33 protein-coding genes and 1 pseudogene (2 of these 34 cut by a window edge) are annotated in these 57,671 nt (G+C 51.3%); 18 read left to right on the forward strand and 16 right to left on the reverse strand.

Annotation, left to right across the window (positions count from 1 at the left end):
- The 5 genes from ACQYWX_RS18120 to ACQYWX_RS18140 form a co-directional block, all read left to right on the forward strand.
- Window positions 1-69, forward strand: partial view of an AAA family ATPase gene (locus ACQYWX_RS18120; protein ID WP_431685847.1) — the 3' portion only. 1,065 nt of this gene lie to the left of the window's left edge; 69 of the gene's 1,134 nt are visible here — the last part of the coding sequence; its start codon lies beyond the left edge, outside the window; it ends in the stop codon at window positions 67-69.
- A complete protein-coding gene (locus ACQYWX_RS18125; RefSeq protein ID WP_431685848.1) occupies window positions 66-485 on the forward strand; it encodes a hypothetical protein in 420 nt (139 codons plus the stop codon). The genes ACQYWX_RS18120 and ACQYWX_RS18125 overlap by 4 nt, the downstream gene beginning before the upstream one ends.
- Window positions 475-2,337 (forward strand): hypothetical protein, encoded by a 1,863-nt coding sequence (locus ACQYWX_RS18130; protein WP_431685849.1) that lies wholly within the window; start codon window positions 475-477, stop codon window positions 2,335-2,337. Before ACQYWX_RS18125 ends, ACQYWX_RS18130 begins: the two co-directional genes overlap by 11 nt.
- On the forward strand, window positions 2,337-5,045 hold the full coding sequence (locus ACQYWX_RS18135; protein ID WP_431685850.1) for a bpX6 domain-containing protein: 2,709 nt from the start codon (window positions 2,337-2,339) through the stop codon (window positions 5,043-5,045). Before ACQYWX_RS18130 ends, ACQYWX_RS18135 begins: the two co-directional genes overlap by 1 nt.
- Before the next feature lie 123 nt (window positions 5,046-5,168).
- Window positions 5,169-7,190, forward strand: coding sequence for a diguanylate cyclase domain-containing protein (locus tag ACQYWX_RS18140; protein ID WP_431685851.1), 2,022 nt, complete (start codon window positions 5,169-5,171; stop codon window positions 7,188-7,190).
- Between the two features lie 101 nt (window positions 7,191-7,291).
- On the opposite strand, the gene ACQYWX_RS18145 is transcribed toward ACQYWX_RS18140, so the two are convergent.
- The 7 genes from ACQYWX_RS18145 to ACQYWX_RS18175 all read right to left on the reverse strand — a co-directional run bounded on the left by ACQYWX_RS18145 (window position 7,292) and on the right by ACQYWX_RS18175 (window position 32,282).
- Entirely contained in the window at window positions 7,292-13,516 is a 6,225-nt protein-coding gene (locus ACQYWX_RS18145) for a calcium-binding protein (RefSeq protein ID WP_431685852.1), read from the reverse strand.
- Window positions 13,517-13,610: 94 nt separating this feature from the next.
- Window positions 13,611-17,867 carry an RHS repeat-associated core domain-containing protein gene (locus ACQYWX_RS18150; protein ID WP_431685853.1) on the reverse strand — a complete coding sequence of 1,419 codons (4,257 nt, stop codon included), beginning with the start codon at window positions 17,865-17,867 and terminating at the stop codon, window positions 13,611-13,613.
- Window positions 17,868-17,880: 13 nt separating this feature from the next.
- Window positions 17,881-28,683, reverse strand: coding sequence for a LamG-like jellyroll fold domain-containing protein (locus ACQYWX_RS18155; RefSeq protein WP_431685854.1), 10,803 nt, complete (start codon window positions 28,681-28,683; stop codon window positions 17,881-17,883).
- 96 nt (window positions 28,684-28,779) lie between these two features.
- Entirely contained in the window at window positions 28,780-29,577 is a 798-nt protein-coding gene (locus ACQYWX_RS18160; RefSeq protein WP_431685855.1) for a transglutaminase-like domain-containing protein, read from the reverse strand.
- Between the two features lie 133 nt (window positions 29,578-29,710).
- On the reverse strand, window positions 29,711-30,586 hold the full coding sequence (locus ACQYWX_RS18165) for a rhodanese-like domain-containing protein (RefSeq protein WP_431685856.1): 876 nt from the start codon (window positions 30,584-30,586) through the stop codon (window positions 29,711-29,713).
- 181 nt (window positions 30,587-30,767) lie between these two features.
- Window positions 30,768-31,340, reverse strand: a complete 573-nt coding sequence (locus ACQYWX_RS18170) for a DUF1285 domain-containing protein (protein ID WP_431685857.1) — start codon at window positions 31,338-31,340, stop codon at window positions 30,768-30,770.
- Window positions 31,341-31,388: 48 nt separating this feature from the next.
- Window positions 31,389-32,282: a radical SAM protein gene (locus ACQYWX_RS18175; RefSeq protein ID WP_431685858.1), complete on the reverse strand. Its 894-nt coding sequence runs from the start codon at window positions 32,280-32,282 to the stop codon at window positions 31,389-31,391.
- A gap of 79 nt (window positions 32,283-32,361) precedes the next feature.
- Between ACQYWX_RS18175 and ACQYWX_RS18180 the strand changes: the two genes are divergently transcribed.
- Window positions 32,362-33,525 (forward strand): aminotransferase class V-fold PLP-dependent enzyme, encoded by a 1,164-nt coding sequence (locus ACQYWX_RS18180; RefSeq protein ID WP_431685859.1) that lies wholly within the window; start codon window positions 32,362-32,364, stop codon window positions 33,523-33,525.
- On the opposite strand, the gene sixA is transcribed toward ACQYWX_RS18180, so the two are convergent.
- From sixA to ACQYWX_RS18200, 4 genes are all read right to left on the reverse strand, one after another.
- Window positions 33,519-33,980: a phosphohistidine phosphatase SixA gene (gene sixA, locus ACQYWX_RS18185; protein WP_431685860.1), complete on the reverse strand. Its 462-nt coding sequence runs from the start codon at window positions 33,978-33,980 to the stop codon at window positions 33,519-33,521. The genes ACQYWX_RS18180 and sixA overlap by 7 nt on opposite strands.
- 11 nt (window positions 33,981-33,991) lie before the next feature.
- Window positions 33,992-35,023 carry an NAD(P)H-dependent glycerol-3-phosphate dehydrogenase gene (locus ACQYWX_RS18190; RefSeq protein ID WP_431685861.1) on the reverse strand — a complete coding sequence of 344 codons (1,032 nt, stop codon included), beginning with the start codon at window positions 35,021-35,023 and terminating at the stop codon, window positions 33,992-33,994.
- Between the two features lie 274 nt (window positions 35,024-35,297).
- Window positions 35,298-35,807 (reverse strand): STAS domain-containing protein, encoded by a 510-nt coding sequence (locus ACQYWX_RS18195; protein ID WP_431685862.1) that lies wholly within the window; start codon window positions 35,805-35,807, stop codon window positions 35,298-35,300.
- A 3-nt stretch (window positions 35,808-35,810) separates the two neighbouring features.
- A complete protein-coding gene (locus tag ACQYWX_RS18200; RefSeq protein ID WP_216739186.1) occupies window positions 35,811-36,989 on the reverse strand; it encodes a SpoIIE family protein phosphatase in 1,179 nt (392 codons plus the stop codon).
- 223 nt (window positions 36,990-37,212) lie between these two features.
- Between ACQYWX_RS18200 and ACQYWX_RS18205 the strand changes: the two genes are divergently transcribed.
- Entirely contained in the window at window positions 37,213-38,661 is a 1,449-nt protein-coding gene (locus ACQYWX_RS18205) for an HD domain-containing protein (protein WP_431685863.1), read from the forward strand.
- A 53-nt stretch (window positions 38,662-38,714) separates the two neighbouring features.
- Here ACQYWX_RS18205 and ACQYWX_RS18210 read toward each other — a convergent pair whose 3' ends face one another.
- Window positions 38,715-39,671, reverse strand: coding sequence for a DUF1722 domain-containing protein (locus tag ACQYWX_RS18210; RefSeq protein WP_431685864.1), 957 nt, complete (start codon window positions 39,669-39,671; stop codon window positions 38,715-38,717).
- A 180-nt stretch (window positions 39,672-39,851) separates the two neighbouring features.
- Here ACQYWX_RS18210 and xthA point away from each other — a divergent pair, with 180 nt between their 5' ends.
- Both xthA and ACQYWX_RS18220 read left to right on the forward strand, forming a co-directional pair.
- Window positions 39,852-40,664, forward strand: a complete 813-nt coding sequence (gene xthA / locus ACQYWX_RS18215; RefSeq protein ID WP_431685865.1) for an exodeoxyribonuclease III — start codon at window positions 39,852-39,854, stop codon at window positions 40,662-40,664.
- Between the two features lie 123 nt (window positions 40,665-40,787).
- Window positions 40,788-41,408 carry a TetR/AcrR family transcriptional regulator gene (locus ACQYWX_RS18220; RefSeq protein ID WP_216739189.1) on the forward strand — a complete coding sequence of 207 codons (621 nt, stop codon included), beginning with the start codon at window positions 40,788-40,790 and terminating at the stop codon, window positions 41,406-41,408.
- Window positions 41,409-41,442: 34 nt separating this feature from the next.
- On the opposite strand, the gene ACQYWX_RS18225 is transcribed toward ACQYWX_RS18220, so the two are convergent.
- Window positions 41,443-41,856, reverse strand: coding sequence for a phasin family protein (locus ACQYWX_RS18225; protein ID WP_431685866.1), 414 nt, complete (start codon window positions 41,854-41,856; stop codon window positions 41,443-41,445).
- Between the two features lie 173 nt (window positions 41,857-42,029).
- Between ACQYWX_RS18225 and ACQYWX_RS18230 the strand changes: the two genes are divergently transcribed.
- From ACQYWX_RS18230 to ACQYWX_RS18270, 9 genes and pseudogenes are all read left to right on the forward strand, one after another.
- Window positions 42,030-43,076: a hypothetical protein gene (locus ACQYWX_RS18230; protein ID WP_216739191.1), complete on the forward strand. Its 1,047-nt coding sequence runs from the start codon at window positions 42,030-42,032 to the stop codon at window positions 43,074-43,076.
- Window positions 43,077-43,204: 128 nt separating this feature from the next.
- Complete coding sequence (locus ACQYWX_RS18235; RefSeq protein WP_279502670.1) at window positions 43,205-44,059, forward strand: YiiX/YebB-like N1pC/P60 family cysteine hydrolase; 855 nt, start codon at window positions 43,205-43,207, stop codon at window positions 44,057-44,059.
- A 377-nt stretch (window positions 44,060-44,436) separates the two neighbouring features.
- Window positions 44,437-45,252, forward strand: a complete 816-nt coding sequence (locus ACQYWX_RS18240; protein WP_279502673.1) for a lysophospholipid acyltransferase family protein — start codon at window positions 44,437-44,439, stop codon at window positions 45,250-45,252.
- A complete protein-coding gene (locus ACQYWX_RS18245; protein WP_279502675.1) occupies window positions 45,252-46,205 on the forward strand; it encodes an SDR family oxidoreductase in 954 nt (317 codons plus the stop codon). The genes ACQYWX_RS18240 and ACQYWX_RS18245 overlap by 1 nt, the downstream gene beginning before the upstream one ends.
- 100 nt (window positions 46,206-46,305) lie before the next feature.
- Window positions 46,306-46,563: a hypothetical protein gene (locus tag ACQYWX_RS18250; protein ID WP_216739195.1), complete on the forward strand. Its 258-nt coding sequence runs from the start codon at window positions 46,306-46,308 to the stop codon at window positions 46,561-46,563.
- 122 nt (window positions 46,564-46,685) lie between these two features.
- Window positions 46,686-48,704: an XrtA/PEP-CTERM system histidine kinase PrsK gene (gene prsK, locus ACQYWX_RS18255; protein ID WP_431685867.1), complete on the forward strand. Its 2,019-nt coding sequence runs from the start codon at window positions 46,686-46,688 to the stop codon at window positions 48,702-48,704.
- Window positions 48,705-48,833: 129 nt separating this feature from the next.
- On the forward strand, window positions 48,834-50,186 hold the full coding sequence (gene prsR, locus ACQYWX_RS18260; RefSeq protein WP_127971430.1) for a PEP-CTERM-box response regulator transcription factor: 1,353 nt from the start codon (window positions 48,834-48,836) through the stop codon (window positions 50,184-50,186).
- A gap of 25 nt (window positions 50,187-50,211) precedes the next feature.
- Window positions 50,212-52,866, forward strand: coding sequence for a tetratricopeptide repeat protein (locus ACQYWX_RS18265; RefSeq protein ID WP_431685868.1), 2,655 nt, complete (start codon window positions 50,212-50,214; stop codon window positions 52,864-52,866).
- A gap of 149 nt (window positions 52,867-53,015) precedes the next feature.
- Window positions 53,016-54,217, forward strand: a pseudogene (locus ACQYWX_RS18270) (IS3 family transposase).
- 38 nt (window positions 54,218-54,255) lie between these two features.
- On the opposite strand, the gene ACQYWX_RS18275 reads toward ACQYWX_RS18270, so the two are convergent.
- The 3 genes from ACQYWX_RS18275 to ACQYWX_RS18285 all read right to left on the reverse strand — a co-directional run.
- Window positions 54,256-55,422, reverse strand: a complete 1,167-nt coding sequence (locus tag ACQYWX_RS18275; protein WP_431685869.1) for a DegT/DnrJ/EryC1/StrS family aminotransferase — start codon at window positions 55,420-55,422, stop codon at window positions 54,256-54,258.
- Between the two features lie 9 nt (window positions 55,423-55,431).
- Entirely contained in the window at window positions 55,432-56,556 is a 1,125-nt protein-coding gene (locus ACQYWX_RS18280) for a glycosyltransferase (protein WP_431685870.1), read from the reverse strand.
- Between the two features lie 161 nt (window positions 56,557-56,717).
- A protein-coding gene (locus tag ACQYWX_RS18285) for an SLC13 family permease (protein WP_431685871.1) crosses the window boundary here: on the reverse strand, window positions 56,718-57,671 show its 3' portion. Its footprint extends 786 nt past the window's final position; 954 of the gene's 1,740 nt are visible here — the last part of the coding sequence; the start codon falls outside the window, past its right edge; its stop codon occupies window positions 56,718-56,720.

Genomic DNA, 57,671 nt, shown 5'->3' on the forward strand with positions numbered 1-57,671 from the left:
CGCCTCTCCAACCTGCGCCTACGTCTGCAGGAAGCACTGACTCAGCATGAGGCGCCGCAGGGAGAATGATTGAGATCGAGTGGAGGCGAAGCGAGCAACCAATGCAACCCGGCGGGTTGCTCGCACGCGCAGAACACAGAGCCGACTGCCTGCGCGCGCTCCTGCAACTGGAGCCGGCGCGCCAGGCGGCGCTAATGGGTGTCGCCGCCGCGTCCTGCATCGTTATTTTTGGCGATGAGACGGATCTACCCTGGATTCCTGGCGTTATTTATCTTGGTCGCGCTCCATCCAGCCCTAACCTGTGGTGGCCGACTTACTTACAGCCGATGACGCCGCCGGATCTGTTACAACAGGCTGTGCGTCGTCACGCCGGTTCTGGCGATTTCGCCATTGATCCAGAGCGCAAGACGTTGATTCCCCTGCGGGAAGCCTTGCCACTGGACCCGCACACTATTCAGGACGTACTGAAACGCCATGCGACTTAATAAAGGCGCCGAAAAATGGTCTGTTCTGCTGCAGTTGTTTCAGGATGATCTCGGAGACTACCTGAACACGACACAGCAAAAGCTGGCCACGCTGTTTGGCCCCGCGCGACTGAGCGCACTGTCGGGCGAGCGCGAGCCGGACGGCTACGCAGGCGTGTCCAGAGAGGCGGATTACCAACGCCTGCTGCTTAGCGAATGGACGGTCGCCAAGCGCTACCCCCATGAGTTTATGCGCAGAGCGGCGATGGGCGAACATTTGTTTTTAGCGCAAGCGCAAAAGACATCCCGTAACGACCAAAGCACCATCCTGCTTTTTGACGCCGGCCCCATGCAATTGGGCGCGCCGCGACTTGCGCACCTGGCTCTGTTTATCCTCTTCCTGCGCCGGACGGCCCAGCAAAAACGCATTCTGCGCTGGGGGATGCTGCAGGACGACAAACTGCAATTGAGCGAACAGGCGGACGAAAACGCGGTCATGAAACTGCTGCGTTCGCGCTACCCGCAGCCAGTATCGACGGAGCACATCTCCGCCTGGAAGCAGCGCTTGCAAGAACTGGAGTATTCAGAGTTGTGGCTGGTTGGCGGCCACACGCCAGCCTCCCTGCCCCATTCCCGATCTATCCTGATTGAGGAAAACGTCGCAATTGGCGCCCCGGCGTCACTGCAGGTCAGCCTGCTATCTTCGTCCGCCAGTTCTGGTAAACCACCTGGCGACTCACTTGCCTCCGCCAAAACGCTCACCCTCCCTCTGCCGGAACAAGACATCGGCCTGCGTCTGTTGCGCAACCCATTCAGCCGGAACAAAGCGACGCCTGAATCGACTCAGCAAGAGGCTATCACCGGGTTTGCGGCATTCAGTCAGAACGGTCGCAAACTGGCGTTTTTCCAGGGAACCAACAAAGTTGTCGCCATGTCTATTCCCAGCTCTTCCCGCGAAAATCCAGGAGGAGTGAAAACGCTGGCTTGGCCAAAGAGCCAGCAGTTGCTGGCTTTGTCCCTCAGCAAAAAGCGTCTTAGCGCTATACTCGTCTCGGGACAAAAGTCTTATCTTCACCGCTTTCCAGGCTGCCAGGAAACTCTAGCCCGTCCCGGCGCCAAGAATATTTCGCCCCAGCCGTTGGGAAGACCGCCAAACCCCTTGTTTTTCACGCCCACCGCCAAGGAGCAGCGCCAACTTTGGGTGAAAGACGCCGAAGGACGGTTGCTGTATATGAACTGGGACACCGACGATGCGGAGTTTCAGCGCAAAGACGAAAACGTTCTACATCTCGGCGCCTATGGCAAACGTTTATTCCGAGCGGTCTGGCGCAAGCCGAACCTGGTCGTCTATGGCGCCATGAGTGGAGAAAGCGCCCCCTTGAAGGAGAAGCAATTTCCTACTGAACTGCAATCGGAACCCAGTGTTTTCTTCCATACTGGATCTCATGGCTCTGTACAGGGCGTTCCCGCCATGGCGTATCAATACGCTGAGAATACCTGGAAGATCTCGGCCGCCTCAGTGAACGAAACCATTGACATCGCCGCGACGGATGGGACCGTGGTCGGTATCGTCTCATTCGCGCCGGCAGCGGAAGAGCTGGGAGGGTATGTGCGTCAGTCCAGACCCAGCCTGATTGTGCTGGAGCCGTGCAGAACCAAAGTCACCGCACGCCAGGACGCCCACGTTTTTTTAGTCATGAAGAATACGCGCAAAATGTCGCATATGATGATCAATCCACACCTGCCCTATTTGCATTACATTGAAGACAGCGGGGACTATGTCGTCTACGCCATTCTGAAGCAGGAAGAACTTCTGCGCCTGCCCATTGACGCCGCATCAGAGGCTTTTTCGGATTCAGGCGGAGAGCGTTAATGAAAGCGAAAAAGCTGCTGCACCAAGGCGTTCTGGACTGCCAGGGCCTCTTGCTGGAACTCGGGAGCAATGACGCGAGTCTCGACAAACTGAAGCGCCACATTCTGCAAAACTGGATTCCGGGCTCCTTTCTTTATGAGCTTGACGAATGTTGGGCGCTGGTTTGGCCACGGCCACGAGAACTGGACTGCCAACAGATAAGCGGTTACGCGCTGGTGCGTTATGGCGACACACTGTCGACCACTCCCCTGTATGACGGCCAATTTGCGCCAGACGGAGCTTTACAGTGGTTGCTGCGGCAGCATGCCGGCGATTTGGCCAGGCACTCTTTACACAAGGAGAAGCTGCGCGATCCGTCCGAGTTTATCGCCATTAACCGCTACCAGGTTCTGACCGTGAAGCCACTGGGGGAAATCAGCCCGCCTGAGGCCGCCATCCAGCATGTCGACAGCAATGTCCGCCAGGTATTCAAAGAAGCCGGCTTAGAAGCGTCGCAAGCGCAACAGGAGACTCTTAACGCGCTAAAGCAGATGCAGTCTGGAGCAAACGCCGGCCCGACGCTTACCGGCTTGGTTCGCGCCGCGCTATCCGGGTTATTCAGAACGTCTGGAGACAATGGGTCCGGGGCGGCGTCAGGTCAGGGGCGCAAGCCCAGCACGCCATGGTCGCGAATGCGCGATGCGGTGTCCATGTATCTCATGACCACCCGCATGGGCGCTCTCCTTGGCAGAAGACAGGCTCAGCACCTGCATAAGATGATGGAGCTGTTTGAGCAAGGGTTACTGGAAGAGGCGCTGAAAAATGCGATACCACTGGGGGATATAAGAGACGCCTTCGATAGGAACACGGAACGCCCTGCTTTTGGCTCGCCCGACGCCCGCCAGAATCTCTCCCTGAGCACCCACCGACAAAGCAGCGGCGGCTCCATTTACGTGCAAGATGAGTCCATGAGCCTGCTGGAGCGAACCTACGAGCAGGCGTTCAAACGGCTGGACGCCGCCGGCAAAATCGAAGAAGCGGCATTCGTACTGGCGGATCTATTGCGCAAATACGAGAGAGCGGTGGACTATCTGGAAAAGCACGGCAGGTTCAAACTGGCGGCGGAACTGGCGGAAGGACAACAACTTTTCCCCGCCCGGGTCGTGCGGCAATGGCTCTTGGCGGGGGATACGGCCCGCGCCATCGCCATCGTGAGACAGACTGAATGCTACAGAGCCGTCCTCGACCTGCTACATCGACACGCGCCGGAAGAAGCCGCCCGAATGCGCTGGGAGTTCGCCAGCCAACAAGCCGCGGAAGGCGCCTTCCATGAGGCGGTGACGCTCGCCTGGCCGTTGGAGGATAAGCGCGACGAGGTGATTGAGTGGATCAACCGGGCTGTTTCCGAAGGCGGTGATAACGCCGCAAAATTATTGATCTATTACCTGAAGACAGGACATCAAACGAACGCTCAAGCTTATCTGCGGGAAGCGCAGCGAATACTGTCTGATGATCGAGCTGAATACGCCCATGTCCGCCACGCCCTCATTCAGGAGTTAAGCGTCAGCAATGGCGCGGACGCCAAACAGGAAGGCGTGCGGCTAGCGGCGAAAACAGCGGTTCGCGCCCTGCTCAAAGAGCTGAACACAGGGCATGCGAAGTACGATAAGCGTTCGCTGCAGCGACTTCTCGGCGTAGCGGCCGATCCATTACTGAGTCATGAGGTAAGCGCGCTCGCTCTGGGCGCGGCTCATCATGGAGCCGGAGAACCACTGCATGTTCGCGCCTCGCCTCTGGAATACAGCCTTGCCAAAGGCGACGGCGCCGCCATCCTGGACATCTGCCCACTGCATAATGGCGGCCTTCTTGTCGCACGCGGCGACGCCGGCTTGTTTATGTATGACGCACGGGGCCACTGCGTCCATAGCTGGTCCGTCGGCGCACGCGCGCTGGTGGGTTCGGATCACGGCAATCGCGCGCTGGTGCTGGACCGCAATGAAAGCTTTATCAAAGCGCAATATTTTGATCTCGCCGGACGCAGCGTACGCCGCTGGCTGGAACTTAAAGCTGACCGCATCGCCACCAGCTTCGATGGCGGACAATGGATCGCCGCAGAAGGGACCAGCCTGTGGTCGCTGGATGTATTGAGTAGTTCCCAGAGAAGTGCGTTATGGAGCATTTCCGACCTGCCAGGCCATGTCGTTGCGCTCAATCGAACGCCCCAGGCGCTGACAATGCTGGTGCAAAGCTCCGGGGACGCCTTCGAGTTGTGGCGCTATCGGTTACCGCACTTTTTCCTGCGCGCACGCGACCCGGTCAGCAAAACGATCATTCGTCAATGCCGCCCTCTGGCGATGGGCCCAGATGGCGTCATCGCCGGCCTTTTCACGGATCAGGGCGACAATGGAGCGGAGCATTTATCGCTCCTTGAGGGCGATCATCGTGGAGAACCATTAGCGCTGCCGCCAACGGATAAAATAGCGCATGCGCTGCTGCAGGATGACTGGCTGGCGGTGGAAACCCAAAGTCCCGGCGGTGGTCGCAAGTTTCGCCTGTATGCAAGACAAGGCCGACTTATCCGCCAGCTCTGCCTGTCCATCCATGTTGAGGGCTTTGCGCCAGTGAACATGAAGTTCTTCCCCAAACAGCTGGCCCTGTATAGCGATGACGGCAGAGTGATGGTGGTGGAACTTGACGAAGGCCGTCTGGTCAAGGACTGGAGCCTTTAAGGCTTAAACGCCAGGATTGCCTGGCGCAAAATATATTTTCTTACGCCACGGCTTCCGTCTTGCAGTTTTAAGTCCGCTCATCTACACCTAAAGAACTCTCCCCTTGTGGCCAGGACGTCCGCAATGAGCTTAAGGTTAAGGACCCTGCTCTCCCTCAGCTTCGCCGGGGTGGTCATCGCGACGACCGCCGTGGTGAGCGCTATTGTCGACTATGAAGCTTCTCACCGCCTGCAAAAAGAACTGGATCGCCAGTTTATCGGCGCCGCGTCGCAACTGGCCGAAGACCTTGATCGGGGAATATACGCAAGGCTGCGGGATATCATCAACGTCTCCAGTCTTCCCACCATGCGCCATTTGCGGGAAGGCCAGGAGGAGGAACGCCGCAATATTCTGGAGGCGCTGAAAAGAACCCAGGAATATTACGCCTGGATCGGATTCACCGACGAAAACGGCGACGTATTGCAAGCCACCAATGGTTTGATGGAAGGGCTGAATGTCGCGAGTCAGTCCTGGTGGCTGGGTGGAGAAGCCGGTCCTTATGTGGGCGACATTCGCAGCCTGCGCCAGGACGCCATCAATAATCCCGGCTTCACGACAAAGCTTTCCAATTTCATTGAGATAGCCGCCCCAGTCCGCAACGGACAAGGGTTGGTCATCGGCGTGCTGGGCGCTTATGTGAGCTGGGATTGGGCCTCGGAGCTGGCGGCGAATGTCTTGCGTCACCAGAGCCAAAAGTTCGAGCTATTGGTTGTCTCCCAGCAAAACCGCGTCATCCTGGGGCCAGACTCCCTGCTTGCCCTGGACATCCATTTGCCGGATTCGCTCAGAGCCAACGCAATTGGGTTGATTCAATGGCCAGACAGCGAACGCTATCTCACAGGGTTCGCCGACACCAAAGGCTTTCGCAGTTTCAAAGGCCTGGGGTGGACCGTGGTGGCGCGTCAGCAGGCGGACACCGCGCTAGAGCCGATCCGCCAGCTACGCAAGGTTATCTGGCGTTGGGGCGCGATCATCGCTGCGGCGTTCGCCCTGGTCGGCTGGGGCATCGCTGAGCAAATCTCGCGTCCGTTGAAGTCTCTCGCGGCTTCCGCCCGTCAGATCAAGGACGGCGCGCGTCTGATCGCCTTTCGCATGCAGCAATCAGCGCCCCAGGAAATTCACCTTTTGAGCGATGCATTGGGCGACATGATGCAGCAGTTGAAGTCCAGGGAAACGGCATTGCAACGCCAATATGCGGAATTGGATATGCTTTATGAAGGCGCGCCTATTGGGATTGTCATTGTTGACCAGACTATGCATTGCCTGCGCATGAACGTGAAGCTCGCTGAGTGGAGCGGGCTGCAAAATACCGTTGTGCACGGACGTACGGTCACTGAACTGGCGTCGGAACTTCTGGGGCAGTTTGAAACGCCGCTTTCACAAACACTGCTATCGGGAACCCCTTCCTACAACGCCGAAGCCGTGATCGAGGGCAAGGCGAATGAGGTAGAGAGACACTTCCTCGCCGCCTGCCTGCCTCTCTTCGAAGATGAACAAAGCGGTCCCGCCGGCGCCGCGCTGCTTATTTCAGAGATGACCGCACAGCGTCAGGCGGAATATTTCGCGACTCATGACTCGCTGACAGGACTCGCCAATCGGCGCTTTCTGACCGCCTACTTGTTTCAGGAACTCGCCATGGCCCGCCGCCGCAAACGCAAGCTCGCGCTACTCTATCTGGATCTGGACCGTTTCAAAGCAGTCAACGATACCTACGGCCATGACGCCGGCGACGCACTGTTAAAAGAAGTCGCATTTCGCCTGAAAAGCATCTGTCGCGAGTCTGATCTGATTTCCCGCCTGGGCGGAGACGAATTCGTCATCGTCGCCCTTGACCACAAGAACCTCAACAACTCCGCCCGCCTCGCCAAAAGCGTCGTCATCAGCCTGTCGCGCCCCTACATCCTCGGGGGCGTCCATATCCACACCTCCCCCAGCATCGGCATCGCCATCTACCCGGACGACGCCGACGACGAAACCACCCTGCTCCGCTACGCCGACGAAGCCATGTACGAAGCCAAAAAATCCAGCCCCGGCCAGTACCGTTACTACTCGCTGATCAAACCGGGATTACTGGAGGCTAAGGGTGGGTCGGATTCTGTGGCTTGAGTGGGGGAAGCGCCAAGCCACAATGGCATAAGCTCAACAGTGGGGATTCAACGAAAAAAGCCGGCTATTGCTAGCCGGCTTTAAGTCTTATTAGCGATCAGCTATCGCCACTTTGCGTTAATGCTGCCTTTGATGGTCTCCCAGTCGGTATCCGACACGGTAAGCTGACCGGAGTTGGGAGCGGAGTAGCCTGACATCAGGTCCGCCAATGCGGTGATGTCCTCTTCGTAAATGACGGAATCATCCAGTGTAATCCGACTCAGCGTCTTCATATCTGATTCATACCAACCATTAATCACGATCTTGTCTCTCGATCCATACCCGATCAGATCAATCACCAGCTTCCCGCCTGAACGCCGAAACCAGAGTTGTTCTTTGCCAACTCCGCCGGAGATAATCAGGCTATTTTGGCTAGCGCCATCAGAGTCGGCAATGGTATCGACGTCACCGTGAGGCGCATAAAGATAGATATCTGCGCCAACCCCACCATCAAGATAATCGTCGCCGGAACCACCATCCAAAGTATCGACGCCATTGTCGCCGTATAAACGGTCGTTATCCCGTCCGCCTATAAGAGTGTCCTTACCGTCGCCGCCTCGCAGGTTATCATCACGAAAGCCGCCATCAATATAGTCATCACCATTAGAGCCGATAATGCTATCCGCGCCATTACGCAATTCAATGCGGGTAACGCCAATTAGCTCCACCGAACTAAAATCAAGCACATCATTCCCATTGTATCCATCCGCGCCAAGGATCAAGTTCGTACCAGCGCCCAGGTTAATCTGTTCAACATCCAGTACTGATTTGGGGTCGCCATCTTTCATTAATGGTAAGCGAACAATATTATTTTCAGAGGAGCCAATGATGGCATCAAATCCAGCGCCACCCAGAAAACGATCAGCGCCTTCGTCTCCGCCAAGCAGAATAAATACATCATCGCCTGCGCCACCGCTCATGAGATCGTCACCACTCCCGCCAATCAAACGGTCGTTGCCTTCCTCACCATACAGCTCATCATTACCCTGTCCGCCTATCAGTTCATCATTGCCATCCTGACCATACAGGGTATCCTCTCCGGTACCTCCGTTTATGACATCCGCTGACTGGGAACCGATTACTACATCATCGCCGCCTACCGTATTAATGGCGGCCACACCGACCAACTCAACCTGGCTGAAGTCTAAATAATCAGTCGTGCTATAGCCCGCACTCCCTATTATCAAGTTACGCCCGCCACCGCCATCGATGCGTTCAATAGAGATCAATTGGCTTGCAGGATCGCCCGGCTTGACCAGCGCAAAGTTAAATTCATCGTCTCCGGCTCCACCTTCCAGGATGTCAAAACCTTCGCCGCCGTCAAAGTTGTCTCCCACCTGACTGGAGCCGTCTACAATAAACCTGTCGTCGCCGGCAGCGCCATACAGACGATCATCTCCAGGCCCGCCAATCATCACATCAGCGCCCGCAGTCCCGTATACCACGTCATCGCCAGAGCCCGCATTGATTTCAGTGATCCCCAGCAGGGTCGCGCCTCTGAAATCGAGGACATCACTCAGGTGAGTGCCGATGATTTTGTCCTGCCCACCACGACCGTCGACCACCTCAATGTTGACGACGGAAGTCAGGCGGATCAGGTCATTTTCCGGCGTACCCAGAATCTGGTCACGGCCTTCTCCACCGTCAATCGCATCTGCATCCGCATCACCGGCAGTGATCATAAAGCTATCGTCGCCCTTGCCGCCTTTCAATATGTCAGCGCCCGGCCCGCCTACAATCAGGTCAGCGCCTGCGCTGCCTTCAATCAGGTCGTCGCCGCCCAAACCATCGATTCTGGCGATATTCTTCAACAGCGTATGCGTCAGCACGATACGATCCGCGCCTTCCGTTCCTTCTATCAGGTTATAACCGGCGCCGCCGTCGATTTCCTCCACGGAGGCTTCATCGCCGTACTCAGGCGCAAAGACGCCATAAGTGGACAGCCTCACTACATCGTCGCCGGAACCGCCAAGAATACGGTCGTATCCCTCACCGCCGATGAACAGATCTGCGTAGATGTCTCGACCTTCAATCAAGAAGCGGTCATCGCCTTTGCCGCCCAACATGATATCCGCGCCAACGCCGCCAATAATCGTATCCGCGCCGTCGCCGCCTGCAATCAAGTCATTGCCGCCGCGCCCCTGCAATTCGTCATCGCCATCTGTGCCTTGCAGGTTGTTGTCGCCATCGTCGCCATCTGTCTGCGTGTAGGGCGTTCCTGGCGTCAGCGACCATTGCAGGGCGCTGTAATCAACCAGTCCATTGGCGCTGGCGGGAGCATCCACCAACACGCCCTGATTACTTTTCGCTTTCAGCCCCTGGTATATCACCGGGAATGTGACGGACGCCGCATCCAGGATACTCAGGTCAGCGCCTGCTTTGACCGAGGCAGTCGCCGTAACGTCCTGCATCGCCACGCCATAATTAGTCACGATGGGCCAGACCCGCGCCTGCACCCTACCGCCATTGACGACTTGGTCGGTCACTTCGATAGAGCAGACCACCAGCTTCTGTCCGGACTGCTCATCGTCCAGGTTGTAGAGGGTCACGTCGTCCACGTCATAACCGCTGTACACTGGGTCGTCACTGACCGCTGGAGCCAGGATCAATTTGTAGGCGATCTCACCGTCCGGTTCACAGTCGTCCACGCCTCTGACGTTGACGGTCTGCGGCAAGTTCCAGCTAGTCTCGGTGAATTGCAGATAGTTCTCCGTTAATAACAGGCCTTCGCTGGCGTCGGACAGGCTGAGATTGATCAGCACGCTTTTGCCCGCTTCCGGCTTTCGCCCCAGAGAAATCTGGATATCGACCGTTTTCGCACTGCCTTCTTCCGTTTCCAGCGAAGGCGGCAGTGAGACGATAACCGGCGCAGAGTTGGACTGCTTGGTCACCGTACAACAGGCGGCTACAGAGACCTGATTCGCCTCGTCTTTAATCAACGCGCTGAGCGTATAAACCCCGTTCGCCAGACCATCCAGGCTCCAGGTGTATTTATCACCGTCCCCATCCAGATCTTCCTCTATGTTGTCGGCAATGACGACGCCATTCGCAAGCAAAGTAATCTTCGCCGCGCTGTCCGGGTCGGCATCGGTCCATTGAATCGCGACCACGCCGCCGGACAGAACCTGGTTTTCCTTCGGCAGAACAAAAGCGAAAGTCGGCTCGTCATTGACGCCATCCACATTCACAAAGAAACTTTGCGCCGCGCTCCATGGACCCGCTGTGTCTTTGGCGTCAATCGCCTGCGCCCGCCACCAGTAGGTTGCGTTATCAGACAGATCAGCATCCGGCGTCCAGATAGCTTCGGCGCTCTGACGCTCCATGATTCTGTTCTTCAGTTCAGCATCGGCGTATAGCTCGAAACGATAGGTCACCGCATCGCCGTCCGGATCATTAACCGGATGCACGGACAGGGCTGGCCTGGCGACTTCAACCCAGACGCCATCCGCCGGATTGTTCAAAGTTGGCGCAGACGGCGCGAGATTCTCAGCGTCAACGGTGAAAGAAGCGTTGATCCAGGGACTGAATGACAGCCCGTCATAGGCTTTCACACGCCAGTAATAGACCTTGTCCTCCACCAGGCCTTCTACCCGCCAGGACGTGGTTTGCTGCGTTTCCGTTACCGCGCCGGAGGCTTTCTTCTCCGCGCTGTCGAATGTCTCAACCGTATCCAGTTCAAAGAAGTAGCTCAGGTCGTTACGCTCAGGATCAACCGCGTTGCGCACTTGCAAGTCCAGGACGACATCCGCCGTCACCGCGCCGTTCTCTGGCGCTGCGATACCCGGGGCCGCCGGCGCTTCATTCAAGGTGCTGACGATAAAGCTGGCGGCTTCGCTGGTGGCGACAGCGCCATGCTCGTCGGTGACCTTGGCGATCCACAGATAGACGCCATTCTCTTCCAGTAATTCAGAGACCTGCCAGGACGTCTTGCCGCCGATGCCGGGATTCAACCCTGTCACCTGCGCCACCGGACTGGAGAAGCTCGCGTCGGATTCCGCATACACATAAAAGCTGTAACTCAACGCATCCCGGTCCACGTCAACGCTGTTGTTAACGACCAATGTAGGCCTTACGGAGGCGACTACAGACTCACTGGCGGGAGAAGCAATGGCGAATTCGCCCGGCGCATCGTTGGCGGAGTTAAGGAAGAAGCGTCCATTCACCCAGTCGCTGTTGGCTTCAGCGCCTTCCAGGCGCGCGCGCCAGTAGTATTCCGCGTTGTCGCTGAGCGTGACGCCCGGCTCCAGTTTGTCATCGGCGATAACCGCCTCAGTGGTTGCGCCGCCCTCCGCTACGCCAGCCATCGTCGCTACTTTTTGCTTCAGGGCCTTATCGCGGTATACCTCGAATCGATAGCTATAGGCGCCATCCTGATGCGCGCCGTTTTTGACCTTCAATACAGGAGCGGCGGTGGCCACTTCCGCGTCATAGGCGGGGGTGTCCAGCTCTGGAGGCTGCGGTCCCGTGGGGGGATTCTTGGGATCGCCGCCGTTCAGGAATTCCGCCAGATCCAATATGCCATCATGGTCATAGTCATCGGTTCCATCACGGGAAAGGTCACCGAAATGCTCTATCTCCCAGGCGTCGTCCATGCCGTCGCCATCGCGATCATTTTCAGGGTTCACCACAATTTTCACGGATTTGGCCGCTTTCAAGGCGCCATCGGTGGCTTCAAAGTTAACTATGTAGGTTCCAGCTTGTCCACGCTGTGGGAACCAGTTAAAAGTCCCAGTACCGTCACCTTTGGCATTAAAGGTGGCTCCGCTGGGAGGATTCAGAACGGTTAACGTCGGTGTGGTTTTATTGGGGTCGCTGGATTGCACCAGAAAGCCGACCTGACCGGTTTCATAGGTCGTGCGATCGCTGATATGTTGAATAACCGGTGGTAAATTTACCTGCGCGGCGCCGCCAAATTCCAGCGTATATTTGGTGTCGCTGGACGAGGACAGGCTATCAAACAGGTTCAAGTAATAGTCATAGTTGATCTTGTCTTCTTGCAGGGTTTTGGACAGCCAGAAGTTATTCGCTGGCAGCGCTTTGCCATCGCCGCGCACTACTCGCGTCAAGGCCTTGTCGCCCAGGTAGGGATCACTGATCTTGATGTACGCCAGCCCTTCCATCGCGCCAACGGTCAACCCGCGTCTGACGGAACCGCCACCGCCCTGCTCGCCGCCAAGAGCGCCGCTCAAAGTTTTGACGTCAGTGCAGTCATTACACACCCGGCTCGCGACGCCCAGTGACTCAGATTCATACACTTTGTAGCCAGCGCCTTCATGCGCAAGAAAATCCGTAATATTGTCGCGCCCAGGCAAATCAACTTTAACGTCGTGCACCAATAGATGTGTTACAGGGGCCTGCAATAAAGACGTTAGGGCTCCGCCCAGTTCGTCGGCATGGGTCATCTTGGCGGTCAGTTCCGTGAAGGTGCCCGTCAGAGAAGACTCCATGATCCAGCGCCCGACACGATTGCTCTTGGCGGGAATATCGCCAAAGTCGATCAGCAGGGTTTTATCCGCTGGCTTGTCATTCAGGTAACTGCCAGTGATTTTGAAGTCCACCAGCAACTGATGCTGGTTGTCGATAATTTTGGGCTGCGCCGATTCGATTTTGACTTTATGCGCCGCGCCGCCGCCCCGGTTGGAGATGCGCACGCCCAGGGTGTAAGGCTCCGCCGGTTCAATTGGCGTTGTGAATGGATTGTCGCCATTCACTTCCCGGGTCAGGAAGTAGTCGAGCAGTATGTCGGGCTGTGGTTTGACAACGATCGTATCCGGCGCCACCTGCAGGGTCTCGGATTTGCCGCCGTATGTCAGATTGAGGGTTGCGCCGACATAATAAAGCTTGCCCTGCCCGTCAGCGCCGCCGGAGTTTTTGGTGGGGATGATCAGCCAGCGCAGCTCGCCGACTTGAGCGGGGTCGATCTTACCATCGGTAATGGCGCCGTTCGCCCCTGACAAGACGGAGTTGATCCCCTGATGCTGATCCAGCTTGATGAAAAACTTCGCCGAGCTGTGATTCGGATCAGAGGAAGCAATGACCGAATTACCCGCATCATCGCTGAACTGAATCGCAATCTTGATATTCTCCAAAGCGAACGCATCCAGGCTATTGGTCACCCGCATCGTCGCCTCAAAGGCCTGCCGCTCCACCGTCAATTCCTGGGAGAGCTCCATCTTCACCACCGCACACAGCGACTCCTCCGCCCGCGCAACGCCACCCAGCAGCCCCGCCACGAACAAAACCAACCCCGCCGTCACGATCCACGACTTACTTCGAATCGCTGTCATTTTATAATTTCCAGCTATATTAAAGACAAATTTAATAGTTATTAATCACATAACACTACTGAAAGGCTTCAGTACACTCACAAGAAAAAACCTCCTAATTCTCCCAGCATGAACATGAGCCAATTGCGGCTGCAAGTCCTACCCCAACTGCAGCCCCTATAGATCTAGCGGCACTCCCTTTCATGTACTGACCTGTTGTTCGCATACCACCCTGCAGCTCAGGATCCATGGAGAGCCCATGAGACGGGCGAGAGCGAGTTACCCCCCCTCCCAGGGCACCACCTGCCCCCCCAATCGCTACCGCTTTTTCTAAACCAGAGCCATCGTCCGTACCGTCAATAGAACCATTGAGCACCCCTTCCACTATTCCTCCGATACTTCCACCTGCAACTTGACGTTTGAAAGTTGCACCGACTAATTGACGTGCGTAGCCACCAACAGGAGCTGCGCCAATAATCGCTCCGCTTACCATCCCACCTACGACTGATGAAACGAAACTATTCCAATCTATTTTCTTATTTCCGCAAGCAGTCTGCCCAAGGAAATTCGAGATACCCGCCCCTACCCCTCCTATAACTGAACCTGCAATCATGCCAGGAACAAAAATCTGACCGGTAGGATCGATATAAATCAATGGATTTTGAGAAGCGTAAGAGTAGACATTTATACCACCATAAACGCCAATATAATCCGCCTGTATATATCTACCCAGCTCAGGAGAGTAATATCTATAGAAGTTATAATAAAGCTGCGTCTCTTCATCATAATACTGACCAGGCATACGCAAGTTATTGCTTATATGATTTTTTTCAATAACAGCTTTACCAAAAGAATCATAAGCAGCTTTCCAAACAACCTCGCCTGAATTAGAAAAAAGCCTCAAGGGTGTTCCAAGATGATTGTTTTGATAATAATAAACCTTTCCTTTATATCGCTGAAACAACGGTGATGTCATCCACCTTCCGTCAGGAGGGTATTGATATTCTTTAATCAAATTACCAGATGAATCATATTCCGCAGCTAATCCATTAAGGCCGTACATGAAATATACTTCAACACCATTCACCTCCTTCGATATACGCTGAAAGAAAGGGTCATACTCATAATTAGAAATCGTTGCGCCAGCCTCGTTTTCAACACGCACCAGACGACCTAACGGGTTATAATAAAACCTGACCTCTTTATCTTCATAAAACTTGGTAACCAAATTCCCATCAAGATCATACTCATAGTTAAAATGGTCATCTCGAATCAACTGATTGGCATCATTATACTCCATCGCATCAACGACAGTCGCACCTTCCTTTCGACTCAACCTATTATCAACCCTGTCATATTTATACAGTTCATTATCGAAATGGCCACGACCATCTCCTAAAGAATAATCGGCACTCGTCAGCCTATATGCTTTATCATACTTAAATGCAATCTCACTATCACTTTCGTACTGACCGATGACATTCCCCACACTGTCATACTTCAAAAGTACTTTAGATATAATATTATTTGCCGGATCCCTGAGCTGATACGATTTTATTTTACTCATCCCATCAACCTCATATCCAATTCTTGCTCCGCCAGGAAATGCCACATCAGATGGATTACCCATCCGATACTTATCAAATGCAATCACCCCTTCGCCTGGAACATTAACCGTTTTAATATTCCCTGCAGCGTCGTAGCCGTATGAATAGACCACACCCTCCGGATTTGTGTATGTAAGTAAGCTACCATTCTTGTTATAGGAGTACTTAACCTCCTTGCTAAAATCCCCATAATCTATAGTAACCTTCGTCAACTCCCCTATCTCATTGTACAAATAACTTCCAGAGGTAACACCATCACTATAAGACGCAACTTTTCCTAGATTGTTATAACCAAAAGATACTATTCGCTCTATATTTCGTGCTTTTTCCAACGGATAATACTTAATTTCTACCAACTGATCCGCTGCATCATAGAAGTATGCTATCTCTTGAGAATTTGGCGTAATTTCCTTAACCAGGTTCCCATTCCTATCATACATATAGCTGCGTAATACCCCTCGCGCACCATCAGGAAACCTGCTTTCGCTTATCACTCTATTATTCTTATTGTAAGTAAATTCGGTTACTCTATCTTCAGGATCAATAAGTTTAATTAGATTACCTCTGAAATCATAGGAAAAGCGAGTAACACCACCTTCAGCATCAATAAATTTTATGATGCGCCCAAAATCATCATATTCAAATTTAGTGCTATTATACTCCGCGTCTGTTTTTTTGGTTACTAGTCCTATTTTATTTCTTTCGAATGTTGATCGCTGCTCTTTATCTTCAAACCTATTAATTATGGACCCAGCCCAGCGATCAGCACCATATTCTATATATTTCGAAAGATCGACATATTCAATCTTTCTAACTAAAAAGTCGTCAATAGAGTAGAAAACCTCATTGCCATTCGCGTCTTTTTGATAATCAACCTGGCCATTAGGTGTTTTTCTAACCAATGATTTATTACCTAATGCATCCGTAAAAGTTAGCACTCTATTTTGATGGCTGTATTCAGTTTTAAATACAGCCCCATAATGGTTAGTAATACTAACCCTCTCATTTAGATTATTATAGCCATAATGCACCCCCCCAGTATTCGGCATAGTTGTTTTAGCTAGATTCCCGGCAGAATCATATTCAAACGTTGTTCTTCGCTTCAGTGGATCCTCCACTGACAAAAGATTTCCCGCGCCATCATAGCTATATCTATAAACGCCGCCCTCAGGTCTTGTTTCCGTTGTCGCTTGGCCCAATGCATTATAAGTATATGTAGAGACGTTACCCTCCGGGTCGACGACTGACTCCGCATTACCATATGCATCAAGGTTTTCCGTGTAAGTCACCCCACCGATACTTGCTGTACGCTGGGTATCACTATAGCTAAATATGAAAGAGAGACTCTCAGTTTCACCAGATTGAGTGTAGTTAGTTAACCGCGCACCTCCATCATAGCTATAATTATGTTTAACGCCCCGGGGATCAATACGCTCTAGCGGTACATTTAGCGTAGCATGATACTTAGCAATTTCCTTACGCCCATCTTGATAGCGAATTTCAGTATTATTTCCCCAAACATCTTCTACGTATTCGATCGTTTCTCCGTAACGGGTAACCGTGCGAATTTTATTTTTTGTGTCGTAAACTATCTTGTTAACAAGATTCCCATTTACTTCTCTTTCGTACAGGGTCTGTTCGTTTCGTCTTTTTTCAAGAATTTGATCAGTTGCAGAGGTAAATAGAATCCCTTGCCCACTACTAGAAGTTCCGGAGGCCCCTTTATCCGTTGAAAGAAATCCAATACCTGTTGGTTTGGGCGAATTACGGACTTTAACTTCCTCAACAGTGCCGTCGGGTAATTTTTTTGTTGTTTTATAGAACTCGACATTTGATTTTTGGTTAATGGAAATATTTTTCAGATATTCGTATTTGTAAGAAGTAGCGTCTCCGTTGGCGAGTACTATTTTCTCAAGTCGATTATCGTCAAATTCATATGAAGTAGCGTTACCATTAGGATCTATACGCTGGGACAACTTGCCTGAGTGATACACATAACGCCATTCATAACCGCGCACATCCTTTACTGACTGTAATTCTCCATCAATATAGGCATAGGACACCTCGCGCCCGGAGTAATCCATGACCGAGCTTGGCGTCCTGGAATCGCCTGAGTACTTTATCTGGTAAAGCGTCTGATTGAACTTATCTACGACAGACTCAATTCGCTCCTGAGTATCCCGATTTAGCATGTATTGGTTGGCAATATCTCCATAGGATAATGTTTTGCCTTTTTCATCATATTTAATCCAGTCTCCTTTACGATTGCGCCATTCATAACCACCAGTTACAGGTACAATGTGAGCGCTGTCGCCGCCAAATCGGGCCATTCCCGCGACCCGCTCATAATCAGTATCAAACCGGCGTATTTTTCCCCATTTTTTATAGCCCGATAACCCAGCGGCTTCTCCCTCCAACTCCAGCGGTTTAGGATCAAAGTCAATCGAGCCGCCTCCTCCAGAGCTGTTGTTGGCGAACTTCACTTTTACTTCCTGCTTGATAAACTCCAGATCCGCCCATCTCGCATTCCAGGTCCACCCTTTACCAGGACGATAAATCCGTGTTAACCGCACCCCATCACCTAGCGTCTTTACGTACAGGTCTTGCTCTTCCAATACGAAGTCCGCCTTATAGTCCGGCTCCTGTTTCAAAAGAACTATGCCTGGCTCCGCCAAGGCGGTTTGGAGGCCAGCAACCGCCAGACAAGTAACAAAGGCAATATATTTAGTCAATTTCATACACAACGCTTTAACTACTGATTTCACTTCCAACATCCTTCTAGTTACCACCGCCTTCACCTGCACTACCTGAAGAGCACTGACCTCCGCCTCCCGCATCTGCGCCTGGACAGAAACTCCCTCCAATTCCTTGAGATTTTGTAGGTGCAGGAGATGCAGTAACCCCTGACCCCAAACCTCCGAACGAACTAGACAAAGTTCCGCCGCCAAGTCCCAGCCCTCCTCCTCCAGAACTGCTGCATGATGAGCCCCCCGCCGCATTATGGTTTATACCTGCATTTCCTTTCGCCACATTCCCGTTGGCGCAAGGAGAGGAGAAACTTATATCCGAGTTGTAATTATGGTTCGCACATCCGGCGCCGCTGGCGTCGCCGTCGGCGCTGGGATCAAAGTCCTGAAGCGCGATGATGCGATAAGGCACAACAACTACTTGTCCCGGGAATAAGGTGTCAGGAATCTCTCCGAAGTATTCGAAACGCGCAAAGCTATCGCCCTTGGTCAGATTTGACTTCACATCTTCCGCCGCGACCAAGCCATAGTTCGTCAAACTGAACTCGCCCTGGAACACCTCACCTTTCTTCATCATCGGCAGGTTGACCGACATGGGTTCGAACAAGACAACTGGGGCCGGGACGTTGGTTTCGTAGGTGGCGTTCAACACCACTTCGTAACGGTCTTCCAGGGTGATTTCACGCACGGAGAACTCCACCGAGATCAGTTTGTTCATCAGGAACACTTCTTCGCTGGTCACCGCGCCCGAACGCACCCAGATTCGTCCGCTCACGCTGTCATGATCGAACGCGCTGGCCCGATAGGTATAAGAGCCGGTGGAGAGGTTCTCCAGGAAGCCATCGCCAAACTCATCGGTGTAGATTTCATAGGTTTCGCTGAGCACGTCTTCGTTTTGCAGCGAAATGCGTACTTTCGCCAAACCTGGAATCAGGCCGCCGTTTTCAGCCTTGGTGGCGGTGTATATATCCGAAGTATGGAAATGCACGCCGCCGATGGTGGAGTCCGTCACCGCCACATCTACAATGTAAGGCTGGGTCGGCAAATTATCGCCCTGGATCAACACCTTAAAGCGGTAGTCGCCTTTAGGCACAGTCGCATCGGGACGGAACGCCAACTGGATAGTGTGCGACTCATTCACCGCAATATTCCCCAGACTGCGATCGCCAACGATACGCACCCACTCAGGAGCTGGCGCATCGTATTGATCCACCAGAGACAGGCGTGCATTGGTCAATGTTTCCAGGCCGCCGTTGGTTACCTTAAAGGTTTCCCCTTGCTCATCTCCCAGCTTGACGCCAGATGTGATGTAGCTTGGCGATACCTTCGCCAACGGCGCCGCCGCTGACAGATAATATTGCACCGTCAGCAACGCCAAAGGCTGCTCCTGGTTGTCCGTCATAACCTTGAAGTAAAGACGTCCATTTTCTGGAGCCAGATTATCGCCCGTCAGCTTCAGTTTGAGATAACCCGTAGTATTCGGCGCGATAGCCTCCAGCGTGGAACTGCTGACTTGCAGTCCATCCGCCATTGGTTTCGGCTGACCGTCTTCATCCAGCTCCGCCACCCACTCCAAACGCACATTGGTCAACTGCGTACTGAAACCGGCTTTGACGCGCACGTCCATGCCATATTCATAGTTTCTGGGCACAGACACCTTGTATATGGCCGGTGCCACAGATGCGCCCTCTACAATGAAACGGCTGTGTTCCGGACGATCCAATTTATCCGGATGGACAATGGAAACCACATACTCTCCTGTATCATTGATGGTCGGCGTGTAGGTGAACTCGAACTGGCCTTGCACATCCGTAAATGCAGCGTATTGGCGCTCAAACCCGCGCACCTTCATCGCCACCGTCAATATGGCGTTGGCCATCGGTTCATTGCTGGCGCGATCAATCGCACGTCCCTTGATTGTCACGGTTTCACCAGCGAACGCTTTGGCGGGCTCTACAGACGTCAGCTCACCGTAATAAGGCGTCTCCTGTAACGTCACTACTTGAGACGCGCGTGTACCAGCGATCGCAACATGCGTATCGCGGCCAACCTGGTAGTGCAGCTTGTCAATCTCCAGACGCAGCAACGCTGACTCCGGGACAGAAGACGACACAGGCACGTCGAAGTATTCCGTGACGTACTCGCCGCCCGCAGGAATACGCGCTACTGTGGAGCGGTCCGTGGTGGTGACGACATCTCCAGTCACTTGCTTGATAGAGGTCGCGCCATACACGTTGCCGGCGAAGTCCTCAAGGATAAAGCGAATGTCTGGCGAGTCGCTCTTACCGCTGTTCGCCGCCATGAGAATCTCAGACTCCACATCGCTGACATTTTCCAGTCTGAAACGTGCTTTTCCAGTTGCGCCGCGAACGAAGTTCAGTGTCTCCAGAGTGGCCACCAGCGCGGACTGGCCAACGGCTACCTGGCGCCACTGACGAATCTCTACGTTCTCACCCGCCTGTGGCGACCACAGAATGCTGATATCGAGATCCGCAAACGCATCCAGTGATTGGTATCCGCCGATGACAACGCCTACGTCGGAGAAGCTTCCCGGTTCAACAGCGAAGTAGTCCGAGTAGTGAGACTTGGCGGCTCCCGCGACGTTCACCGTCACTTTCAAACGCGCGCGTTCAACCTTGGTCACACCGCTATTGGCGACGCGGAGCAACACTCGATTCATGACGCCACGTTTGATCGGCTCAACGCTGTTTTCAGACTCATCAGCAGGCTTCAAATCAACGCTCAGCGCGGGCAGCAACAGGCTATGGCCAATGCTTTCCTTGCCTTGGTTGTCTTTCGCCACGACAGTGTAGAAGCGCTCTTCCACCGAGCCGGAGCTGAACTCACCCGCGTTGTAACCCAGATCTTCATAATCCGCGTTAGTCAGCAGATCAGCATTGAGCTTGACGCGATCTGCGTCATCGCCAACGTAAATATCGTATCCAGCGATACTGGCGCCATTGTGGCTCCAGTTGACCACCGGACGGCTGTAGTTTTCCAGCAACACGCTCAATTGATTAACAGGCAGCAAATCTGCATTTACATACTGGGTGTTGGAAGGAGCAGACTCATTACCTGCGCTATCCACCGCCGTCACCATATACAGGTGTTCAGTTTCTGAAGGCTTGCTATCCAACGCGACCTCTTTCGGGAGATTTTCCTGAAGCGCTGCAACGTCAGAGAGATCAATATCCTCCGCCGTTTCCGGCAGGTTCAGTCGATAGACGTTGTAACGCAGGCCATCCCCTGCAGGCGCTTGCCATTGCAGATATACGCCAGAACCGCTCAGTCTGGCTTGCAGGCTGGCAGGCGCCGTTGGCGCCGTCGCATCGGAGTTAATCGACACTGGGACGCCGGGGGCGCTGGCTGTTGTCTGCCCGTTTTCACTTCGTAGAGAGGCGATGGCGTATTGATATTCGCCATCAACTAAAGGCGTCGGTTCGCCGTCGATGTAGCTATCCGTCAATACGTCGTCGAATCGCTTCCATTCTGACAGTTCGGCCTCGCCGGGAGCTTTACGATACAACGTATACCCCGCCGCACTGCCCACCAGACTCCAGTTCAAGGCGACTCGTCCGCCAGGTAAGGCTTTGCCCGTCAACTGATCCGGCGCGCCCAACGGAGGCAACTCTCCTTGATAGACCTGGAAGCGTATATGCGCTGGCACAGGCTTAGCGGGGTTACCCAGATCATCCTGGGCGGAAAGTAAAAAGCCGAGTTGTTCCGCGTTGGGCTGCCCATCCTGATCCTGCCCCGCCGTCAACGGCAATCGCATGCGCCCAACATAGACTGGGCGCCCTTCCTGGGAAGAGCCGTCTTTGCTCAGCGTAATGCCGTCCTGGTAATCAGCAATAACCGTTGGCGCGCCATTTTCCTCAATAAACGGAACGAGCTTCGGCTCCTCTCCTGGATTGACGTCATCCGCCAGGGTTAGGACAACTTCAACTTCTTTGCCGGCCGGATCATCGTTACGAATCGGCGCAGCGGGGTTGACTGTCAAAGTACGGACATCCGGCCCTTGCGTATCAATGCGCAGATCGCTACCGCTTACCACTAGTGATCCACGATTGCCGACACTATCAAACGCCGCCAGCACAGGAGTCACCACACCAGCAGGCGTAGTCGCTTCGATTTCAAACTGGCCGCGGTATAAAAGCTCATCATCAAAATCCCGCTCCAACTCGACTGTCAGCGGCAAGGCATTTTCCATCGCCAGCGCAAAGTAAGGGGGATTACGCAGAGGCTCATCGAAAGTCACGGCCAGATCCACCAGGCCAGACCCAAATCGGCCGCTTGCTTCATCCCTGGCGCCGTACGCCATATATTCGACTTTGACCGCCTTTGGCGCTTCACTGTCAGCTTTTACGTCTACGACTTCGGATAGCTCACTCAGGCTACCCAGCTCATTGACGCTGGCTACGCGATAGAAATAAACGCCATCGGTGAAAGGAACATCCGTATAACTGGTTCCGGTAATCAGCTTCTGATTTACCGGCGCGCCAGCTTCAGCAATCGTGCTAAATGAATCGGTAGAACGATACAGGTTATACCCTTTCACTCTGGGGTCATTGACCGGCATCCATCCCAGCGCCACTTTACCCAGCGCTTTTCCAACCGCAGACAAACTTTGCGGCGCGTTCGGTAGCGTGTCGTCCAGAGTCACGGACAGAGATTCGCTGGCGGCGCTCACTTTGGTACGCCCAACGTAGGTCGCCTTGGCGGTGATCACATTCACGCCATTCTGCAAGGACACCACGCCAGAGAACACGCCCGCTTCCTCAACACTGTACGTTTCTCCTTGCGCTTCACCGTTCACGAACAACTGAACCAAAGTATTTGCAGTTGCAGTTCCCGCCACATCGACTTCAACCTTGTTGGTGGTGACGCCGCTGAGCGGCGCGGTCAACTGTGGGGCCAACGGCGCGGCCAAATCAACGCTGACAGGAATATTTTTGATCTGAGTGACATTATTGAGATTGTCATAGACGGACACACTGATCGTGTGAGCGCCGTCAGTCTCTCCCGCCAGCAACCAGGCACGCTCGAAATCAGGATCAGCGTTTAGATCCATTCCCCAGCTCTCGCCATCCTTCTCAAATTCAACTCGACTGACGCCGGCAGGATCATTGGCTTTTACAACGACCTTCCCATCCATCGCCAACGTAGAGCCGCTCAGCTGCGCGGAACCATTCGCACTGACAAATTCGACAGATGCAATCTCAGGGCCAACGTTATCTTCTTCCGGCTTGCCTGTCACAGCAGCCACTTGCGTTTCTTCACCGCCGGAGAGGTTCACAGCCGTCACGGCCACGTAATAGGTCACACCGTTAGATAGACCTGCAATGTTCCGTGTGAGCGCGCTGCCACTGACGGTTGTTTTGGGAGCCATGCCTGCAACACTGGAGAATGCAGCGTCTTGCGCATAGATACGATATTCCTTTACCAGATTGGCAGGCTGGGAGGCTTGCCAACTTACCTTCAACTGACCGCTTAACGGATCAGTCGTCACGCCAGCTGGGTTAGCCAGCAGCGTTACGCCAGGATTAGATACAGCAGCGGACTCATTGCCAGCAAGATCATAAGCCGTAATGCGAATCGGGTTCGCAGTAGCTGCTTGTAAGCCTTCGACTGTAAAGCCCACACGTCCATCGGAAATGTTCGCTGAGGCCAGCGGAATATCTTTAACCTCTTCGCTCCCCGCCTTGTTCACATAGACTCTGTAACCCGCCAAATCACCAGCGGCGTTAACATGTTGCGCCCAGGACAGATCGATGGAAGTTGATGCGGAAAGCGCCCGTAATTCAGAGACAGGTTCTGGTTTGACAATATCTTCAGGCGTAACTGCCTGAGCGGTTACAGCCGTTCTCTTCAGACCTGCCGCATCCTCCGCCACAACAGCCACATAAACTGTCGCGCCACGCATCAGGCCGGCGAGTTTGAATGTCTTGGCGCCAGATGAGGTTGACGCCGCCGGGGTCATTCCTGCGATATCAGAGAAGTTCGAGCCTGATACGTAAATATGGTAAGCAGCAATGTCATTACCGTTGGCGAATTCGTCGTAAACGGTCCAATCCAGCGCCGCCTCCGTTCCGTCGCCTTTTCCGTCTACAGTGTACGTGACCTGCCCTGGGGCAGTATCATCAAAACGAATTTTGGCGATGGTGGGAACGCTGGCGTTGCCAGCAGCGTCAATAACGACAAACTCAAATCTATTATCACCACGCTCAAGGTCCAAGAGCAGATCAAAGGTAGTTTTGTCTTCACTGGCGAGCTTCTGAACGCCATTTACCCATACACCTGAGTTTTTCTCTCTTGTGCCTTTAAAGCGATACGCATTGACATCAGTGACATCAGGGAAAGCCTCAAGCTGTGGTGATGCTGGCTTGGTCGAATCAAGGATGAACGTATACTCCTTGGGAGCGGAGATGTTCCCACGAGTATCAGCGACCTTGACGACAACCTTATAACTACCTTCAAGCAACGGCGCGGTTGCTGTAAACGTGTATTCTCCAGACGACAAGGCGAGTTGCCCCGCTACCGCCAAGCCATTTCTATAAGCAGCGACTGACGCTCCTTTCAATGAGAGCCCACTGGCGCCAACATCCTCCGCCTTGACGCGAATGGAATTGTCACTACTGTTGATGATTCCCAAGGGCGTCATCGTCAGAACTTCTGGGGCGTGGCTGTCTACATTGATCGCCAGCATGAATTCATCAGAAAAGTTACCTGCAAGATCGCCAACTTTCAGTAACAGTTGGTTATCTCCCTCCTGGAGCGCAATATTGGAGATAGTCCAATTTACATTATCCTGTCCTGATACTTTCTTGCCGTTGAGCCATATGCTTGTCCCTGGCTCTTTCACTCCACTGAGATTAACGATCCGGGTATTTACCAATACAGGTATCGAAACATTGTGCGACGTTACAGTTGGCGCAGCAGGTTTTTCAGTATCTACAACAAAAGAAGCAACAAATGCATCATCTGCTTCATTGGGTACGCCATTTTGGTTCTGGTCCATGCCGAGACCATCTTTTGTCTTGATATCCGGGCCGACCGTTAAGCGATATGTTCCATCTTCCAAGGGGGTCGACAAACGAATGCGGTATTGCACTCCATTTATTTGCTCCAAAGCAAAGATGGAAACAGGAGAGCCATTATCAACCAGCAAAATGTCATCGATAGAAAACGAAGCAGGGTCAATTTCATTGACAAACGACAGCGTAATTTCCTGCACTTTATCAGCGACATAATCAGTCACAGATAAGCCAGTAACATAGGTATTTATGTGTTTTTGTTCCGTGTATACGGAGCCGTTCTGTCCGTCAGCATATGCAGCAAGTCCCGATTTTCCTCCCGCCACTCTCACTTGGGAAGCAAAATCAAAAGCCTCTTTCATCGAATAGTAAATCGCAATTCGGCCGCCGGCTCCGCCCCCTCCCGCAGGGCTCTCGCCTCCATTAGCTTGCAAAAGCCCATTGCCTGACAGCACGCCTACGTCCAATAGTATGGAGCCCCCGCTTCCACCTCCAACATTAGAATTAGACTGCTTCAGATTTTCGCCGTTTGCCGAGATAACTCCGTCAAGCTGTAAATTATCTGTCTTAATTATTACAGCACCGCCACCTCGTGAACGAGAGCTCTCGTTTGCCCCCAAACCGCCTGTACCTGACTCAACAGGTTGACGATAGTCACCATAAACCTGTTTGTTTAACTGTCCATTAGTACTGCCGCCAATACCGCCATAACTCCCCCCACAATACTTACATATCTCAGCGTCGGGGTAATTTCCTTTCTTACTTACATCCAGGGTGGCGCCTTTTTCTATAATAATAGATGAAGCAGAAATTCGTAGTGCATGAGTAGGAGGAGCTAATGTGCTACCTATCGTAAGAACGCCAGCATTTTTTAAGATAACTGAGCTCCAATTTTGGTCGCCATATACAGTTAATATATAGTTATCAACTACAAGTTTATTATTGGGAAGAGATAGTTCTCCTTTACTGTCAAAGCCACCACCGTCAAAACTATAGTCCTCAGTAATACCTAGCTTATTTCCTGACTGCTGCCACACGCCATTATGTAGAAAAATGCTTTCTGCATTTACATCCCCCTTTTGGGCAACGTGAGTATTAAATGCGACAACCTTTGAGAAGGTTGCTTCCATTATCTTTATTCTCGCGTTATAAATTTCTACGGGCGTTGGATATGAGCCGCTTAGGCCAGTTCGAGCAACATTTGGGTCATCCATTCCTCGGCTATCAATAATAAGCTTATCGTCACCTGTTAGACGATTGCGCACGTATATAGTGCCCGCGGCTCCGCTTTCGTAACTTCCATGCACACGCTTACCGCCTAGGGTTTCCACTTGAGCGTTAATATCAAAAGATTCTAGCTCGTTGTAATAAATAGCAATACGGCCACCGCCACCGCCACCGCCTTCAGTAGTATTAACTCTATTACCACCATTTGCGGCGATAGAGCCACTTCCAACAATAACGCCAGCTTCAATCCACACAGAACCACCGCTTCCTGCCCCCATGCGATTTTCGCCACCAGAACCATTCGCCAGAATCTTCCCATCTAGCTCTAAACGATCGACGATTACCTTTATCGCTCCACCACCTGTTGAAAAGCTAGCATCGTTGTTTCCAGCCCCCCCAATTCCCAGGTCATGTGGGCGACGATAATCTCCAAACACATTTTTATTTGGCAACCAGTCATGACTTCCGCCTTCCCCGCCATAGCTACCGCCACAGTACGCTCGCACCTCAGAATCTGGCGCCGCGCCCTTACCACTTACATCAATAGATGAGCTTTTATCAATCGATAAATAGCTCAAATTAAGCGACGCTTTTGCTCTATCTGGGGTTACAATTTTCCCTCCATTCACAAGTAAAATATCGCTAAAGTTATGATCACCGGAGATCGTTAGCAATCCACTATCAATGAGTATATTTTTGTCTTCGTATTCGGAGGCGCCATCCCCGATAGTTGCTTCATCAGTTATAACAAAATCCGCAAAGAAAGTATCAAATGACAATTTAAATACGTCATCACCTACTTCTCCGTACAAAGCATCGCCATCTTGATCTAAGCCTATGACATTTCCAGAGGAAATATTCGGCCCAACCTCCAAAACGTAGTGAGCCCGATGCGCAATTCCTCCAACAACCTCTAAAGCATACTTCACATCATCAAGCTTCTTTACTTTGATTCTCTGCTCACTACCATCCTTCGTCAGCCGAACATCATCTTGCGCAAATGATGATTCATCGATTGGCGACTCGAAATATATTTCTATGTCAGACCTTTCTGTCAGTGTAGATTTGTCCGGTATAGATGCGCCCACTATCTTCGCGGGCTTAGATTGTGGTTCAATTCCTGTTAAAGCAGCATCGTAATGCGCTTTAATTTCTCTTTCAGAAAGGAGATGAGAGTAAAAAACAGCGCTATCAATAACCCCGCCAAAGTTAAGATGTGTAAAGTTGTAGTTATAGTGCGTACCTATAACCAAAGGTACAGATGGTGTGACTATAAGTGTGCCTTCATTTGCGGCTGTGCTATCAACGAGCTCGCCGTTAACATATAAGCTTGCGCCGACGCCATCTTTGTATCTGCCAACCAAGTGATACCACTCACCCAACTCGAAGGTGTTAGGCGCAGTCGCCCAGATTAGTCCCCTGGACGAATTAATAGCAAATTGAAACTTGGTTCCAGTAGCGCCATCTACCCTCAACGCCATTCCTGGGTAGCCGTTTCCATTCATCATCTTTGTGATGATGCCTCGATACGCGCCAGTAACTTCTGGTTTAACCCAGGCTTCGACAGAGAACTCTTTCAGGTTATGGTTAGGGTTATGAGGGACAACAATTCTTTGAGACAGTTGATAGTCAAAATACGAAGCAGCATGATCTGCGCCAGAAACCCCCTGAGTTAGCTGGGTTGATTGAGTAGCAACCCCATTTATATCTCCGACGAGGTCGATTACCTTTCCGTCCATTTCAGGAAGTTCCCAATAGCTAACCGGATTACTACCAGAAACTACTTTTCTATACACACTTTCTTTTAATGCCGGCAAGCTAATAAGTTGGTAGTGCCTCTTAATAGTGCTCTCATTAAGAGCATGGTCATATATTGCAACTTCGTCGAGAGCACCTTCAAAACGATAGCCTGACCAGTTACTAAACTGAATTACACCCGGTGTATTCGTAGGGACGCCAGAAATATCCAGCCGAGCTTTTTCATGACCGTTTAAATATAAAATCAAGGACGAACCGTTATAAGTACCGACCAAGTGACTCCAACTATTTGTTGGCACTTCCTCTTGAGTCACGCATACAGATTTAACAACACCTATACGCACATACAGACAATAGCTTCTGTTTTTGCTTTCATACAGCCCCCAGTTATAGTTGCTGCCGCCGTGTGAAAATAGAAAAGAGGAACTCCCATCCGTTCCAGCCCTATATGGCTTCAACCAAGCTTCTAAGGTAAGCTGCTCCACTGCAAATGAGGGATGATTTGGAACGGACAGTCCACCGCTTGAAAATGACTTAGCAGAGTCACTAGAGAGAATCCCTGACTCTAAAGGCAGGTTTCCTTCTACTTTCGCCTGATGTCCATTGCCGCTTTTGTCTTCGGCGATATTTTGCTCTGATGTTTCGTTTAGTCTCCAATATGCAATAGGAGAATCTGCCAACACCGCAGCTTCATATGAAGCGCTTTGAGGCGAGCCAGAAGATGGGGCGGCGTAAATGATAGAAGCCCCCAAAATCAGTACTGCCGATAGGCTTCTTTTAATTACATTTAGTAGGGTTTCCGTACTAATTCCCATCTTATCCTCTACAGCTCTACTACTTGGATGCATGATTTGAAAGCTCAAAAAACTCTTTTATATAAACAAGACTCAGTTAACTTGGCCGTCGTCTATTCATTGCATTTCAATAACAACATTCTCGTCATCTACTGAAAAGCGGTTTCGTCCTAATGGTTCACCATTTGCGCTTTCACCTAAAATTCTGAAAGCAACATAATCTTCTTCCTGCTGGTCAAAAACGCCATTAAGAGGATCTGCAAGACGCCAGCGGTGACCATCATGAAATAAAGTCCAATTGTGATAGTCGACACCCGATATAACTGTGGCGGGTCGGGAGACGATAAAGCCGCCTAGCGGAATAGCGGGAATACCTAACTTACGTAAAATGGCGATATAGGCATATGCATATTCAGTACAATCGCCGGTCTTATTCGCCAGCGCCCACGCAGCTCCCTTCTCTTCTTTTATGTAGTCCGACGGTTTCAGGTGCTGCGCCAGCCATTCAAAAACCGCTTTGGGTTGACGCTCCAAAGGGATATCTTCAAAGAGTTTTGCAACTTCACGAACTTCGGGACTATCAACCTCTATGTATCTCTCATTCTTTAGCCACAACTTAGGATCTACTGTGATAGACGCTAAGGGCAGCATAGTTAGCTCTGCGTTAATAGTGATATTTCTGGCTTCATATGAGGCCAGTTGATCTATTTTATAAATAAGTGTTTTATTTGAAATAGCATCAGTTGTTTCTTCATACCCATTGGGTCCGCTCAATGCGTCCAGACGTTGCATTGGATAATCACTAACTGGCGAAAATATATTAATAGATATGTCTCTTGCGAATGCTCGCCCTTTGTTCTTGACCGCAAACTGATATCGAATCAACTTTTTAGTAGGCGAAGAAAGACTCGCCATGTGCGCGGTTACTTGCCTGTATAAATTCACCCCGTTCCAGGCGCCCAAGCCTAAGCACAGGGTCAACGCGACAGGAAATATTACGACTGCTATAAATCGTATTGGCGTCATATATTTTGTGCTTCCTTTGGGACTACTCTCCGCCTCGGCAACGGTATCGGTCAGGGATTGAGCGCCTTTTTTCCTGAACTTTCGCCAGGCTTTCAAAATGCCGCTCAATGGCTTCTGGACTGGCTTCATACCTATACAGATTGCGGTATTGGCTTTCTGCGTACTCTTCCAATGTCCCTTCGAGCATAATTACAGGCAGATTGCGCGATACTTCATCGCCTCCAAGCGCTTTAGCCAAGGCCATAGCAAAGCTCTTATCTCCTGCAATAGGCAGCACGGGGATATTTTCAGGCACATAGCGACGTACACGGTCGTACCACGACTGTCCGACTATCAACTTGGCATCGCCGCCAGTTAGAGCTACAACAAACTCAATCTCTGTTAGCTTTGACAAGGCAGCAATATCCTCAGGCAAGCCGGCAAGTTTATTCCCCGATAGCCGCCAAGCATGCAGGCCTCCACGCACGATTTTGACATCAATAAATCCGGCTTCTTTAAGACGGGCGCAGAGCTGCGCATTTTGACGAGTCAATACGCCTTTATTAACCAGCAATAAAGATCTGTTTTTCAGAGTGCTCTGGTGAAAAAGGAAGTTACCCGGAAGGTTAATGGAGCCAGGTACAAAAGCTCTCTCGAAATCATTGGCGCTGCGGGTATCTACAACGGTAACTCTATTGAGATCTACCGCATCAACATCGACAAAACACGAATAGTCCTCGGATAACTCTGACACATTATAGGGCGGCGCATTATCGAGATACTCTTGCTCCAAACGACATGCGCCAGAGCGCTCCTCTGAATGGGCGTTTGGGGACAGAACAAAAATTAGCGGAAATATAGAGGAAAGAAACAGGCGAATGAAAGGCGTCGCCGAAAGACATGAATAGAATTTAAACATTACGTCCCCTGTAAAGACACCGCTGACAGCAATATGCAGTCTTGATGGCTAACTCCCTTTAGCGGAATTTACCCCAGACACCTAACCGGCGCGAAATATATCAGAAGGCAACTGTAATTAAAATTCGTTAAGGTTTCGGTAACGTGCTATTTATCAAAATTCTACATGTTGTTACACAAACTTACCCGAGCCGGAAAAACTCCCCAGCACTCTCCACCCCATACGCCGCCACACCATCAATAACACGCTCTTCAGCCAAATCAGCCAGCTGGTAAAACACGTTACGTCCAATTAACGCCTCCATTCCCGAGCGGATTAGAACGTAGGGGGATGGTTCTTCGGTGACAGGGTCAATATGTACTCTGATTGGGCGCTCTGCGGAAACCAAGACGCTTTCGTCCAGATTGGTTGTGAGCATGATGCAAGGCTGGTCCGCGTCGTTTTTATAACGCTCCATTGCCGTGATGACAAAAGGGGCGTCTTCCACTTCTATTCTGGCTTTTTCCACTGGCGTGACCAGAAAGTAATCATCCCCCTCTTTCCTGAGGACGCTTGCGAATAGCTTGACCAACGCCGTACGCTCAATAGGATTGCCCTGGTAGAACCACTTGCCGTCACGGTGAATTTTGATATCAACGCCAACCTCCACCGTAGGATTCCAGGACTCAACTGGAGGCCGCTTGACGCCGGAGATCGCAGCTAATTGCTCAGACAGTTCCACAGCGGAACGTATTGGGGAATGTTGATCACTCAAAATTGAACTCCTGCTTGCATCCATATAACGCCCGTTAATACCGGAATATTACAGGCCACGCTGCCACTCCTGACGCAGGCGTATCTGCCCTGGATGATTAATAGCTATATCCACCTGTTGCAGCAACTTCTCTTTGTCTTTTCCGAGCACGCCTTTAAGCACTAGATAGTTGGAGGCATGGTCGCTGCGAAAGATGGTCTTGTTCAGTTCGGTAGCGGCGAGAAAGGTCCTGACTTCTCTGAACAACTCTTGCTGAGTCGGCATATCAAAGTCATCGAAGCTCGCCCGCAGCCGCGCTTCCCCCAGCGGAAAGGAAACGACTAACGTGGAGAGGTAATCGGGCTGCGCTTCATTCACCAATCTGGCGCTGTTGAGAGCATGTTGCTCCGCATAACGACGTCCGCCCAAGCCATTTAATATCATTACCGAACTACGCAGCCCCGCTTGCTTTATTTTCAGTAAGGCGTCGACTGTGCTTTCCCGGGTTTCGCCTTTCATAACTTTGGCCAGGACCAAATCGTCGCCTGATTCCGCGCCGACGTATAACAAATCCAGGCCAAGCGCTTTTAATTCAGCCAGTTCCTCCACGCTCTTTTTCTTGATATTCCTTGGCAGACAGTAAGAAGACACTCGCTGCAAATCAGGAAAGTATTGATTCAGCCACTGTAGTATCTGCTTCAGACGACGGGTCGACAGCACCATGGCGTCGCCGTCAGCAAGGAAAACTCTGCGTACATGAGGCGCAGTTTGGGCTACTTTGATAATTTCCTGGAGTACGATATCTTCTTGCTTTGCTTTGAATTTTTTCTGCTCAGAAGTGTACATTTCGCAAAAGACACAATTATTCCAGGAACAACCGTTGGTGACCTGCAATATCAGCGCCCCCGCCTCACTGGGGGGCCTGAAAACAGGTTCTACGTATTGAATCGGGATAGCCCCCATACTAGAGTCCTCACTTTAAAGACGCCCATTATAACGGAATAAACGTCGCCGCTACGGCGACAAAACGCGGATATTACCCATGCCTTTAGACAACGCCTCTTTTGACCGTCTGGTCGCCGATGAATTTCCTCTGGACGAGTCCATCACCTACCTTAACCACGCAGCAGTCGCCCCCTGGCCTTCGCGCGCCGTAGCCGCCATCGAAACCTTCGCCAGGGAAAACCTTAAGACCGGCGCCACCCACTATCCAGAGTGGCTTAAGAAAGAGCGTTCTTTGCGTTTGTTGCTCAAAGACTTGGTAAACGCCGAAAGCATCAACGAAATCGCTCTAGTCAAAAACACCTCTGAAGCGCTGTCTTTCGTTGCCTATGGCCTGGACTGGAAAGCAGGCGATGAAGTGGTGATTTCCGATCAAGAGTTCCCCTCCAATCGCATTGTATGGGAATCCCTGCAGGAAAAATTTGGCGTCCGCGTTGTGCAAGCCAAACTGATGCAAGCCGAAACGCCAGAACAGGCCGTACTAATCGCCCTTTCTGACAAGACGCGTCTCGTATCCATCAGTTCCGTGCAATACGGCACAGGTCTGAAGATGGAGCTGACCTCTCTGGGCGCGGAGCTGAAGCACAGAAACATCCTGTTCTGCGTAGACGCCATTCAAAGCCTGGGAGTTTGCCCCACCGACGTACAGCGGGACAATATCGATTTCTTAATGGCGGACGGCCATAAGTGGATGTTAGGACCGGAAGGACTTGGCGTTTTTTACGTTAACAAACAGCGCCTTGAAAGCCTGCAACTTACTCAATACGGCTGGCACATGGTGAAAGACCGGGGCGACTACAGCAAAGACACCTGGGAACCTGCGCCCAACGCCACCCGCTTCGAGTGCGGCAGCCCTAACATGCTGGGAATTTTCGCCCTGGAAGCCAGTCTGGCGTTGCTGGCGGAAGTGGGTATTGAAGAAGTTTACGGAAAAATCAGCGCCAACGTCGTCACACTGAAAGCGCTGTTATCTGACATCGACGGCATCGAGTTCATTACGCCCAACGATACAGATCGTTGCGCCGGCATCCTTACCTTTACTATCCAGGGACGCAGTATGCCTGAGCTTCACCAGCAGCTGATGGATAAAAACGTTATTTGCGCATCCCGTGGCGGCGGCATTCGTTTCTCCCCTCATTTCTATACCAGGAAGAAAGATCTGGAAACTGCCGCTCAGGTGCTGAAAGAGCTGCTAGCTCAATAAATTCGGCTTTTTTCCATCGCACATCCCAGCCCCCAGACCGGCATTTCGTATTCACGAATTTCGCTGGTCTGGAACCCTGTGGAAGGGAAAGTCCCGCCATGCTCCAGCAACGCAGCAAGCGCCGCCACCAGCGGCATATGAGTAACCAGAATCAGATTCTGACTCGCGAAAGACTCCAATGCCGCTAGGCACGCTCTGGGGTCATCATCTGGAGTCGCCAATTCCATAACATGCACCGACGTGATTCGGGAAAGTACCTCCCCCACTATTTCAGCAGTCTGGGTAGCACGCACATAAGGGCTGTGTAATAGGATCAACTCGCCGTCATGATGACTTGCCAGTCGCTCCGCGACTTCTCGCGTACGCGTGCGGCCATAGGCAGTCAACTCGCGCAGACTGTCCGAGGGCGCTCGCATTTCCGCTTCACCGTGACGCATAAGAAAACAGGTTCGCATGAAAGAATCCCTCAATTGGCTTCCGAGCGCGGCAATACAAACTCAACATCACTGTTTTGCTCCCGTAGCATAAGCTGGGAAACCACCTGTTTAATGGGGAAATGCTCATAAATAATCTTATAAAGCCCCTCCACCAAAGGCATCTCCACACCCAGCTCACGGGATTTGTCCCGCACCAGACGCGTGGTATTGACGCCTTCCGCCACTTCCCCCAGCGCCGCTACGGTATCCTCCAGCTTCTCGCCTTTACCCAGAGCGAACCCAACGCGATAGTTGCGACTGAGAGGCGAGCTACAGGTCACCACTAAGTCGCCTACGCCAGCCAACCCCAGGAAGGTCATCGGATTGGCGCCCATGAATACCGCAAAGCGGCTCATCTCCGCGAGACTGCGCGTAATCAGCATTGCCTTGGTGTTTTCGCCAAGCTCCAGCGCGGAGGCCAGTCCCGCGATGATCGCATATATGTTTTTCAATGCGCCGCCCAGCTCTACGCCATACATGTCCACATTGGCGTAAACACGAAAATAACGACAGCTCAGGACATCCTGCACCAGAGTCCTTACTGGCTCGCTGTTGCTGGCGACCACAGTGGCGGCCAGGCTTTCCTGCCCAATCTCCTTCGCCAGGTTGGGGCCACTGATTACGCCAATTTCCTGCTCGGTCAATTCTTCCCGCAGGATATCGCTCATCAGCTTGAAACCTTTCTCATCAATTCCCTTGGTCGTACTCAGCCAGAATTGTCCGGGTTTAGCGTACTGCTTAGCATCCCGCACTACATCGCCGAAGGATTTGCTCGGCACGGACACCAAGACCAAGTCGCTGTTCGCCACCGCCTCTTCCATGTCGGACGTACAAATTAGATTTTCGTTCAGCTTTACTCCGGGAAGATATCGGGCGTTCTCCCCTGTCTTGCTCATTTCCGCAGCGCGCTCTTGGTCTCGCATCCACAGAACCGTGGGGTAGCCGTTACCCGCCGCAATATTCGCCAGTGCAGTACCAAAGCTGCCGCCGCCGAGAACAGCGACTTTTTGTGATTTTTCCATAGAACTAACTGTGTTTAGGTTGTCATTTAACGCCAGTGTAAGCGTCCAAGTGGAAGTTTTCTAACACTTTTCAGTTTTAGAAAACATATGCCACCGCCCTTTACGACATCACTCATCCCACCATAAAAAGATAGCGCACAGGCAGCATGATGAAAGCGCAGCTATAAATGCTTATACAAAAATGATATGACAGTCCGAGAAGAGATACTTTGGAAGGTATTGATGAGACTAAGGGCGCTTATCGGCAACGCCCTCGCGTCAATATTTATAGGAATCAGTATGATACGGAGGATGCAGGCCCTTGATCACACTCCAATGCCTGCACCAGATCTTTGAAGGCGGCTCGATTGCTCTCATTCAGCTCCATCAGAACTTTGTGCGCAGCGAGAACTTTCTCACGCACTTCCTGCTCTGAGGCCAGCAGAATCGGAATTACCGAGAGGTGCTCAATGTCCGTGGCGGCTTTTTCAACAATAATGAACAGCTGATCAAACCCCATCGACAACACCAAGCGAGTAATATCCTCGTTGGTGGAGACGATAGTGGGTAAAATTTTGCGGTGCTTTTTGGCGAAAATCCCAATCTTTGCGAGGAGCCCGAGCGTCGTACTGTCGACAATACTCGTCTCTGTAAGATCAATGACCACCGTAATGAAAGACTGATCCTCTTTCATCTCGTCAATCAAATGATCCAATGTGGAACATAAATTCAGTCGGATCTCTCCGATAAACTTCAGTACGTAAACACCCTGCTTTTCCGCCTGGAGTATTTTATACCCTGACATCAATTACACCGTCGTTTCCATAATAGACACGATTGCTATGTCATCGGGCAATTCGGTAATCCACCTCAACCCGAACGCTTTTTCCAGTTCAGGTATAGTGTGACGCGCCTCCTGCACGGTTTCAAGCAATGCTTGCTCCTTTTCTGCGAGTGATTTGGCATTAATCACCTCAAGCAGGCCATCAGAGCAGATAACAAGGGAGAATCCCGGCGCCAGCGGCTCTTCGTACAAGGGGTAAACCGGATCATCAAATAAGCCAACGGGCGGGCCCTTGCCGTCCAGATAACGACTGACGCCGTTCACGGACATCACTGGCATGGGGAAATGAGCGCCCATGGAATAGCTCAACACCCGGGTTTGCAAATCAATGACGCCGGCGAACATCGTGAGATGCTTGCCAAGATCCGTATCCAATAACTCGGCGTTGACCCGCTTCAAAAAGCGGTCTGGGTACAATATGTCATCGCTGGACTGGCGACGCAGATTACGCTGCAGTCGATTGCTCAAATTTTTAAGCAGCACCGTCACGAAGGCGGACGAAGCGCCGTGACCGGAAACGTCCGCGAAATAGAATGCAATCTTATCGCCGCTTAAGCGGAAATAATCAAAAAAGTCGCCACTGAGATATAGAGACGGCTTGATGCAGTGATCAAACTGTATGCCGCCGTACTCCACTTCTCGTTCAGGCAGCATTTTCATTTGCACATGACGACCTGCGCGCTGATCCGCCTGCAATTCTTCCAACCCTGCGCGCAGCTCTTTATTGGCCAGCTCAAGGTCATATCGATACTGCTGGTTTTCGCGATACACGCGCACTTGATCGATTTGTCGTTGAATGGCCTCATCCAACACCGCGACATCCGCTACAGGCTTGACGATATAGTCAGATGCGCCGGAGCGCAAAGCGCCCAAGATATCTTCCGCGCCAGCGCGTTTGCTATGAATGACAATGGGAGGTCTGGGGTGAACGTCTTTTAGCAGCGAATACAACGACTTAATGTCGTCCGAAGTGAGGTCTCCAATGATGATGTCGGGAGTGACCTGCGCTTTGAGATCCGTAAAACACTTAACCGACGCGCAGTGCACCACATGGAACCCCCTGGACGTAAGGTGTTCCTTCATGTGACGGGATACATCCTCGTCGGAGTCGATTATGAGAAGAGCTTCCTCTAGATCAGCCATGGCTCATGCGCCACTTACTTATTAAGCTATTTTTATACACTGGGGTAGGTCGACAGCTGGCATAGTGAATATTATTGTAGCTCGTTACTTTGTTTTTAGCGGACAACCGCTCGACCTGCAAGATACATTTGCAACATAATGTCAAAAATTAGAATTATCATACTAATTGCCCCTATGAGATTTTATACGCATTTCTCTCTATCCAATTTCTTAATAATTCAGCATGGATAAGTTCTTATACGATCTTCTGGGCGTCAGAGATCGCCTCATAATGGACCCCGTACACGGCGCAATCACGCTATTTGAGCACGAAGTTCGCGTCATCGATCACCCGCTATTCCAACGTTTACGCCACATTTGTCAAAACGACATTCTTTCGTTGGTATTCCCAGGCGCCACCCACTCACGCTTCCTTCACAGCATCGGCGTCATGCATGTCGGACACAAAATGTTCCGAGGCTTGATGGAGTCCTGCATGCGCAGGCACAGGATGACTCAAGCATCCTCTTCCCTGCCCTTGGCGTCGATTGATTTTTTCAATAAGCTAACGCGACTGGCGTGCCTGTTGCACGATTGCGGGCATAGTAGTTTCTCTCACCAGTTTTCGAAAGTCCCTAGCATCGCCGCCATGCTGGGAACCAGTGAACCGTTTCAACGTTTGTGGGCCCAGGCCCATATCAGCGATATGGACATGGCGGCTCTGTATCCGGAGCCCCCGGATAAGCTGGAGCATGAGCACTATTCCGTTCGCTGCGCGTGGGAAATCCTACATTCTCAAAATGCCGAGAAATCGCCCTTTTCCGCCCTTGACGTCAGCGCGCTGATGGAAACAACTGCTGGCGCGGTGACACCGGAGTTCGCCCGGCATGCCGAGTTAATCTGGCCGCTGCTCAGTGGCTCGACGGAAACGCCCGAGCAGCCAGAGCGACATATTGTCCGCCTGCTGCGCCTGATTGTCTCCGGTGAAATTGACGCTGATCGTGCGGATTACATGCTGCGAGATGGATTCCACTCTTCAGTGACAATAGGCGGCTTCAACCTTGATCACTTGCTGAAGAACCTTCATGTAGGCTGGGACCCGGAGTCCAACTGGATGGGCCTCGCCATCACCCCGAAAGGTCTGGGCGCGCTGGAAGATTTCGTCTACTCCCGCCACCAGATGTATCGCAAAGTTTATGGTCACAAAACTTCCATAGGCTTTGACTGGCTGTTGCGGCAGGCGATGGAGGAAGTTATCGGTCAACCGGACGTGGGAGAGTATGTGAGGTCCTGCCTCACTGATATCAATGAGTTCTGCTACTTAACGGATAACTACTTTTGGGAGCAATTCAGACTGCTCGCCAGAAAGCAGCCGAAAAGTTGCTCGCAAATGATGATAAACCGAGTTCGCCCTCATCATCTTCACACACATGAGAGCACGGAAACCATTGATCAGGAATCTATCAAAATCATGCTAGCTGAACGCCATGATTTAAAGCCGGAGCAGGTCGTCTGCTGTGCGCTGAAAGCACGTTTTTCCAAAATCAAAGGGGCTTACGAAGATATCAAAGTCATGCAAAAGCCTTCAGATCCCGAACGCACGCGCCCTCAATATGTTCGCATTGGCGAAGTCAGCAACTTCTTCCATAAGTTTGAAGACGAAACCATCGCCCACTTCTACCGCAAGCCGTGAAGCATCGGGGAGGCGCTAACCTCCCCATGGAAAACAAGCCTGACAGGCTTCACTCAAATAGCGTTCCTCAACCCTAAATGGGAAGGATACGGTTGCAGATAGACCTGCTCAGCGAGAAATCCATCCTGCGTCGCAGAGCAGTAGTGTTTCAGCAGCGTCAATGGGGCCACCAATGGAATGACGCCATGGCGGTAATCCGTCAACACGGTGTCCCACTCCTGCTTCTGCCAGCCATTCATCGTCTTGCGCAACACTTTGGAAATATTGGTTAGCACATGAAAGTGATTCTTTCGTTGCGCTCGATGAGTCAGACAGCGCATCAAAACAGTTTCGTATTGTTCAAGCGCCCCTTCCATCGAGGCCGATCTGGCTTGCGCGGCAATATTTCCTAACAGAATTTGATCCTGTGGATGATGCGCCATCAGCAAATACTTATATCTGCGGTGGAATAGCTGCAGCTTCTCCGGTGAAGGAGAGGCCAGTACTTGATCTTTCCATTCGCGATAACAACAGACTCGCACCACGAAGTTTTCCAGTAACGCCGGCTCATTTAGCCGCCCAGCTTCCTCGATCGGCATATTGGGATGCGCCTGCATCACTTTCTCTGCAAATATTCCCGCCCTGGCGCCAATAACGGCGTCACTGCTTTCATTATATAGTTTCACTCTGAAGACTCCGCAGCTCGGCGACTTCTGCATAAAGACATAACCGTCCAAACGCGAAATTTTGTCTTCCAGCGACACCGCGTAAGACGCCAACTTGTCTGTAACGTCCAGCTCCGCATCTCTCGAACCTACCGCTCGCACTTGTCCATCCCGTTCTATCAGGCGAATCGGACGACGAGGGATGCCCATGCCGATGGCCACCTCTGGACAGAAAGCCTGAAAGTCAAACACATCTCGCAACCGGTCAGTCAGCAGAGAAGACTTCTTATGGCCGCCGTCAAATCTGACCTGCTCTCCCATCAAACATGCACTGACGCCAATTTGAGGACGTTTGCTGTTTTCCACTTTCAGCCTCCCAATACCAATAAACGTATACGACTCAACCAACGGGATAGAAGCTTCGCTCCTACATGCTTCGTTTATATACGTCTACCGCAAGGATTTGGTTCTTCATATAGACAACGTTGTTCGGTATATTGGCCCGCAACATGTCGAAACAATTCCCTTTTCCGGTAGGTACTTATCATGCGGATCGTCTCATTTAACGTAAACGGCGTACGTTCACGTCTTCATCAGCTGAAAGAACTTATCAGCCAATATCAGCCGGACATCATCGGTCTGCAGGAAACCAAAGTCATTGACGACCTGTTTCCGATTGAAGCTATCAACGAGATGGGCTACCAAGCGGAATATTACGGCCAGAAGGGGCACTACGGCGTCGCCCTGCTTAGCAAACAACCCGCATTGCGTTGCATTAAGGGGTTTGAAGGCGATGACGAAGAGGCGCATAAACGCTGGATTGTGGGCGAGTACGCCGCTGGCGATCAAACCCTTGTCGTCTGCAACGGTTACTTTCCTCAAGGTGAGAGCAGAAACCACCCCGACAAATTCCCCAACAAGCAGCGATTTTACGCCGGAACGCTGGACTTCCTGCAACAACGCTCACCGGATCAGCCGATAGTAGTGATGGGCGATATGAACGTTTCGCATACGGATAACGACATTGGTATCGGCGAAGAGAATCGAAAACGCTGGTTAAGAACCGGAAAGTGTAGTTTCTTGCCTGAAGAACGTGAGTGGCTGAACCGTCTGCTGGACTGGGGCCTTGTTGACACATTCCGTCAGCATTTTCCTGACGTTAAAGACCGCTACAGCTGGTTCGACTATCGTAGTCGTGGATTCGAGGATGATCCCAAGCGCGGCCTTCGCATCGACCTGATTCTCGCCACACAACCACTGGCTGCTCGCTGCGTCGACGCCGGCGTATCCTACGAGATTCGGGGTATGGAGAAGGCCTCCGACCATTGTCCAATCTGGGCTGACTTTGACCTGGAGTGACACCGTCCGCCCCATGGACTTTGGGTAATAATTATCGATTTTTACTGCTCGGAATTGCCTTGCACACGCGAAAAGTGAATTATTATCGGGACTTGGAAACCACAGGATGCTAAGAAAGGTTGCATGAAAACAAGGGAGCGCATCATCCACATCAGCCTGGACCTGTTTAACCGGTTCGGCGAGCCAAACGTCACCACGCTGCAAATTGCGGACGAACTGGATATCAGCCCCGGCAACCTTTACTACCATTACAAGAACAAGACCGAAATCCTGCATGAGCTTTTCGCGCGCTTTGAGCAACAAATGCTGGAGTTATTGGATGTTCCCAATGTGGAGATAAGCATTGAAGATCAATGGCTGTTTCTACACCTGATCTTTGAAAGAATCGCCGAATACCGTTTCCTCTACAAAGACTTGGTCAACATCCTGCAACGCTACGAACGCATCCGCCCCCGCTTTAAAAAAATTCTTCATAAAAAGACGGATGCCTCCCTGACGATATGCTCCAGTCTTCGCGATCAAGAGATTTTGATCGGCACCAACGAAGAACTGGAGGCACTTTGCAACAATATTGTCCTGACCATTACTTATTGGCCAAGTTTCGACCTCATTCGCCACCCTGCGGACGCGCAGGATATCGACTTATCGCACGGGGTATATCAGGTGATGTCGCTGGTGGCGCCTTACCTGCGCGACGGAGAAAGGCAGGCGCTGATGACGATGAGCCGGGAGTATCTCACTTAGCGCCCGACAACAGGCTTAAAGAGTATTGCTTGCTCTATTCGCCGCTCTTTTTCGACTTCTCAAGCTCGTCGATTTTTGCTTTCAATTCTTCGATTTCCCGACGTAACGCCTCAAACTCTTTGTAGGTAGGCATACCCAAACGGTGCAGTGCGCGCGAGACTCTCTGATCAAAGACCTGCTCCAGTTTATCCCAAGTGGTGTTGGCCTTGTCTTTTACCTCCTCCACCCGGTCTTCAACCGCCTTCAACTGCTTTTCAAACACGCCCCGGGTTTTCTTCTCCAACTCCTCTCCCTCCTGAACTAACTTCTCAAATACTTTGCCTGCGTCTTCTTCCGCCTTATTGTAGGCGCCCAATCCAGCCAGCCAGATTTGACGTGCTGAGTCCTTTATTTTTTGTGACACCTGCTTTGGGGAATTAGGGTTGTTGTCCTGATCTGTCATAGTCATGCACTCAATTCGCCGCCGATTCCATTTGCCAACCTGTTTTGTCGTGTCCGCGCACCTATATTTTCTAAACGCCGCACGCCAAATAATGCGACATACTAACGCGCGCGAACGCCTTTATTAAATAGGCTAGCCGTGTTATCTAATTAAATAAACACAACTTCAAGGAGCGCTGTTTGCTAAAAGTCGATTACGAGCACCTCAGGCAAAGCCGCCAGGGAATATGGATCGCCCTCGATCTGTTCATGCTCTTTATGCTGATCATTAACCTGTCTCTGATCATTATTGACGCTCTATTCGATACAGCGGCGATGCAGTTCCTGACGCGCAACTACACTCCTTGGCTGCACGAGCCCCTAGTGTTGATGCATGAGAACTTTTTATTGGTGGACCTCGCTTTCGTCTCTCTGTTTATCTCAGAGTTTATGCTGCGCTGGTTTGTCGCTATCAAAGAGAAAACATTCGAGCGCTGGTACTTCTTTCCCTTTCTGCACTGGTATGACCTGCTTGGCTGCATACCGTTGGGCTCCACCCGACTACTGCGTTTCCTGCGCGTGTTTTCCATTATCTATCGTCTGCATAAATATAAAATCATCGACGTCACCAGCACGCGTCTGTTCACGTTTTTCGCCTTTTACTACAACGTATTCCTCGAAGAACTTAGCGACCGGGTGGTGGTTAAGGTTATTTCCGGCATCCAGGAAGATCTGCGTCATGACTCCGAAATTGGGCGGCGTATTGCAGAAAAAATCGTCGAACCAAGGCTGCCTGTACTGGCGGAAACCTGGTCGCATATGGTGACCCAACTGTCCGGCAATATGCGCTCCAACCCGGATAATCCGCTCGTCGCAAAACTACGTCGCAGCCTCACCGACGCCATGCAGTCCCATGCCAATTTCAGGCGGGTCAACGCCATTCCTTTTATTGGCAGCAATATCACCGGCAGACTGGAGGACACCATCGCCGACATCGTAGTCAGCACCATCGCCAACCTCCTGGAAGATTTGGAGATTCCCGACAATATCGATGGCGTCAAAAGCAGCTTTGAACAGCTTAACCTGCGTAGCGGCGGCGCTTTAATGCAGTTGGACGACCAAGTAATAGAACTCATTGTCGATATTCTTGAACTGTCCAAAGAACAGGTGGCGGTGCAAAGCTGGAAAAGAGAGCTGCGAGCCGCGCAAAATACAAGCCCGGAAGATAAAGGCGCTAAAGATATATAAACCCGCTTTTTCATGCTATGCGGCCATATAAAGCCCATGCTATATATTTAGTATAAAGTGATGGGGACTATCACTGGCGACGTAATCAACACATAAAGGATTTTTACAGGTGGGCGCAAAGTAGAAAAATGGGCGCAGGCATAAAAACCGGAGTTTTCGATACGCTTGTTGACTGGTTGGTCAGAGAAAAACCAGCCGCCGAAATCCCTTTGAGCAATTTCGACCGCCTGCGCCATGAGATTCGTCCCTGCGACGTCATTCTGGTGGAAGGTCGCTCCCGAGTCAGCGAAGTCATCAAGGTCGTCACCCAAAGCCGCTGGTCTCATGCCGCCTTGTATATAGGCCGCCTGCATGAAGTTGAAAGCCCCTATACGCGCAAGCGGATTTCCGAATACTACGATGGCCAACCCAATATACAGCTAATCGTCGAAAGTGAGTTGGGCCGAGGAACCGTGGTGCGGCCGCTGTCCAGTTACGATCGTGATCATGTCCGCATATGCCGGCCCAGAGAGCTGAATTATCAGGACGCGCAGAATGTTCTGAATTATGCGATCCGGCAACTGGGCGCCAACTACAACATCCGCCAGATCTTCGACCTGTTTCGCTTCCTACTGCCCTGGACCATCCTGCCCCGACGCTGGCGCTCCTCTCTGTTTCGTTCTCACCCTGGGTTGCCTACGGAAACTGTCTGCTCCACGATGATCGCGGAAGCCTTTAACTCAATTCAGTACCCTATTCTGCCTCTGGTCAAAAAGACCTCTGCGCAAGGCATTCAGCTTTTCCGCCGCAACCCTAAGCTGTGTACGCCCAGCGACTTTGATTACTCCCCCTACTTCGACATCATCAAGTATCCGTTTGTTGATTTTTCACACAGCAAGTCCCGCTACCGGTTATTGCCATGGAGCGGCAACGAGAAACTTTCTCCCGAGGAAAGCGACCTTTATATTGATGATCTGCCGGGTTATCACGACAAATTGGAATAATTGATCCATCTGCCTGCCTATATATCATTCATGAAAGGCAACTTATATTGTTATAAGAAAATATGATTAAAAAATAATCGTTTTCGATTTGTAAATATGTGTAAAAGATCAATACTTAAGATGACTGACTTGCTCAACCCTGCTGGTCAGTCATGTAGGAAGTCTTTCATGGATACTACTCACACCTCTAGCCCGAAGCCTCTCCCTGGGTTTCGGGTTTTTTTGATCTCGCTCACAAACTCATATAACGAAAGTAATTAGCGCCAAAATCAGAAGCTTATGATGCAGCTTCAGATTTCATCAATGCATCCTTATCGATATACTAGCGGCCCATAAGACATAAGAAAAACGCTGCAATGTCGCCAAGGATAAATGACATGAAATTACGCCCCCTTTTAAGAAGGATTTTTGTCTCAGAGGAACTGGAGCGCCAATATACAAACATCGCAAAACCTGTCGGAACTCTCGGATACGATCCCTGGGGCCTCAATGTAGACACCAATATCGTCGCAATGGCGCTGTTCAAACCCATTTTCGAGAAGTATTTCCGGGTTGAAACCCACGGTATTGAAAACATTCCTGCATCCGGGCCTGCGCTGATCGTCGCCAATCACAGCGGCCAGCTTCCTATTGATGGCGTTCTAATCGCCTACGCACTGGCCACTCGTAAAGACAGCCCCCGCATCCCTCGCGCCATGATTGAGCGCTTCTTCCCCACAGTCCCTTATATCGGCAACCTGCTCAACCAAATGGGCGCCGTACTGGGCGACCCGGTAAATTGCGCTAAGATGCTGGGACGGGAGGAAGCCATCATCGTTTTTCCTGAAGGCGTCCGCGGTTCCGGCAAACTATACCGGGACCGATATCAACTGAAACGTTTCGGCAACGGCTTCATGCACCTCGCCATGCAGCATAACGCCCCGATTATTCCGGTTGGCGTGGTTGGCTGTGAAGAGACTATTCCCGCCATCGCCAATATCGCTCCGCTGGCGAAGATGCTGGGCATTCCTTACGCCCCCATCGCCATTCCGTTTATCTTCCCGGCGAAGGTCATTTTAAATTTTGGCGAACCACTGCATTTCGAGCCAGGAGAAATTACGGAAGACGAAGTGACCAAACGCGTGGATAAAGTAAAGACAGAGGTCAGCCGTCTGATCGACAAGGGACTGCATGAACGGAAAAGGGTATTTTAATGGCCGCGAGAAGAAAAAAGACCAAACCTGAGTTACTTGTTACCGGAGCGGCAGGCGCCCTCGCCCAACAAGTCATTGCGCGCCTGCGAGAAAAATACAAAGTCATCGCAGTGGATTTTCGTGAACAGGTGTATCTGGGCGACGATGTTCCCAGCTATCGGATCGACGTCAACAAGCGCGGGTTTGAGGACATTTTCCGCAAGCACAACATCACCGGCGTTATTCACCTCGGCAGGATGATCGCCAGTGAAGAAAACAGGATGCGTCGCTATAACTCTAACGTGCTTGGCTCCCACCGTCTTTTGGACCTGTGCCACAAATATCACATCCACAAGGTGATTATTCTTTCCACCTACCATGTGTACGGAGCCAACGCCTACAATCCTGCGCTGATTGATGAAGGAGCGCCTCTCAAAGCCGCGGAGTTGACCATGGATCTGATCGACTCAGTGGAATTGGAGAATCTGGCCAACATTTATCTCTGGAAGTACCCGGATTTGAATATCACCGTGCTGCGCCCCTGCAATATTGTCGGCCCAGACGTCAGAAACACCATGTCTCTGCTGCTCTCAAGCAAGTACTGCCCTGTGCTGGCGGGCTTTTCCCCGATGATGCAGTTCATCCATATTGAAGACATGGCGGACGCGATTGTCGCCGTTATCAAAAGCCAGGATCATCGGGGCATCTATAATGTAGCGACAGAAGACTGGGTCGCCTACCAAGAAGCGCTGGACCGTTGCGACTGCGTAAAAATTCCAATTTGGTCCATTCCACCGATTGCGCCAAGACTGATCAGCAACATGCTGCAACTTAAGTCGTTCCCTCCCTATTTGCTGAACTATTTCAAATATCCTGTGATCATCGACGGCCAACTATTCAGGTCGACTTTTGGGTTCACACCTAAATATTCACTGGATGAAATCTTCAGCTATTACCGTAACTTAAAAGGATAACGCTGAGAGGCTTCGGTAGACCCATACTTGCCCTGTGCGGCATCTTCACGTATGTACTAGACTTTTTATGTAAGACGAACGCATACGCGGAGAAGTCGACATGGGACACTTCGATTTGATGGACTACGCACTGAAGCGGTATTACAACCCAGGCGCAGTCATTACAGATGAGGAAGCGAGCAGGCATCCGAGCCTGCGTCGAACGACAGGGCTGTATAAGTGGAAGAAGAAAATAGTGAGGAATGTCTGGTTAATTTCCGGGCTATTTATGTTGGCTAATCCATCCCTGCCGGTCATCGTCGCCACAGCGATATTTACAGCCTTCATTTCCTTCAGCATACTTGACGAATCCATCTGATCTGACTTTGACATCTTTGACGGGCCTAGTATTGCAGTATGGTTATTAATTTCGGAGCCATCAGTCACGCAACTGGCGCCCTGGTTTACTTTCTTATTACGCTTCTGCTCGCAAGGGGTTATATGCGCCGCCTTGTGGACAGGGCGTTGTTGACCGCTTGTCTGGTCACCTCTATCTGGCTGGGAGCGCTTGCTGCGCAGCAGGCTATCGGAGCCCCCTCTTTCGTCACCCGTTACTGCCTGGAAGTCGTTCGCAACGCGGCCTGGATTGGCGTGCTTTTCATCATACTGGGCATCAATCTCAGTCCCAGAAAAAGCAATACGCCGACCCAGTACTGGCTTGGCATGTCTATCATCGCCGTATTGGCGGTCATGCTGGTGGCGGGCTTTACTCGAAGCTTTACAGACGAGCCGCTGATTTCAGGACAGTGGCTGTTGCTCGGCCAAATCAGCGTTTCCCTGGCGGGGCTGGTCATGCTGGAGCAGGTATGGCGCAACGCCACCGGCTATAAGCGCTCAAATATCCGCTACCTCTGCCTGGGCATTGGCGCTTTTTATATCTACGACTTCTTTTTGTACTCTGACGCGCTACTGTTCAACAAGATCTCTGCGCCGTTTTGGGACGCCCGGGGCGCCGTAAACACCATCTGCGCGCCGCTAGTGGCGCTCACCATGGTCAACACGCGCAAACAGCCCATTGACGTACAGATATCGAGACAGTTCGTCTTTCATACCAGCGCCCTCGTGTTCGCCGGCCTGTACCTCCTCATCATGTCCGCCGGCGGCTACTACATCAACACGGCTGGCGGTTCCTGGTCCGAAGCGCTACTGATTATTTTCTTTTTCTCTTCCACCATTATTCTGGTGCTACTAGGCAGCTCCGCCTGGTTGCGCGCCCGACTAATGGTCTTTATCAGCCAGCACTTCTTTAACTACAAATATGACTACCGGGAAGAGTGGCTGAGCATCACCCGCTTACTCACCGCGCTAGATTCCGATGAAGCCCTGGAAAAAAGAATCATCCGGGTCATGTCAAACCTGGTCGAGAGCCATGCCGGCGCATTATGGTTAAGAGACGAGGACAACAGCTTCTCGGCGAAAGCTTTCTGGAACATGAGTGAAATCAAGTTCGACAAGATCGACGTCAGCTCTGAGCTGATAGAGTTTCTGAGCCAGGGCGACTGGGTCGTCAATTTGAAGGAATACCAGATCGACCCTACCCGCTATCACCTAATGGAAATACCAGACTGTATCTGGAACACCAAAAAACCCTGGCTTATCGTCCCGCTATTCGTTCGAGAAAGCCTGTTTGGCTTCGTCTTGATCGCAGAGCCGATCGCCAAAATAGAACTCAACTGGGAAAACTACGACTTATTGAAGATCGTCGCCCGTCAAGCTGGCGGCTATCTGGCGCTGCTGCAGACTCAGGATAGGCTTTCCGAGTCAAAACAGTTTGAGGCGGTCAACAGAACTTCCGCCTTCATGGTGCATGATCTAAAAACGATCATCGCTCAGTTGTCGTTGCTGGTGAACAATGCGGAAAGGCATAAAACTAACCCCGTCTTCATTGACGATATGATTCGCACCACCGAACACGCCCTGAAAAAAATGAACCATCTGCTGGTGCAAATCAGAAACCCCGTCACCAGAGACGAAATCACCCAGTTTGATCTGGTCAGCCTGATTAAGGAAGTCATCGCCTACGAGTCAAAACGCGAGCCTCACCCCTCTTTCAGCGGCGAAAGCTCGGCGATTTCCATCACCGCCGATCGCGACAAACTCAAAAGTGTATTCATACACTTAATCCAGAACGCGCAGGACGCCACGGACAAAACGGGCGAAGTCAGTATTTCCGTAAAACGTAGCGCCGGCTGGGTCGTCGTGTTCGTACAGGATACTGGCTGCGGTATGACGGATGAATTTATCAAAGGCCAGTTGTTCAAACCCTTCGAAAGCACCAAAGGGTTAACTGGCATGGGCATCGGCGTATACCAAAGCCGGGAATATATTCGCAAACTCGGAGGGTCGGTCGATGTGACTAGCCAAGTTGGCGTAGGGACCTGTTTTACGATCAAAATTCCCATCGTTGGCGCCGCCGTTCCTACCCCCGGATTCAGCAATATGAAGGCGGTTAACCAGTAAAGACAAGCAAAGTAGTAAAATATCCTGACAGGCCATTCTTCCTCTGTTGTCTTTGGGGATTTCCCTGTTAACATGTACCGCCAAAAACTACATACCTCCGTTCATGGAATTTTAAGGTTCGATCAGTCTGTGAAGAAAAAACTACTCATTGTTGAAGACGACCCGGGTCTTCAAAGCCAGATGCGTTGGTGTTTTGAGGACACAGAAGTCTTCGTCGCCGACGACCGTGAATCAGCCCTGTCGCATCTTCGACGCGTCGAACCACAGGTCGTTACTCTTGACCTGGGTCTACCTCCCGATCCTGGCGGAGCCAGTGAAGGTTTTGCGTTGCTTCAGGAAATCCTCACCCTTGCGCCGATGACCAAAATCATCGTCGTAACCGGCCGCGAAGAGCGTGAGAATGCGGTGAAGGCTATCGGTATGGGCGCCAGCGATTTTTATCAGAAGCCTCTGGACGCAGACATTCTGTCATTCGTCGTCAATCGCGCCTTCCGCTTGTATGAACTGGAGCATGAAAACCGTGAGCTTCAGCAAAGCAAATCCACTTCACGCCTGAAAGGCATTATCGCTTCCAGCACACAGATGCTGGAGGTATGCCGAACGGTAGAGAAGATCGCCCCCGCAGACGTCACCACACTCATCCTTGGTGAAACAGGCACAGGTAAAGAAGTACTCGCGCGCGCTATCCATGATTTAAGCCCCCGCGCAGACCACAATTTCGCCGCCATCAACTGCGCCGCTATTCCTGAAAATCTGCTGGAAAGCGAGTTGTTCGGCTATGAAAAAGGCGCATTCACCGGCGCCACTCAAATGAAAAAGGGAAAAATAGAGCTGGCCCACGGCGGCACTCTATTTTTGGATGAAATCGGCGATATGCCAATGTCTCTGCAAGCCAAGCTGCTGCGCTTCCTACAGGAACGCGTCATTGAGCGCGTTGGCGGGATGAAAGAAATCCCGGTCGACGTTCGCGTCATCTGCGCAACGCACAGAGAAGTCACCCAGCTTATCGCCGAGGGTAATTTCCGGGAAGACCTTTACTATCGGGTCAGCGAAATCACCTTGAAAGTTCCTCCTTTGCGCGAGCGTATGGGCGATTCCATCGTTATCGCCAGATCGCTACTGGAGAACTTTACAAAAACGCTTGATAAGGGCGTCATTGGGTTCAGCGACGACGCTATTCGCGCCATTCAATGTTACGAATGGCCGGGCAACGTCCGTGAGCTGATCAATAAAATAAAGCGCGCAACCATCATGTGCGACGAAAAGAAAATAACAGCCAAGGATCTGGAGCTCGGCGAACAACCTCAGTTCGCCGGGGATATTCTGAATCTTCGCCAAGTCCGCGAAGAGGCGGAAAAGCAGGCTATAATTCAAGCGCTGCAATCTACTCAAAACAATATGGCTAAAGCGGCCAGGTTGCTTGGCATAACCCGACCGACGCTGTATAACCTGACCGATAAGTACAATATTTCGTCCTCCTGATACAGGGTGAATCAAGGAAACAATCATGCTACTTCGAAAAGCAGTATCCCTTAAAATTATAATTATGGCCGCATTCAGCCTTCTGGTTGCATGTAGCGGCCAAGACAACAGCGCCCCCTCCAAGGAAGAAATTCAGTTTAAGAGTCATTTGGATCAGGCTCGTTTTTTTCAAAAACAAGGGCAGCTAAAAGCAAGTATTCGTGAAGCGCAAAATGCTATTAATATCAACCCTTCCAGCAGAAAGCCTTTCCTGATCATCGCCGAAACTTTGCTTATCACCGGCGACGCCGTTAAAGCAAAAGATGCCTATGAGCAAATGCTGAAAGTTCAGCCAGAGACAGCCACAAAGGGTGAGCTGAATGAGGCTCATGTTGGCTTGGCTAAATCCCTGCTATTGCTCGGAAAAGTTGATGACGCCATGACCGAGCTGGACAAGATTCAAGAACCCAATGCGACCATGTCAGCTCGTGCAGACATCGTAAGAGGCGATATAGAGCTGTCCAAGCGCAACACTGACGTCGCGCGCACTCTTTACACTAAAGCACTGGAGTCTGACCCTAAATCATTCCAGGCACTGCTTGGACTATCCAAAGCCTCATTTCTGCAGAGTGATAAAGACGGCGCAGCAGCAGAGTTGAAGAAAGCAGAGGATCTTGCGCCAAATGATTCCGATGTTTGGCTCTGGAAAGCAAAAATGTCCGCTCTGGAGAAGAACTTCCCTGCTGCCGAAGACGCTTATGTTCGCGCCCTGGAAGACATTGGTCAGTATGACCTGATGACCCTGCAGAAGTATCAAACTATTTCGGAATTAATCGAAGTATTGCGCGCCCAAGGCAAACATGCTGAAGCTTTCACCTACCAAGAAGTGCTGGATAAGTCTGGGCCAGGCAGCATCAAGAACAGCTATGTCTCAGCGCTCGAAGCAGTTAAGAATAAGGACTACGCAAAAGCTGAGGAGTACCTGAAAGGTATTCTTGAAAAAGCCCCAGGCCACAGAGAAGCGGGCGTTCTTTTGGGCATGGTGAAATACCAGCAGGGCGATTGGGAAGCAGCGGACAAGTATCTGAGCCAATTCGCCACAGAAGACGTCAACAGCGCCGTCACCAAAGCCCTTGCCGCCACCAAACTTAAGCTACAACAACCTGAAGCTGCGGCTCGTCTGGTCGAAAAGTTACCGAAAGAAGACCCTGATTCACTGTCTATTTATGGTGTAGCGGAACTTGAGTCCGGCAATCTGGCTAGCGGCGTAGAAGCACTTGAAAAAGCGTTAGCGCTGGACGCTTCTAATACTGTGCTGGTCGACAAACTGGGCAAAGCCTACTTGGCCAATGGTCAAGCCGACAAAGCCATTACCCTGCTCTCAGACAGTAAGGACAAGAGTCCCAAGAGTGAAGGCATTCGCGCACTTCTGGTCTCTGCTTACGCCAAGGCAGGAAAAGGCGATCAAGCCAAATCAGAAATCGAAGACTGGAAGAAAGCGATACCAAATAGCGCCCTGGCGTTTAATGCAGAAGGCGCATACTACTCCAGCCTCGACCAGTTCGATAAAGCAGAAAAGGCGTTCGACCAAGCCAAAAAGATCTCTCCAGACCTGAAAACGCCATACCGCAATTCCATTCTGCTGTTTGCAAAGACCCAGAACTGGAACAAGCTACTGGACGAAACAAAAGGCGCGGTTAAACAGTTCCCCGAAGACTTAGCGCTTATTCGCGCTCTGTTCGAGGCCGCCAACAAGCTTAACAAGCTTGACGAAGCCACTTCCTACTTAGAGGAAATTGCAAATAACGTTACCACCACAGCAGCTCCCAGCCTGACGCTGGCGGAGTTCTATGCTCGCACTGGCGAGTTTGAGAAGGCGCGTCAATTTTTGAGCAAAGCAAAAGGCCTCGACTCTGCCGGATCACAGCTAGAAAGCACAACTCTTCTGGTCGCCACACTGGAGATTCCCAGCTTAATCAAAGCCCAAAAGAATGAAGAAGCTCGTAAACTGGCCACAGAAGTCGCCAAGACGTTGCCTGATCGTATAGAAGCAAGACTACTGCCCGTTAAAACAGAGTTTTTAACAGACAATGAAGCTGCAGGCGTTAAGCTGCTCAACGAAATCAAGAAGGAATTTAGCGACTCCTCCCTCCCCTATGAAGTGGAAGGCGACCATTACTACAGCAAAGGCGAGTTTGAAAAAGCAATCAATGCATTTCAGCTAGCTTGGTATCAGAAGCAAAGCCAATCTTTGGCGATCAAGATGCATGAAACGCTGAAAAAGGCTCAGGCTGGCGCAAAATCATTGAAACCACTTGAAGAGTGGGTTTCCATTGAGCCAAACAGCCCACAAACCATTACACTGCTTGCTATGGGCTACCAAGCCAACAACATGCCCGACAAAGCGATTGAGCAGTATGAAAAGCTACGTCAGATCCGCCCCAATGATGCCGTGGCGCTTAACAATCTTTCCTGGCTCTACTTTGAAAAAGGCGACGCCAGAGCGCTGGAACTGGCGGAAAACGCCTATAAACTACAGCCAGAGAGCGCCGCTATCGCTGACACATACGGCTGGATCATGTACAAAAATGGCGATGCCAAAAATGCCCTACCCATCTTAAAGAAGGCTACGACTTTGGACAGCAAGTCCGAAGAAATCAAAGCCCACTATGATGAAGCGGCAAAAGCAGCAGGCCAGTGATGACTCAATTTGGCGGCTCAGGGAATACCTAGTCGCCACAGCAACAAAAAGGGGCGCTAATTAGCGCCCCTTTTTGTATCCCAATTTTATAGACTTGACCCGTCCTGAATAGAGTTGACACATTCCAGCCCTAACTTTGGGAGAATGTGATGAATCAGCGAGTTAAGCGAACACAACGGGACTACACTCTGACTTTTAAACAGGCGGTGGTGGATCAGGTCGAAGGCGGAGAGCTGACTTATAAACAGGCTCAGGCCCGCTACGGTATCCAAGGCCGTTCGACGGTGCTAACGTGGTTGCGTCGATATGGCAGCCAGGACTGGAGTCCTGGCGTCACCTCCCACCGTGTGAACAGGAATCCCACCATGCCGAAGTCCCACAGCGGATCAAGGAGCTTGAGGAGAAGCTGCGTCTGGCCGAACAGAAAGCTGAGTTCTTCGAAGCGATTGTCGATGTGATGGAAAAGGATTACGGGGTGTTCGTAAAAAAGCGGCCCGGCAAGTCCTCACGCAAGAACGCGGAGCCGGATTGACCGTCAGCAGGGCGTGTCGTCTCTTGGGGATTAGCCGGCAAGCTTGGCATCAGGCGGAACGAGCGCAGCGAGCCAGGGAGGATCGTGAGCAGCGGGTGGTGGACTTTGTCCGGACTGTTCGTCTCCGTCAGCCCCGGATCGGCGCTCGCAAGCTCCGGCATCTTCTCCATGAGCAGTCGGATCACACCCTTCATCTGGGGCGGGATCAACTGCTTCAGGTGCTGCGTAGCCGGCGCCTGTTGGTTCCCCTACGCCGGGCTTACCACAAGACCACGCACAGTCATCACCGCTTCCGACGTCACCCAAACCTTCTCAAGCCGGGCCCAGAGCAAGTCGTGGCCTGCCGGCCTAACCAGGTCTGGGTGGCGGATATCACCTATCTGCCGACACGCTCCGGCATGAGCTACGTGAGTCTGGTGACCGATGCTTACTCCCGTAAGATCGTGGGTCATCATGTACATGAAAGCTTGCGCAGCGAGGATGTGGAACAGGCCTTGCGCAAGGCTCTGCGTGAACGGCCGGGGCGGCAGCCATTGACCCACCACTCCGACCGAGGTGTCCAATACTGTTGCGACAGCTACCAGAAGCTGCACCGTCAACACGGCATTCAATGTTCGATGACCGACGGGTATGACTGCTATCAGAATGCGTTGGCGGAACGGGTGAACGGGATCTTGAAAACGGAGTTCCTGCTGATGCGACCGGGGAATCTAGGGCAGGCTCGATGAATTTGTGGATATTTATAACCGAGAGCGGCCTCATCTGGCCCTGAAATACAAAACGCCCGACGCAGTGCATCGGGCGTTTGAGACGAAATAGGTGTCAACCTATATCAGGACTAGACAACTATATAAGAATCAGCATCCCAGCTTTGCCACCGTTTTCACCACGCCAACAACCTCATCGATTTCACTGGCAGTTATTCCCTCATGGCATGGTAAAGTTAATAATCTATCCGCAAACGCCTCTGCTACCGGAAAATCATCCTCGCCATTTTTTACTCGCGCCTTAACCCCTTCAATTTGCGGCAAAGGGACCCGATAAAACGCATTGGCGCCATACCCAAGCCTATTCAGCTCCAACTCCACATGATCACGCATCGCTCGGGAAGGAGCCAGAATTGGAAACCTCAGCAAGCCCTTTCGTGAAGCATTATCTGCCTCTCCACCCAGCAAAAGCTTCCAACCAGCATTCCGAAGCTCCGCCAGCCCTCTGGCATATGCTGTCACTTGGGCTTCACGAATAGCGTAGAAATGCTTAAGCCCTACTGAGACAAGCTGATCCATCCCATCCCTCACTTCAATGCACTGAAGAGGATGATAGGTCGTGGCGCCAATATTCAGGAAAGGCATACGCTCCAGCAAGCCATACGGATAGCGCATTATCAGAGTATTCACGATGAGCGCTTTTAGCTTCCACGCCCAGTTAACGACAAGCTGCGAACGTACAAGAGTTTTCGTAATACTCGAAATAAGCCCGGCATGTGCGGGCTTAAACAATAGTGCACCACCGCCCATCAGGTTTACAGGCTTTCCCCTACCGTAACTGAGTATGGCGAAGTCCGCATATGCTGCTTTAGCGGACAGAGGAATAGGAGTCTGAGCTGAATCTTCAATTAACATAACGCCTTCGGCGTCAGCAATCTCTCTCAACTCGAGCAACCGCTCATACATGCCCAGAAAATTAACAGCAATGATAGCAACCGTATTACTAGTCACCGCCTCCTGAAGCTGCTCAAGATTCAGGAAGAAAGAGCTCTCTTCCAAATCAACCAAAACGGGAGACGCCCCCTGAGCAATTATCGCCGCCACCAAATCCGGGCAGGCATAAGCTGGCAGAATAACCTCAGGAGCGCCAACAACTGATGACGCTTTTGCCTGCATCGCAGCAGCAACCGCCAGAGATAAAGCTGCAGTGCCGCTATTGGTATAGATATGCTGATAGTTTGCTTTCCATGGAATATCAACTGGCGCATTTTGCGACAAATAAACCTTGCCACCTACAGGTCTTACTTTAGCTAACACGTCCGCCTCCTATCGCTTGGATGGCGTCCACACGGTCATTCTTGTCCCCTTGAAGAAATCAATGGTAGCTTTGGCGATCGCCAAATTTACCTGGACAAAGAAGTAAGGAATCTTCACGTATACTTTTTCGCGCAAGTCCGGCTTGAAATGGCCAGTCAAGACCAGCAAGTAAAATGCAATCTGCCCCAGCAGCACCAAAGAATAGATTCCTCCCTGATAATTCAGCAGTAAGCTAAATACAAGCAACGCCGCCAAAAACCAGGGCACTGCCCAGCGCATTACCTTATGACTCAATATCTGAACTGCAAACCAGCCAAACTGGACAGGACTTAGTACTTGAGGATGACGCGACAAGGCGGTAATTCCTCTGATAATTGTCCGCACCTTGCGCTGATACTCTTTCTGCGGATCAGCAACATCTTTATAAAAGCCCAAGACATCAGGCGCTGTCACAGCAACCAGATCTTTTTTCGCGCAGTTAAGGGCGGTATTAAAATCACTAGGAGAGTAGATATCCCATTCTTCGCATACCTTCTTTCTCGCAGCGAAGAAAGAACCGCTCAATCCAACCAAACCAAAACGCTCAGATTCCAAGCGGCGCAACCACATCTCATATTTGACATAAGCGCCCTCTCCTGCAACCTGATCATCGTTAGTAATGAAACGATCCTCACTAGACACAGCACCGACTCTTTCATCTGCGAAATAGCTTTCCAACTTTTTAATCGCATCCGCTGGAATCTTGGTCGCAACATCCGAAAACACAAGTATCTCGCCAACGGCAATAGTAATTGCCTGCAGCTGAGCGTACTCTTTGCCTTTACGTTCATCGGCCCTGGCCAACCGAACCCCTTTATCCGCATACTCTCTGACAATATCGTCCGTTTCATCAGTAGAGCAGTCCGACGCCACAATAATCTCCATATCCGGATAGTCCAGCTCCAAACTGTTCTCTATCTTCTCCCTAATTCGATCTCTCTCATTATGAGCCGTTATGATGAGCGAAACTTTTCTTGCGGCCGATCCCTCCGCCCTAACCATTCTTCTTTTGGGCAGCAGCTTCAAAATCAAAGGATATAAAAAGTAGCTATATACTGCGCCAAACAACGCCACCCAGAATAGTATCTTGAGCATGGGTCACCTATTCAAAATTAAGCAGAAATTCTTCTCAAATCCCGTCCACATACATTAACGCCACCTCATAATAACTGAGCATCGCGTCAACACTGCATTTGGCGCAGGATATTAGCATATCGCCAACTTCAAGTTAGAAATTTTAGCTTTGGATTCAACCGTTAAAAAGGGAAAAACAATGGCGTAAGCAAGACCACCATGACACCGTATACCAACGCCACAGGAGCCCCCGCTTTGATGTAGTCCAAAAACCGGTAGTTACCAGCAGAATAAACCATCAAGTTTGTTTGGTAGCCATAAGGCGAGAGAAAGCTTGCACTCGCAGCGTAAGCAACCACCATAAAAAATGGTTTTGGATCGACATTCATACTCTGCGCCGCCGCCAAGGCAATAGGAAAAGCCAGCGCAGCGGCGGCATTATTTGTTATTAGCTCAGTTAACAACCAAGTCGCCAAATATATACCCGCCAAGGCCCCCCAAGGACCTAGCCCACCAAAAACAGACATAATTCCAGTAGCGACAACATCAGCCAAACCGCTATGCGTCATAGCCTGAGCGATGCCCAGCGCAGCGCCGATTATCAAAATCAGCTCTATTGGCAACTTCCTGAACAACTCATTTAGACTGATGAAGCGCATTGATATATAGAAGAGGAGCAGAAACAAGGCGCCATCAAATAGTGAATAGGCTCCCATTGCGCTTCCAAGCAGCATCCCTAAAAAACCCAGGACAATTAAGGCGCTATTAAGTCCTGAAAACTTTTGATTAGTGCGCAACCCTCTAACTACCAACAAATTAGAGGCCAGGTTAGGCATATTCATAAAGTCGTCGCCCACAGCCAAAACCAACGCATCTCCCGGGAAAATCCGGATTTTCCCCAACCCCCCCTTTAAGCGCTCATCTCCCCGACGGATTGCAACGACCCCGGCATCAAACATCGCCCGAAAGTTAACCTCTTTCAGAGTCTTCCCTTTCAGTTGCGATGACTGAGTTACAACAACCTCAACTAAATTTCTTTCAACCAAATCCTGCTTATCATCAAATGGCTCCAACCCTGGAAAGTGACTAAGCAACTGGACCTGCGAAATATCGCCTGCAAAAATGAGAACATCATT

It is taken from the genome of Hahella sp. NBU794, assembly GCF_050749805.1.
GTDB lineage: Bacteria > Pseudomonadota > Gammaproteobacteria > Pseudomonadales > Oleiphilaceae > Hahella.

Excerpts from the sequence above, each read along its gene's own strand:
- ACQYWX_RS18195 (WP_431685862.1), bottom strand. The coding sequence starts at position 35,807 with ATGTCAGGGTATAAAATACTCCAGGCGGAAAAGCAGGGTGTTTACGTA.
- ACQYWX_RS18160 (WP_431685855.1), bottom strand. The coding sequence starts at position 29,577 with ATGGCGAGTCTTTCTTCGCCTACTAAAAAGTTGATTCGATATCAGTTT.
- xthA (WP_431685865.1), top strand. The coding sequence starts at position 39,852 with ATGCGGATCGTCTCATTTAACGTAAACGGCGTACGTTCACGTCTTCAT.
- ACQYWX_RS18240 (WP_279502673.1), top strand. The coding sequence starts at position 44,437 with ATGAAATTACGCCCCCTTTTAAGAAGGATTTTTGTCTCAGAGGAACTG.
- ACQYWX_RS18265 (WP_431685868.1), top strand. The coding sequence starts at position 50,212 with ATGCTACTTCGAAAAGCAGTATCCCTTAAAATTATAATTATGGCCGCA.
- ACQYWX_RS18180 (WP_431685859.1), top strand. The coding sequence starts at position 32,362 with ATGCCTTTAGACAACGCCTCTTTTGACCGTCTGGTCGCCGATGAATTT.
- ACQYWX_RS18130 (WP_431685849.1), top strand. The coding sequence starts at position 475 with ATGCGACTTAATAAAGGCGCCGAAAAATGGTCTGTTCTGCTGCAGTTG.
- ACQYWX_RS18190 (WP_431685861.1), bottom strand. The coding sequence starts at position 35,023 with ATGGAAAAATCACAAAAAGTCGCTGTTCTCGGCGGCGGCAGCTTTGGT.
- prsK (WP_431685867.1), top strand. The coding sequence starts at position 46,686 with ATGCGCCGCCTTGTGGACAGGGCGTTGTTGACCGCTTGTCTGGTCACC.
- ACQYWX_RS18200 (WP_216739186.1), bottom strand. The coding sequence starts at position 36,989 with ATGGCTGATCTAGAGGAAGCTCTTCTCATAATCGACTCCGACGAGGAT.
- ACQYWX_RS18235 (WP_279502670.1), top strand. The coding sequence starts at position 43,205 with ATGGGCGCAGGCATAAAAACCGGAGTTTTCGATACGCTTGTTGACTGG.
- ACQYWX_RS18250 (WP_216739195.1), top strand. The coding sequence starts at position 46,306 with ATGGGACACTTCGATTTGATGGACTACGCACTGAAGCGGTATTACAAC.
- ACQYWX_RS18220 (WP_216739189.1), top strand. The coding sequence starts at position 40,788 with ATGAAAACAAGGGAGCGCATCATCCACATCAGCCTGGACCTGTTTAAC.
- ACQYWX_RS18175 (WP_431685858.1), bottom strand. The coding sequence starts at position 32,282 with ATGGGGGCTATCCCGATTCAATACGTAGAACCTGTTTTCAGGCCCCCC.
- ACQYWX_RS18125 (WP_431685848.1), top strand. The coding sequence starts at position 66 with ATGATTGAGATCGAGTGGAGGCGAAGCGAGCAACCAATGCAACCCGGC.
- ACQYWX_RS18205 (WP_431685863.1), top strand. The coding sequence starts at position 37,213 with ATGGATAAGTTCTTATACGATCTTCTGGGCGTCAGAGATCGCCTCATA.
- sixA (WP_431685860.1), bottom strand. The coding sequence starts at position 33,980 with ATGCGAACCTGTTTTCTTATGCGTCACGGTGAAGCGGAAATGCGAGCG.
- ACQYWX_RS18145 (WP_431685852.1), bottom strand. The coding sequence starts at position 13,516 with ATGACAGCGATTCGAAGTAAGTCGTGGATCGTGACGGCGGGGTTGGTT.
- ACQYWX_RS18155 (WP_431685854.1), bottom strand. The coding sequence starts at position 28,683 with ATGGGAATTAGTACGGAAACCCTACTAAATGTAATTAAAAGAAGCCTA.
- ACQYWX_RS18280 (WP_431685870.1), bottom strand. The coding sequence starts at position 56,556 with ATGCTCAAGATACTATTCTGGGTGGCGTTGTTTGGCGCAGTATATAGC.
- ACQYWX_RS18165 (WP_431685856.1), bottom strand. The coding sequence starts at position 30,586 with ATGTTTAAATTCTATTCATGTCTTTCGGCGACGCCTTTCATTCGCCTG.
- ACQYWX_RS18245 (WP_279502675.1), top strand. The coding sequence starts at position 45,252 with ATGGCCGCGAGAAGAAAAAAGACCAAACCTGAGTTACTTGTTACCGGA.
- ACQYWX_RS18135 (WP_431685850.1), top strand. The coding sequence starts at position 2,337 with ATGAAAGCGAAAAAGCTGCTGCACCAAGGCGTTCTGGACTGCCAGGGC.
- ACQYWX_RS18225 (WP_431685866.1), bottom strand. The coding sequence starts at position 41,856 with ATGACTATGACAGATCAGGACAACAACCCTAATTCCCCAAAGCAGGTG.
- ACQYWX_RS18140 (WP_431685851.1), top strand. The coding sequence starts at position 5,169 with ATGAGCTTAAGGTTAAGGACCCTGCTCTCCCTCAGCTTCGCCGGGGTG.